58 protein-coding genes and 1 pseudogene (1 of these 59 only partly in view) are annotated in these 56049 nt (G+C 58.4%); 15 read left to right on the top strand and 44 right to left on the bottom strand.

Annotation, left to right across the window (positions count from 1 at the left end; genetic code table 11):
* The coding region (locus Q0U90_RS03020) for an aminotransferase class V-fold PLP-dependent enzyme (protein WP_297451581.1) at nucleotides 1-625 on the bottom strand (625 nt) is incomplete at its 3' end.
* Between the two features lie 723 nt (nucleotides 626-1348).
* Here Q0U90_RS03020 and Q0U90_RS03025 point away from each other — a divergent pair.
* Complete coding sequence (locus Q0U90_RS03025) at nucleotides 1349-2644, top strand: citrate synthase (RefSeq protein WP_297451583.1); 1296 nt, start codon at nucleotides 1349-1351, stop codon at nucleotides 2642-2644.
* A gap of 245 nt (nucleotides 2645-2889) precedes the next feature.
* On the top strand, nucleotides 2890-3249 hold the full coding sequence (locus tag Q0U90_RS03030) for an FKBP-type peptidyl-prolyl cis-trans isomerase (protein WP_005511805.1): 360 nt from the start codon (nucleotides 2890-2892) through the stop codon (nucleotides 3247-3249).
* A gap of 249 nt (nucleotides 3250-3498) precedes the next feature.
* Here Q0U90_RS03030 and Q0U90_RS03035 read toward each other — a convergent pair whose 3' ends face one another.
* The gene (locus Q0U90_RS03035) at nucleotides 3499-4980 is read right to left on the bottom strand and encodes a carboxyl transferase domain-containing protein (RefSeq protein WP_297451604.1); all 1482 of its coding nucleotides are present in this window, start codon (nucleotides 4978-4980) and stop codon (nucleotides 3499-3501) included.
* Between the two features lie 108 nt (nucleotides 4981-5088).
* On the opposite strand from Q0U90_RS03035, the gene Q0U90_RS03040 reads away from it, so the two are divergent.
* Nucleotides 5089-6075, top strand: coding sequence for a ribokinase (locus Q0U90_RS03040; RefSeq protein ID WP_297451607.1), 987 nt, complete (start codon nucleotides 5089-5091; stop codon nucleotides 6073-6075).
* 95 nt (nucleotides 6076-6170) lie between these two features.
* On the opposite strand, the gene Q0U90_RS03045 is transcribed toward Q0U90_RS03040, so the two are convergent.
* Genes Q0U90_RS03045 through Q0U90_RS03060 form a run of 4 tightly spaced genes read right to left on the bottom strand, consistent with a single transcriptional unit; the run spans nucleotide 6171 to nucleotide 9219 of the window.
* Entirely contained in the window at nucleotides 6171-7433 is a 1263-nt protein-coding gene (locus Q0U90_RS03045) for an ABC transporter permease (protein WP_297451610.1), read from the bottom strand.
* Nucleotides 7430-8335 (bottom strand): ATP-binding cassette domain-containing protein, encoded by a 906-nt coding sequence (locus Q0U90_RS03050; RefSeq protein ID WP_297451613.1) that lies wholly within the window; start codon nucleotides 8333-8335, stop codon nucleotides 7430-7432. Before Q0U90_RS03050 ends, Q0U90_RS03045 begins: the two co-directional genes overlap by 4 nt.
* Nucleotides 8336-8383: 48 nt before the next feature.
* The gene (locus Q0U90_RS03055; protein ID WP_297451616.1) at nucleotides 8384-8953 is read right to left on the bottom strand and encodes a hypothetical protein; all 570 of its coding nucleotides are present in this window, start codon (nucleotides 8951-8953) and stop codon (nucleotides 8384-8386) included.
* Nucleotides 8954-8955: 2 nt separating this feature from the next.
* The gene (locus Q0U90_RS03060) at nucleotides 8956-9219 is read right to left on the bottom strand and encodes a helix-turn-helix transcriptional regulator (protein WP_038626393.1); all 264 of its coding nucleotides are present in this window, start codon (nucleotides 9217-9219) and stop codon (nucleotides 8956-8958) included.
* Nucleotides 9220-9360: 141 nt separating this feature from the next.
* Between Q0U90_RS03060 and Q0U90_RS03065 the strand changes: the two genes are divergently transcribed.
* The 6 genes from Q0U90_RS03065 (at nucleotide 9361) to gcvT (ending at nucleotide 17265) form a co-directional block, all read left to right on the top strand.
* Complete coding sequence (locus tag Q0U90_RS03065; RefSeq protein ID WP_297451620.1) at nucleotides 9361-10227, top strand: aldo/keto reductase; 867 nt, start codon at nucleotides 9361-9363, stop codon at nucleotides 10225-10227.
* A 61-nt stretch (nucleotides 10228-10288) separates the two neighbouring features.
* Nucleotides 10289-11041 carry an enoyl-CoA hydratase gene (locus Q0U90_RS03070; RefSeq protein ID WP_297451622.1) on the top strand — a complete coding sequence of 251 codons (753 nt, stop codon included), beginning with the start codon at nucleotides 10289-10291 and terminating at the stop codon, nucleotides 11039-11041.
* Nucleotides 11042-11081: 40 nt separating this feature from the next.
* Nucleotides 11082-13535, top strand: a complete 2454-nt coding sequence (locus Q0U90_RS03075; protein ID WP_297451624.1) for an HAD-IC family P-type ATPase — start codon at nucleotides 11082-11084, stop codon at nucleotides 13533-13535.
* A 226-nt stretch (nucleotides 13536-13761) separates the two neighbouring features.
* On the top strand, nucleotides 13762-14139 hold the full coding sequence (locus Q0U90_RS03080) for a DUF485 domain-containing protein (RefSeq protein WP_297451626.1): 378 nt from the start codon (nucleotides 13762-13764) through the stop codon (nucleotides 14137-14139).
* Nucleotides 14140-14142: 3 nt separating this feature from the next.
* Complete coding sequence (locus Q0U90_RS03085) at nucleotides 14143-15795, top strand: cation acetate symporter (RefSeq protein WP_297451628.1); 1653 nt, start codon at nucleotides 14143-14145, stop codon at nucleotides 15793-15795.
* A 297-nt stretch (nucleotides 15796-16092) separates the two neighbouring features.
* The gene (gene gcvT, locus Q0U90_RS03090; protein WP_297451630.1) at nucleotides 16093-17265 is read left to right on the top strand and encodes a glycine cleavage system aminomethyltransferase GcvT; all 1173 of its coding nucleotides are present in this window, start codon (nucleotides 16093-16095) and stop codon (nucleotides 17263-17265) included.
* A 29-nt stretch (nucleotides 17266-17294) separates the two neighbouring features.
* Here gcvT and Q0U90_RS03095 read toward each other — a convergent pair whose 3' ends face one another.
* Nucleotides 17295-17891, bottom strand: coding sequence for a hypothetical protein (locus Q0U90_RS03095; protein WP_297451632.1), 597 nt, complete (start codon nucleotides 17889-17891; stop codon nucleotides 17295-17297).
* Nucleotides 17892-18173: 282 nt separating this feature from the next.
* Between Q0U90_RS03095 and Q0U90_RS03100 the strand changes: the two genes are divergently transcribed.
* Complete coding sequence (locus Q0U90_RS03100) at nucleotides 18174-18752, top strand: RDD family protein (protein ID WP_297451634.1); 579 nt, start codon at nucleotides 18174-18176, stop codon at nucleotides 18750-18752.
* 14 nt (nucleotides 18753-18766) lie between these two features.
* On the opposite strand, the gene Q0U90_RS03105 is transcribed toward Q0U90_RS03100, so the two are convergent.
* Complete coding sequence (locus tag Q0U90_RS03105) at nucleotides 18767-19624, bottom strand: siderophore-interacting protein (RefSeq protein WP_297451636.1); 858 nt, start codon at nucleotides 19622-19624, stop codon at nucleotides 18767-18769.
* Between the two features lie 244 nt (nucleotides 19625-19868).
* Between Q0U90_RS03105 and Q0U90_RS03110 the strand changes: the two are divergent.
* Nucleotides 19869-20639, top strand: a pseudogene (locus tag Q0U90_RS03110) (IS1249 family transposase); the annotation flags it as partial.
* Nucleotides 20640-20771: 132 nt separating this feature from the next.
* Here the strand turns inward: Q0U90_RS03110 and Q0U90_RS03115 are convergent.
* From Q0U90_RS03115 to Q0U90_RS03170, 12 genes are all read right to left on the bottom strand, one after another.
* Nucleotides 20772-21653 carry a cutinase family protein gene (locus tag Q0U90_RS03115; protein WP_297451639.1) on the bottom strand — a complete coding sequence of 294 codons (882 nt, stop codon included), beginning with the start codon at nucleotides 21651-21653 and terminating at the stop codon, nucleotides 20772-20774.
* A gap of 1166 nt (nucleotides 21654-22819) precedes the next feature.
* Nucleotides 22820-23224: a hypothetical protein gene (locus Q0U90_RS03120; protein ID WP_297451641.1), complete on the bottom strand. Its 405-nt coding sequence runs from the start codon at nucleotides 23222-23224 to the stop codon at nucleotides 22820-22822.
* Nucleotides 23225-23235: 11 nt separating this feature from the next.
* A complete protein-coding gene (locus Q0U90_RS03125; RefSeq protein ID WP_297451643.1) occupies nucleotides 23236-23640 on the bottom strand; it encodes a hypothetical protein in 405 nt (134 codons plus the stop codon).
* The gene (locus Q0U90_RS03130; protein WP_297451644.1) at nucleotides 23637-25202 is read right to left on the bottom strand and encodes a glycoside hydrolase domain-containing protein; all 1566 of its coding nucleotides are present in this window, start codon (nucleotides 25200-25202) and stop codon (nucleotides 23637-23639) included. The genes Q0U90_RS03125 and Q0U90_RS03130 overlap by 4 nt, the downstream gene beginning before the upstream one ends.
* Before the next feature lie 31 nt (nucleotides 25203-25233).
* Complete coding sequence (locus tag Q0U90_RS03135; RefSeq protein WP_297451646.1) at nucleotides 25234-25911, bottom strand: LamG domain-containing protein; 678 nt, start codon at nucleotides 25909-25911, stop codon at nucleotides 25234-25236.
* 1 nt (nucleotide 25912) lies between these two features.
* Nucleotides 25913-26500, bottom strand: coding sequence for a hypothetical protein (locus Q0U90_RS03140; RefSeq protein WP_297451648.1), 588 nt, complete (start codon nucleotides 26498-26500; stop codon nucleotides 25913-25915).
* A gap of 15 nt (nucleotides 26501-26515) precedes the next feature.
* The gene (locus Q0U90_RS03145) at nucleotides 26516-28429 is read right to left on the bottom strand and encodes a hypothetical protein (protein ID WP_297451650.1); all 1914 of its coding nucleotides are present in this window, start codon (nucleotides 28427-28429) and stop codon (nucleotides 26516-26518) included.
* A 60-nt stretch (nucleotides 28430-28489) separates the two neighbouring features.
* The gene (locus Q0U90_RS03150) at nucleotides 28490-29143 is read right to left on the bottom strand and encodes a hypothetical protein (RefSeq protein ID WP_297451652.1); all 654 of its coding nucleotides are present in this window, start codon (nucleotides 29141-29143) and stop codon (nucleotides 28490-28492) included.
* Nucleotides 29143-29361: a hypothetical protein gene (locus Q0U90_RS03155; RefSeq protein ID WP_297451654.1), complete on the bottom strand. Its 219-nt coding sequence runs from the start codon at nucleotides 29359-29361 to the stop codon at nucleotides 29143-29145. Before Q0U90_RS03155 ends, Q0U90_RS03150 begins: the two co-directional genes overlap by 1 nt.
* Nucleotides 29358-30503 carry a hypothetical protein gene (locus tag Q0U90_RS03160; RefSeq protein ID WP_297451656.1) on the bottom strand — a complete coding sequence of 382 codons (1146 nt, stop codon included), beginning with the start codon at nucleotides 30501-30503 and terminating at the stop codon, nucleotides 29358-29360. The genes Q0U90_RS03155 and Q0U90_RS03160 overlap by 4 nt, the downstream gene beginning before the upstream one ends.
* Nucleotides 30503-31735, bottom strand: coding sequence for a hypothetical protein (locus Q0U90_RS03165; RefSeq protein ID WP_297451659.1), 1233 nt, complete (start codon nucleotides 31733-31735; stop codon nucleotides 30503-30505). The genes Q0U90_RS03160 and Q0U90_RS03165 overlap by 1 nt, the downstream gene beginning before the upstream one ends.
* A 79-nt stretch (nucleotides 31736-31814) precedes the next feature.
* The gene (locus tag Q0U90_RS03170; RefSeq protein WP_297451662.1) at nucleotides 31815-37367 is read right to left on the bottom strand and encodes a tape measure protein; all 5553 of its coding nucleotides are present in this window, start codon (nucleotides 37365-37367) and stop codon (nucleotides 31815-31817) included.
* Between the two features lie 74 nt (nucleotides 37368-37441).
* On the opposite strand from Q0U90_RS03170, the gene Q0U90_RS03175 reads away from it, so the two are divergent.
* The 3 genes from Q0U90_RS03175 to Q0U90_RS03185 all read left to right on the top strand — a co-directional run bounded on the left by Q0U90_RS03175 (nucleotide 37442) and on the right by Q0U90_RS03185 (nucleotide 39487).
* Complete coding sequence (locus Q0U90_RS03175) at nucleotides 37442-37987, top strand: hypothetical protein (RefSeq protein WP_297451665.1); 546 nt, start codon at nucleotides 37442-37444, stop codon at nucleotides 37985-37987.
* Nucleotides 37988-37990: 3 nt separating this feature from the next.
* The gene (locus Q0U90_RS03180; protein ID WP_297451668.1) at nucleotides 37991-38428 is read left to right on the top strand and encodes a hypothetical protein; all 438 of its coding nucleotides are present in this window, start codon (nucleotides 37991-37993) and stop codon (nucleotides 38426-38428) included.
* 300 nt (nucleotides 38429-38728) lie between these two features.
* Nucleotides 38729-39487, top strand: a complete 759-nt coding sequence (locus Q0U90_RS03185) for a phage antirepressor KilAC domain-containing protein (protein ID WP_297451670.1) — start codon at nucleotides 38729-38731, stop codon at nucleotides 39485-39487.
* A gap of 181 nt (nucleotides 39488-39668) precedes the next feature.
* Here the strand turns inward: Q0U90_RS03185 and Q0U90_RS03190 are convergent, their stop codons facing one another.
* The 15 genes from Q0U90_RS03190 to Q0U90_RS03260 form a co-directional block, all read right to left on the bottom strand.
* The gene (locus Q0U90_RS03190; RefSeq protein WP_297451672.1) at nucleotides 39669-40184 is read right to left on the bottom strand and encodes a hypothetical protein; all 516 of its coding nucleotides are present in this window, start codon (nucleotides 40182-40184) and stop codon (nucleotides 39669-39671) included.
* 3 nt (nucleotides 40185-40187) lie between these two features.
* Nucleotides 40188-40664: a hypothetical protein gene (locus tag Q0U90_RS03195; protein ID WP_297451674.1), complete on the bottom strand. Its 477-nt coding sequence runs from the start codon at nucleotides 40662-40664 to the stop codon at nucleotides 40188-40190.
* 42 nt (nucleotides 40665-40706) lie between these two features.
* The gene (locus tag Q0U90_RS03200; RefSeq protein ID WP_297451676.1) at nucleotides 40707-41120 is read right to left on the bottom strand and encodes a hypothetical protein; all 414 of its coding nucleotides are present in this window, start codon (nucleotides 41118-41120) and stop codon (nucleotides 40707-40709) included.
* Nucleotides 41121-41123: 3 nt separating this feature from the next.
* Nucleotides 41124-41285 carry a hypothetical protein gene (locus Q0U90_RS03205; protein WP_297451679.1) on the bottom strand — a complete coding sequence of 54 codons (162 nt, stop codon included), beginning with the start codon at nucleotides 41283-41285 and terminating at the stop codon, nucleotides 41124-41126.
* A gap of 11 nt (nucleotides 41286-41296) precedes the next feature.
* A complete protein-coding gene (locus tag Q0U90_RS03210) occupies nucleotides 41297-41815 on the bottom strand; it encodes a hypothetical protein (RefSeq protein ID WP_297451683.1) in 519 nt (172 codons plus the stop codon).
* 7 nt (nucleotides 41816-41822) lie between these two features.
* Nucleotides 41823-42503 carry a hypothetical protein gene (locus tag Q0U90_RS03215; RefSeq protein ID WP_297451686.1) on the bottom strand — a complete coding sequence of 227 codons (681 nt, stop codon included), beginning with the start codon at nucleotides 42501-42503 and terminating at the stop codon, nucleotides 41823-41825.
* A gap of 209 nt (nucleotides 42504-42712) precedes the next feature.
* Nucleotides 42713-43489: a hypothetical protein gene (locus Q0U90_RS03220; RefSeq protein ID WP_297451690.1), complete on the bottom strand. Its 777-nt coding sequence runs from the start codon at nucleotides 43487-43489 to the stop codon at nucleotides 42713-42715.
* 83 nt (nucleotides 43490-43572) lie between these two features.
* On the bottom strand, nucleotides 43573-43788 hold the full coding sequence (locus Q0U90_RS03225) for a hypothetical protein (protein WP_297451693.1): 216 nt from the start codon (nucleotides 43786-43788) through the stop codon (nucleotides 43573-43575).
* Nucleotides 43789-43790: 2 nt separating this feature from the next.
* Nucleotides 43791-44516 carry a hypothetical protein gene (locus tag Q0U90_RS03230; RefSeq protein ID WP_297451695.1) on the bottom strand — a complete coding sequence of 242 codons (726 nt, stop codon included), beginning with the start codon at nucleotides 44514-44516 and terminating at the stop codon, nucleotides 43791-43793.
* 81 nt (nucleotides 44517-44597) lie between these two features.
* A complete protein-coding gene (locus Q0U90_RS03235) occupies nucleotides 44598-46247 on the bottom strand; it encodes a major capsid protein (protein WP_297451698.1) in 1650 nt (549 codons plus the stop codon).
* 85 nt (nucleotides 46248-46332) lie between these two features.
* Entirely contained in the window at nucleotides 46333-46488 is a 156-nt protein-coding gene (locus Q0U90_RS03240) for a hypothetical protein (protein ID WP_297451700.1), read from the bottom strand.
* Entirely contained in the window at nucleotides 46489-46737 is a 249-nt protein-coding gene (locus tag Q0U90_RS03245; protein WP_297451703.1) for a glutaredoxin family protein, read from the bottom strand. It lies immediately after the preceding gene.
* The gene (locus tag Q0U90_RS03250; RefSeq protein WP_297451706.1) at nucleotides 46734-48998 is read right to left on the bottom strand and encodes a phage minor head protein; all 2265 of its coding nucleotides are present in this window, start codon (nucleotides 48996-48998) and stop codon (nucleotides 46734-46736) included. Before Q0U90_RS03250 ends, Q0U90_RS03245 begins: the two co-directional genes overlap by 4 nt.
* Entirely contained in the window at nucleotides 48995-50488 is a 1494-nt protein-coding gene (locus Q0U90_RS03255; protein ID WP_297451709.1) for a hypothetical protein, read from the bottom strand. The genes Q0U90_RS03250 and Q0U90_RS03255 overlap by 4 nt, the downstream gene beginning before the upstream one ends.
* Nucleotides 50489-50806, bottom strand: a complete 318-nt coding sequence (locus Q0U90_RS03260; protein WP_297451712.1) for a hypothetical protein — start codon at nucleotides 50804-50806, stop codon at nucleotides 50489-50491. It abuts the gene before it with no gap.
* Between the two features lie 284 nt (nucleotides 50807-51090).
* Between Q0U90_RS03260 and Q0U90_RS03265 the strand changes: the two genes are divergently transcribed.
* Nucleotides 51091-51234 (top strand): hypothetical protein, encoded by a 144-nt coding sequence (locus Q0U90_RS03265; protein WP_297451715.1) that lies wholly within the window; start codon nucleotides 51091-51093, stop codon nucleotides 51232-51234.
* Nucleotides 51235-51429: 195 nt separating this feature from the next.
* Here Q0U90_RS03265 and Q0U90_RS03270 read toward each other — a convergent pair whose 3' ends face one another.
* From Q0U90_RS03270 to Q0U90_RS03310, 9 genes are all read right to left on the bottom strand, one after another.
* Entirely contained in the window at nucleotides 51430-53142 is a 1713-nt protein-coding gene (locus Q0U90_RS03270) for a terminase family protein (protein WP_297451718.1), read from the bottom strand.
* Between the two features lie 313 nt (nucleotides 53143-53455).
* Nucleotides 53456-53815, bottom strand: a complete 360-nt coding sequence (locus Q0U90_RS03275) for a hypothetical protein (protein WP_297451721.1) — start codon at nucleotides 53813-53815, stop codon at nucleotides 53456-53458.
* A gap of 57 nt (nucleotides 53816-53872) precedes the next feature.
* The gene (locus Q0U90_RS03280) at nucleotides 53873-54145 is read right to left on the bottom strand and encodes a hypothetical protein (RefSeq protein ID WP_297451724.1); all 273 of its coding nucleotides are present in this window, start codon (nucleotides 54143-54145) and stop codon (nucleotides 53873-53875) included.
* Nucleotides 54132-54383 carry a hypothetical protein gene (locus tag Q0U90_RS03285; protein WP_297451727.1) on the bottom strand — a complete coding sequence of 84 codons (252 nt, stop codon included), beginning with the start codon at nucleotides 54381-54383 and terminating at the stop codon, nucleotides 54132-54134. Before Q0U90_RS03285 ends, Q0U90_RS03280 begins: the two co-directional genes overlap by 14 nt.
* Complete coding sequence (locus Q0U90_RS03290; protein ID WP_297451730.1) at nucleotides 54380-54844, bottom strand: hypothetical protein; 465 nt, start codon at nucleotides 54842-54844, stop codon at nucleotides 54380-54382. The genes Q0U90_RS03285 and Q0U90_RS03290 overlap by 4 nt, the downstream gene beginning before the upstream one ends.
* Nucleotides 54828-55196 (bottom strand): hypothetical protein, encoded by a 369-nt coding sequence (locus Q0U90_RS03295; protein WP_297451733.1) that lies wholly within the window; start codon nucleotides 55194-55196, stop codon nucleotides 54828-54830. Before Q0U90_RS03295 ends, Q0U90_RS03290 begins: the two co-directional genes overlap by 17 nt.
* Nucleotides 55193-55342 carry a hypothetical protein gene (locus tag Q0U90_RS03300; RefSeq protein ID WP_297451736.1) on the bottom strand — a complete coding sequence of 50 codons (150 nt, stop codon included), beginning with the start codon at nucleotides 55340-55342 and terminating at the stop codon, nucleotides 55193-55195. The genes Q0U90_RS03295 and Q0U90_RS03300 overlap by 4 nt, the downstream gene beginning before the upstream one ends.
* On the bottom strand, nucleotides 55329-55820 hold the full coding sequence (locus Q0U90_RS03305) for a class I SAM-dependent methyltransferase (RefSeq protein WP_297451739.1): 492 nt from the start codon (nucleotides 55818-55820) through the stop codon (nucleotides 55329-55331). Before Q0U90_RS03305 ends, Q0U90_RS03300 begins: the two co-directional genes overlap by 14 nt.
* Nucleotides 55817-56049, bottom strand: the final stretch of a protein-coding gene (locus Q0U90_RS03310) for a hypothetical protein (RefSeq protein WP_297451743.1). Its footprint extends 235 nt past the window's final position; only the last 233 of its 468 coding nucleotides appear in the window; its start codon lies off the right edge, out of view — the gene reads right to left on this strand; the stop codon is at nucleotides 55817-55819. The genes Q0U90_RS03305 and Q0U90_RS03310 overlap by 4 nt, the downstream gene beginning before the upstream one ends.

Genomic DNA, 56049 nt, shown 5'->3' on the forward strand with positions numbered 1-56049 from the left:
CCAACCAGATGCCGCCGTCGGAAGCGAAGCACTTCTGCGGGGAGAAGTAGTAGACATCAGCCTGGGACATGTCGACCGGGAGACCGCCGGCACCGGAGGTGGCATCGATGGCGACGAGCTGCCCCTCGGAACCAGCCGGTCGGGTGACCGGAACCATGGTGCCGGTGGAGGTTTCGTTGTGAGCCCAACCAATGAGGTCAACGCCTTCTTCACCAGCGACAACCTCAGGTGCGGAACCCGGCTCGGCCTCGATGATCTGCGGCGCATCGAGCCACGGTGCCATCTTGGAGGCCTTGGCGAACTTGGAGGAGAACTCACCGTAGGTCAGGTGAGCCGACTTCTTCTCGATGAGGCCAAAGGTGGCAGCATCCCAGAAAGCGGTTGCGCCGCCGAGGGACAGGATAATCTCGTAGCCCTCCGGAAGCTGGAAGAGCTCTGCCAGACCCTCGCGAACCTCACCAACAACGTTCTTCACTGCAGGCTGACGGTGGGAAGTGCCCATAATAGAGGCACCGCCGTCAACGATTGCCTGAATCTGTGCCGGGCGGACCTTCGACGGACCGCAGCCAAAGCGGCCGTCGCCGGGCTGGAACTCTTCAGGGAGAACTGGGAATTGATCGCTCATATGAGGCGCAACCTTTCAAAATGCTTTCAAAGTGAAGCTTGATATACAGCCGTTGTCTTCAAACTCTAGCGGTAATCGGGGGTACTTATAGCAAAAGGGTGGGGTTCAATTGCCCCCGCTTCCGTACTTTGCATATTAAAACAGGGTGGATTCGAGTATTTGCAAAGTTTGCGAAGATATTTTACAGCTTTGTCGGCGGTGGGGTTTTATTTGGGAGGGCGCTCCTCCTTGGGTGGTGGGGTGGGTCATTTTCGGTTTTGGGCGATGTGATTTTGAACGCTGAGTGGTGACCTTGGGGATTCGGGAGGTGTGGTCTGATGGATTCGCCCCTGGCTTCGCGAGTGGTAAATGAGCTGTGACGATGTTGAAAACCTCCTTTTTTCATTTGCATTTCAGAGTGAAGAGGGGTCAATATTGGAAAAGCCCAAACTGCCCGAATGGGGTAGAGGGTGTTGCACTCCTCACACTCTTTGATATTGTGTGTTCTAATCCACTGCAGTTGTCGATTCCTCGTGATTACGGCATAGCTGATGTGAACTAAGCAAACTTTTTCACACGGCAAGATGCACTGGAATGCAAATGTCGCGCATAATTGAATCATTGGAAACAATGCGACCCTGAAGGGGTGACGTGGAGTTGGGAGGCAGCACGCTGTTTTCCGCTGTGCTTGCTTCCCCCGCACTCTGGAGTCGTTAAGAAGAAATTTTCTGCGAAAGGGAAGTTGTGGCTACTAAAGACGGCAAGGCTGTACTCCACTACCCGGGCGGCGAGTTCGAGATGGACATCGTCAAGGCAACCGAGGGTAACGACGGTATTGCACTGGGCAAGATGCTCCAGGAAACTGGACTGACCACCTTTGACCCGGGCTACACCGCCACCGGTTCTACCGAGTCCAAGATCACTTACATCGACGGCGGTAACGGCATCCTGCGCTACCGCGGCTACCCGATTGAGCAGCTGGCTGAGAAGGCTACCTTCAACGAGGTTTCCTACCTGCTGATTCACGGCCACCTTCCGTCTGAGGAAGAGATTGCAAAGTTCAACCACGACATTCGTCACCACACCCTGCTGGACGAGGACTTCCGTCGCGCATTCAGCATCTTCCCGCGTGGCGCACACCCGATGCAGACCCTGGCTTCCTCGGTCAACATTCTGGCTTCCTACTACCAGGACGAGCTGGATCCGCTGAACGAAGAGCAGCGCAACCTGGCTGCAGTTCGCCTGATGGCTAAGGTTCCGATGCTGGCGGCATACGCATACCGCGCATCCAAGGGCGAGCCGTACATGTACCCGGACAACAACCTGAACGCTCGCGAGAACTTCCTGCGCATGATGTTCGGTTACCCGACCGCTGACTACGAGGTTGACCCGGTTGTGGTTGACGCTCTGGACAAGCTGCTGATTCTGCACGCTGACCACGAGCAGAACTGCTCCACCTCTACCGTCCGCATGGTTGCTTCCTCCGGTGCTTCCATGTTCGTCTCCATCGCTGCTGGCATCAACGCTCTGTCCGGCCCGCTGCACGGTGGTGCAAACCAGGCTGTGCTGGAGATGCTGGAGGACATTCAGCAGAATCACGGTGGCGACGCTACCGAGTTCATGAACCGTGTGAAGAACAAGGAGCCGGGCGTCCGCCTGATGGGCTTCGGTCACCGCGTCTACAAGTCCTACGACCCGCGTGCGGCTATCGCTAAGAAGACCGCTCACGAGGTGCTCGCACACCTCGGTGGCGACGAGCTGCTGGATCTGGCCATGAAGCTGGAAGAGATTGCACTGGCTGATGACTACTTCGTCTCCCGCAAGCTCTACCCGAACGTTGACTTCTACACCGGCCTGATTTACCGCGCCATGGGCTTCCCGACGGACTTCTTCACCGTCCTGTTCGCCATCGGTCGCCTCCCGGGCTGGATTGCTCAGTTCAACGAGCAGGTCACCGACCCGGCTTCGAAGATCAACCGCCCTCGCCAGATTTACACCGGCGAGACCGAGCGCGACTTTGTTCCGCGCGAGCAGCGCTAAGCTTTCTAGCGATGGCTGCGTAGAGTTTCCTCGCAAGTAATTCAAGGTTGAGGAACTCCGCGCAGAAGAAATCCGCGTAGAAAACGCGAAAAGGCGCGTACTAGCCTTCGATAGGTTGGTACGCGCCTTTTATTTTTCCTAGAATTTTAAGAAACCCCATTTAAGTTGGGCCCAATAAAGCTCGGGCCATTCAAGTTGAGCTGAATGCCAACTTTGATAAATGCCAACTGTGATAGGAGATTGTCTTGTCCAAGCCAGAACTCACTGCTAAGTCCGGTCCGGCTCCGACGGAACTCGTCATCAACGACCTCACTGTCGGTGACGGCAAGGAGGCTACCCCGGGTGCTCGCGTCGAGGTCCACTACGTGGGCGTTGACTACGAAACCGGTGAGGAGTTCGACTCCTCCTGGAACCGTGGCCAGTCCATCGAGTTTCCGCTAAACGGCCTGATTGCCGGTTGGCAGGAAGGTATCCCGGGCATGAAGGTCGGCGGTCGCCGCGAGCTAATTTGCCCGCCGGAGAAGGCATACGGCCCGGCTGGTGCAGGACACTTCCTGTCCGGCAAGACTCTGGTCTTCGTCATCGACCTGCTGGACGTTAAGTAGAAGTTTTCCGCTGGCGCCATTAGTAGGCCGAACTGCGGTGTGGGTGCCCGGTTTGGCCTTATGTTGGTAGCTAGTTCGACGGCCTATTGGTCGGTAGTTTGGCCTTGTGCGGTATTAGTGGTCAGGTTTATAGCACTTTTGTGCGATTTTTTATGCCTGAAGTGCTATAAACCTGACCACTTTCTTGCTTTCTGAGGTCAGGGGCGGGGTTGAAGGCCAAACCCCGCCCCAGCCCAGCGCCCAAACTCCCTATTCGCCCAGCGCGAAGCGACGGTAGTGGTCGAAGCGCTGCTCACGGCCAACGCGAGCGGGATTCTTCTCCAGCTCCCAGAGGGCGTGCTCGATGGCGGTCAGGGCACGCTGGGGAAGCTCTGCCGAATCCTCAGGTTCTGCCACAATCTCGTCAATGACACCGGTCTTCAGCATGGCCTCGGCGCCAACGCCCTGCTCCTCCATCATTTCCGGAGCGTGCTCGGTATCGCGGTAGATAATCGCCGATGCACCCTCGGGCGGCAGCGGAGACATCCAGGCATCGTGCATTGCCAGCACTCGGTCAGAAGGCAGCATGGCCAGCGCCCCACCACCGCAGCCCTGGCCGAGAATGAGGGACACGGTCGGAACCTTCAGGTTCACCAGCGTGGTCAGGGTGCGAGCAATTTCGCCGGCCATGGCATTTTCCTCGGCGTCCTTAGTCAACTCTGCACCCGGGGTGTCGATGACTGTGACCAGCGGAATGTTCAGGCTCTCCGCGATGCGCATCGCGCGGCGGGCAAAGCGCAGCGAGCCCGGCCCCATTGGATGCGTGCCCAGTGGCGGCTGGTTGTGGCGATCCTGGGCAACCAGAATCACCGGCCGTTCACCAATGCGTGCCAGACGAGCCCGGACCGACAGCGACTTGTGACCATCGCCAGTGCCGGAGATTGGTACGGAGCAGTCGACAAGGGCATCGATAATATCGCCGCCACCTGAACGAGAAGTATCGCGGGTGCGCAGGATAGCTTCCCAGGTATCGCGACCATCTATGGTCGCTGCTGGCGGTGGGGTGGGCTCGCTGGGGTCTCCGTCGGCAAGGACATCGATGGTGCGGCGGACAGCGCCGCGCAGACCTTCGAGAGGAATGATGCCGTCGATAATGCCCTGCTTGAACAGGTTCTCGGACGTCTGGACGCCCTCGGGCATGGGGGCGCCGGTAGCGAGCTCAACGACGCGCGGGCCGAGGAAGCCAAGGAGAGCGCCGGGCTCCGCGAAAGTGAAGTGGCCTGCCGATCCCCACGACGCCATCACACCGCCGGTGGTGGGATTGCGCAGGTACACCAGGAACGGCAGATGAGAATCCTTGTGGCGCGCCACAGCGGTGGTGATGGAAATCATGAGCGCGAACGCCGCGGTGCCCTCCTGCATGCGAGTGCCACCCGAGGTCGGGGAGAGCAACAGTGGCAGCGACTCCGCGGTCGCGCGTTCGATGCTGCGAATAATGCGGCGAGCCGTCGCGGCACCGATGGAACCGCCGAGGAAGCCGAACTCAGAGCAGATGACGGCGACGCGCTTGCCGCCGACGGTGCCCTCACCGGTAATGACGGCCTCATCGAGGCCGGTCTTCTCAGAGGCGCGGGACAGAGTGCCGCGGTAGGCCTCGTCGATATCACCATGCTCGGGCGCACCGTCCCACGAGGTGAAACTTCCGTGGTCGAGGACTGTATCAATTACTTGCTGGGCGCTGATTCTAGCCATACCTCCACGGTAGTAAACAAGGGGTAAACCGGCTTAGTTGATGGTGGGCGGAAAGGGGTAGCGCTATTGTCGGAAAAAACATGTCCGCGATACCGAGGAGACGAACCAATGCCGATTACTGAGCGCCTCATCGAGCTGGCTGAGCAGAGGCCAAACGTATGCGTCGTCGGTTCCATCAACGCAGACCTGACTGTCACAGTGAAGCGCCTGCCACATGGAGGCGAGACCATCGAGGGCAGCCCTCTGCGCATTCTGCCGGGCGGCAAGTCGGCGAATCAGGCGGCGACGGCTGGCAGGTTGGGTGCGACCGTGGAGCTTGTCGGCGCGGTCGGTTCGGATCCCAACGCGCAGTTGTTGCGCGACGCGCTTACCGACGCTCACGTGGACATCTCCGCAGTTGAGACCGTTGGCTCTACCACTGGTACAGCCATGATTGTCGTCGATGATGCGGCGGAGAATTTCATTGTCATCTCCGCTGGCGCCAATGGCGAGGTCGATGCCGCAATGGTCCGCAACCATGCGGACAAGATTCAGCAGGCGAGCTGCCTCGGTCTGTGTCTTGAGATATGCGATGAGGCAGTCTTGGCTGCCGCGCAGATTGCCCACGATGCGGGCGTGCCGGTGGTATTCAACCTGTCCCCAATCCGTGCGGTCAGCGAGGAACTGCTCGCGCTGGTCGATGTCCTCATTGTGAACGAGCACGAACTCGCAGCCATTATTGGTGCTGGTAGAGCGGTCGCGGGTTGCGAGCACGGTCAGTGGGACGCGGTTGGGCATGCGCTTGCAGACGAACACGGGATTTCCACGGCCATTGTCACACTTGGCGGGGAGGGATCTGTGGTTTTGAGGACGTCGGAAAGCGAGGTGGCAGTCACGCGTATTACGGCGCTCCCCATCGAGGTCGTGGACACCACCGGCTGCGGTGACGCGTACATGGGCACGGTCCTGACTGCGTTGGCCGCGGGCGATGATGTGGTGACGGCAGCCCGTCTTGCGGCTGTGGTCTCGGCACATGCGGCGACAGGTGTGGGGGCGCAGACCTCCTACGGCGAGACAGAAAAAATCGCGCAGTTTGCGGCGGACCACGAGCTATAGCCATGAGGTGCGCTGAGCAAACTACGCGATTGACGGTGATTTGGTTCTAGGTGGCGGTGGCCCAGAAGCCACGCGCCCTTTAAAGGGGGAGGGGCCTAGCTCTTGGCCGTCAGAGCCTTCTTCCAGCTCACCGCGGCACCGGTGCGCAGGACATTGCGCGGGTAAATCCAGGCTGCGAGGGCGATGACCGCGGCGACTCCCACCACCATGATTAGCAGCGAGGCGGCCAACTCGAGCGCGGAGAAGTTACCAACGGCGTACTGCATCGGGGCAGTGGTGATGGAAATTGGTGGAATCCACGCGGCAATCTGCATGAAGGTGGAGTCCAGCTTGCTCCAGCCAAACAGCGGGACGTACATCGTAATCAGCGAGAACACCAGTACTGGCATCTGTGCGCCTTGGAAATCTTCCATGCGGCTGACCAGCGATGCGGAGGCTGCGTACAGCGCGGCGAAGAAGAAATAGCCGAGGATGAAGCACGGAATCAGCAGCCACACTGAGGACCACGGCACATCGAAGCTCTCCGCCAACCCGGTGATCATGAGGGCAACCGTGGCGCTGGCGGTCAGCACACTCATCATGATGATGCCAGCCAGGCCGGCGCCGAGGATCTTGCCAGCCAGCAGGTGAGCCGGGCGGACCGTCGAGAGAATAATCTCGATGACGCGGGAGGACTTCTCCTCGATGACGCTGGTGGCAACCGCGCCGCCGAAGACGAGGATGGCGGTCATCATGACCATCACGCCAATCAGCGTTACGAGCACCGCTGGCATCTTCTCGTCCTTGGCTTCATCGATGGACTCCACCGACACGGCTGCATTCTGGCTCTGGGAGTAGAACTCACCGGGGTCGATACCGTTCTCGCTGAGCAGCATGGCCTCATTCTGCTTCTGCAGAGACTCCTGCAGCATTGGGGCTAACCAAGATGGGGCGTCGTCGGCAAGCAGTTTCCACGAGCCTTCCTTGCCCTTCGCGGTATCTGGGACGAGGGCGGCGTCGGCATCTCCGTCGGTGACAGCGGCGCGGGCGGCCTTCTCATCGGGTGCGGACGTGGTCTCCAACGGAGAGAGGGATGCCCCGGCGAATGCGCCGGGGGCGTCCTCGCTAGCAGAGTCCTTCATCTCGGCTGTGACGTCGGCGAGGGAATCCGCGAATGGTGCCTCCCCGACGACCGCGACTTTGACCGTTTCATTGTCGGATTTGGAGGTCATGTAGTCGGCAACGAAGATGCCACCGACGGCCGCCACCGCCATGATGACGAGTGTGATCAGCGAGCTCTTTTTCAGAAGGTGCTCGCGGAGTTCGCGGACGAAAACAGTCTTGATGGCCGTTGAGGCGTTGTAAGTGTTGGTGCTCATTGCTGGACGGCCTCCTGGTAGAGCTCAGTAAGTGGAATTTGGAGCGGTCCAAACGAACGGACCGTTCCCGCTGCCATTGCGCTGTGTAGCAGCTTCTGGTCGGCGTCGGCTGGGGCGTTGGAATCGAGGTGGACGACGGTGGCACCGTGGGCATTTCGCTCCACGTTTGTCACGCCTTCGACAGATGACGCCCAATCCGGGGACGCACCATCGAGCTTGACGACGAAAGCCCGTGGGCCACGTGCTCGCAGCTCATCAACAGTGCCTTCCACGAGCATGCGGCCGTCGCGGATGATGCCGACGCGGTCACACATGCGCTCAACAAGGTCGAGCTGGTGGGAGGAAAACACAATCGGAGTGCCGCGGTCGGCGTACTCCTTGAGTACCGAGCTCATCACCTTGACCGCCACAGGGTCGAGGCCAGAGAAAGGCTCGTCGAGGACGAGTACCTCCGGGTCGTGGATGAGGGAGGCTGCCAGCTGCACGCGCTGCTGATTTCCGAGCGAGAGCGTGTCGACCTTGTCCTTGGCTCGCTCGGTAAGTCCGAGGCGCTCCAGCAGGCTGTCCGCGTTGGACTCTGCTCGCTTAGTGGGGACACCGTGCAGGCGAGCGAAGTAGATCAGCTGCTTGCGGACCTCAGCCTTCGGGTAGAGGCCGCGTTCTTCAGGCATGTATCCGATCTTGCGGCGCAGCGAGTCATTCATCGGGGTATCGCCGATGCGCACTTCGCCTTTATCGGTGGCCAGCACGCCGAGGGCAATGCGCATGGTGGTGGTCTTGCCGGCACCGTTGGAGCCGACGAAGCCGTAGATTTCTCCAGGGTGAACTTGGAAGCTCATGCCACGGAGAACCTGCAGGTCTCCGTAGGACTTCTCAAGCCCGTCGATTATGAGGCTATTCATAGTGATCCTTAAAAAGTATGTGGGGGCTCGGAAACGGTTGAGCCAGTGCTAGTCGTCCCGCAGATTCCAGGCGTAGACGACGGTGGGCAGTGTGGAAATGAAGAGAAAGATGACAATGCCGATGACTCCGAAGCTGTACGGAATGTAACGTCCCCAGTCCGACTGGCTGTTCATGCCCAGAACGCCGACAATAATTAATGCCAAGAAGAAAATCAGACCGAAGTAGGTGTAGCAGCGGTATGTCAGTCCGCGCAGGTTCAGAATCTGTTCTTGCTGGTACTCGTCCAGTAGTGAGCTGGGCGCGCTGTCAACCATGTCGACTGTGATGCTGAGGCTGGTCCAGACAAAGATCATAATGAGGGAAGTCGCGGGCCAGAACAGAGAAAGCCAGTCCGGGAAAATGTTGGTCAGAGTGCCGAGAAGCGCGATGCCGCTCAGCAGCATCAGCACAAGGCACACCTCGAATGCGATGACCAGCTTCCGCCGCGCCGCCTGGTTGCGCCAATTAGTCAGCCAGCCTGACATCTGCTCGACGCGCTTTGTGTATTTCGCTTCGCGCCGGGCCTCTAGCTTCTCAAAAAAGCTCGGTGTTTCGCTTTCAGTCCGAATAGTTGGCATCGTCAGCTTTCCTTTCGGTAGAGGGCAGAGGACATGGGCTTGAATTCTTCGCGAGAGAACACCGCCTCAACGGGGAGATCGAACACCGCGCAGATACGAAATGCCAGATCCAGGCTGGGGTAGTGGTCCCCTCGCTCCAACGCACCAATCGTTTGAGGATTGACCTCTACTTGTTTGGCAAGTTCTGCTCGACTGAGTCCGTGTTCTGCCCGCAGCACTGAGATTCTGTTGAATATCGGTTCTTTGGGTCTAATCTTTGGGGACACATTCCAAAGTGTTGTATAAACACAACACTCCGTCAACTGTTGATAACAAAATGAATGGCAATCACTTTCTTAAACTACAGGTCAGCGGGCCAGAAAAAATCTAAAAATTTCCGTCCGTGCACTCCCGTACACTCGGTTGTCATGATCACACCCGAGTCGAAGTACGATGCAGCGACAACCGGAATTGCCAACGTGGAATTGGTCGATGGCAACGCCATCCCGATTCTGGGGTTTGGCACCTACAAGCTCGACGATGAGCAGGCGCGTCAGTCTGTGCGCTACGCCCTGGAGGTCGGCTACCGCCACATCGACACCGCATCGCTCTATGGCAATGAGCGAGGGGTTGGTCAGGGTATTGCCGATGCGGTCGCTGCGAACGTCGTAAAGCGTGAAGATATCTTCGTGACCACGAAGGTCTGGAACGATGCGCAGGAGTCGGCGGCGACGCGCGAGTCCGTGCGAGCATCTCTGGAGCGGCTCGGTCTTGACTATGTTGACCTGGTGCTTGTGCACTGGCCGGTGGCGAAGCAGGGGACGTTTGGGCAGTGCTTCGACGCGCTGCTGGACCTCAAGCGTGAGGGGCTGATTCGCTCGGTTGGTGTGGCGAACTTCTACCCAGAGGTACTCGATCAGCTCTCCGAAGTTCCGGTGGTCAACCAGATTGAGCTGCATCCGCAGTTCCCGCAGGACGAGCAGATTGCCGATGATCGTCGCCGTGGCATCGTCACGCAGGCATGGTCGCCGCTGGGGCGTGCGAAGTACTTTGAGGGCTCGCCGATTGCAGAGATCGCCGAGCGTCTGGGTAAGACGCCCGCCCAGATCGCTATCCGTTGGCATCTCCAGCGCGGCATCGTCGCCATCCCGAAGTCGGCTACACCAGCGCGTATCAAGGAAAACTTCCAGGTCGTAGACTTTGAACTCTCCGGCGAGGACATGAAAACGATTGCATCGATGGCGCGTGCCGACGGCCGCCTGAGCGGTGACCCGCGGATATTCGGCAATGAATAAACCAGTTTGGATTTGCTTATAGCTGTATCGCTATCGGTCGTGCGCGGGTAGCCTAGTGGCTATGACGAACCCAGCATCTGAAATCCGCGTCGAGGCCGATGGTGCGATTGTCACTATCACCATTGATCGAGATCACAAGCGCAACTCCCTGACCGCCGATGTGTGTCGTGACATCGCAGATGCGGTGGAAGCTGCCGCGGAGGTCCCTGAGCAGCGCGTTATCCTGTTGCGCGGTGAAGGCCGTGCCTTCTGCGCCGGTGCCGACCTGAGCGGCCAGCATCACGACGATTCCTTCCATGAGCAACTGCGCCGGATGCTGCGCACGATTGAGACCAGCCGTCTGGTGGTCATCGCGGATGTGCAGGGTCCGGCTGTCGGTGCTGGCATGCAGTTGGCAATGGCGGCTGACCTGCGTGTTGTCGGGGAGCGCGGTTGGTTTATGATTCCGCCGGTCAAGCTTGGCATTGCTGTTGACGCCTGGACTATTCGTCGTGTGCGCGTGCTGGTTGGCGGTGCTCGGGCCCGCACTATTTTGTTGGCGGCTGAACGGATGGATCAGGAAGCTGCTCATGCTTGTGGTCTGGCCTCCTACCTCGGTGGTTCGGACAAGGCGGAGGAGGTTGCGCTGCGTATTGCCACCTACGCACCGCTGTCGCTGGCCTATCACAAGGCGGTACTCAACGACGATGAGACGCACAGTCCGTTAAAGGACTACCAGCAGGAGCTCTACGACACGGTGTGGGCTTCCGAGGACGCCGCGGAGGCGTCGAAGGCGCGAGCTGAAAAGCGCGAACCGAATTTCATCGGCAAATAGCTTCAGTAGGTTCAGCACTAGGCACATAGGGTAGGCAGTCATGAGCTCGTGGGAAACTCCCGACAGCGGTCTTACTCAGGAGCAGGTCCAACAGCGCATTAAGTCGGGGCAGGCCAACGAGCTACCGCCAACGTCCGGACGCAGTGTACGGGACATTATCCGTGCCAATGTGTTTACCCGCATCAACGGTATTCTCGCCGTTTTGTTCGCGGTCGTGCTCTACACCGGCTCCATCGTTAACGGCGCCTTTGGTCTGCTGATTATTGCTAACTCTATCGTCGGCATCGTCCAGGAGTTGCGTGCCAAATACACGCTGGACAAGCTCTCCATTGTCGGCCGCGCAAAGCCCATGGTCATCCGTGACGGGCAGCCCGCCCGCGAGGTTGATCGGGAGTCTGTCGTACTCGACGATCTCATCGAGGTCGGCCCGGGCGACCAGATTGTTGTCGACGGTATTCTGCGCTATGCCTCCGACGTAGCCATAGATGAATCCTCTCTGACCGGTGAATCCGATGCCATCCACAAGGGTGTCGGGGACATGGTCTACTCGGGTTCCTCTGTCGTGGTGGGGTCGGCGCGGTATCAGGCTACCAAGGTCGGCAAAGAGGCCTACGCCGCCAAGCTCGCAGCTGAGGCCAACAAATTCACGCTGACTGACTCTCAGCTCTTCCGGGGCATCAACAAGATTCTCACCTATATCTCTTGGATTCTCATCCCCGTCGGCGCGCTGTCCATCTATACGCAGCTCTTTGTCGCCGGCGATGACCTCAACGATGCGCTGCTGGCGATGGTCGCCACTCTGGTGCCCATGGTGCCCGAGGGGCTCGTCCTTATGACCACCATTGCGTTTGCCCTCGGCGTGGTGCGCTTGGGGCGACATCGCGTGTTGGTCAACGAGCTGCCTGCCATAGAAGGGCTCGCGCGCGTCGATACCGTGTGCGTCGACAAAACCGGCACACTCACCGAAAATGCGATGCAGCTGATGGAAATCGACATCGTATCCGACAACGACACATCCCGCACTGAGGTCGACTCCGCGCTCATCGACCTCTGCAAACTCGACGATCGCCCGAACGCAACAGCCCGTGCTCTGCTTCAGGGAATTGAAGACGCGGGGGACGTCGTAAAGCGTGAGCAGACCGAAACCCGCCCCTTCACCTCAGCGAATAAATGGTCGGCGCTAACGTATCGCGGCGGTGCGACGTGGGTCTTCGGCGCGCCCGACGTGCTTGTCGACGACTCCGCGGTTGGCATGCAGAAAGCTCGGCAGCTTATGGAGGAGGGGCTTCGTGTGCTCCTGCTCGCACGGACCACGGTTGGTGCCGATGATCTGCCCGGAGGGGCCTTGCGAAAGAGCAATGCGGTGGAGTTGGAGTCGGTCGCGCTTGTCGTGCTGGGGCAAAAAGTACGCTCGGATGCGGCAGATACGGTGGCCTATTTCTATGAAGAGGGCGTCCAGGTCAAGGTCATTTCCGGTGACAATGATCGCTCGGTGGGAGCCGTTGCCCGTGAGTTAAAAATGGAGGGTGCGGACGCTCCTGTTGACGCATCTGGACTTCCTGCCAGCCGGGATGAAGGTAGTGGAGCCAAGAGTGCTGAGATTCGTGACGAGTTTGCAGACATCGTGGAGTCGCGGCAGATCTTCGGCCGTGTTACGGCGGAGACCAAGCGCGATATGGTTCATGCGCTGCAGTCGCGGGGACATCATGTGGCGATGACCGGTGACGGTGTCAATGACGTGCTGGCGCTAAAGGCGGCGAACCTTGGTGTGGCCATGGGCGATGGTGCGCCGGCGACAAGGTCGGTGGCGCAGTTGGTGCTGTTGGATAACCGTTTCGCTGTGATGCCGATGATTGTGGCGGAAGGTCGCCGCGTCATTGGCAACATCGAGCGCGTGGCCAACCTCTTTTTGACGAAGACCATCTACTCGGTGGTGCTGGCGCTGGCCGTGGGGCTGTGGGGGATGGATTACCCGTTCGAGCCGATTCACGTGACCATCACGGGCTGGTTCACAATCGGTATTCCGGCCTTTGTGCTTTCGTTGGCGCCGAACTGGGAGCGTGCGCGGGATGGTTTTGTGCGCCGCGTGTTGCGTTTAGCGATACCCGCCGGCATCACGGTAGGGCTGTTGACCTTCATGTTTTGGCTGTGGGCAAACCCCGGAGTCGATGCCAGCGACGCGGCGCGAGGGGAGGCGTCCACTGCGACTCTCATTGTGCTGATTGTCTCGGCATTTTGGGTTTTGGTAGTTGTGGCTAGACCGTACACGTGGTGGAAGGTGCTGTTGCTGGCGGTGTCGGCAGGTGCGTACCTGTTCATATTCTCGGTGAAGCCGGTGGCTGCGGTGCTGAATCTCTACTGGGTGGGGCGGGAGTTGTTGATTCCTGCGCTGATTGTGGGGGCCATTGGTGCGGCCATCATCGAGGCGCTGTGGTGGTGGCGCAAGAGTAAACCATTGCCGGAAAAGGCCGAGAATGCGAGCGCAACAGCGTAAATGGGGGTAGCGAAAGGTCGCCCCAAGTATGCAGGTAAGGGCGTTTTTGGGGGTGCCTTAATGCTGGCTGAGAAGTAGTTAGCCGCATTTAACTTCTTTGCTAACTGTGTTCCGGGTAACTTTGTTTCAACACATAATCAAAAATGTGGTGCACGGCACACCGTCGGGGTGGCTGTGTTGAACCTCATTACGAACACCTGCATAACTTCCTGGAAAGGATTAGCCCGTGTCCGCAACACCATTGCCGACAGACCGGCATAAGCCACAGGCGGCTGAGTACCGCTACGTGCAAAAGTCAGCGCAGTTCCAAGAGCTCCGCTCTACATTCCGTTCATTCGCCATCCCGATGACCGTCGCAGGTCTGGTCTGGTACATCGCATTCGTTCTGCTCGCGACGTTCGCGCCAGATCTCATGGCAACTCCCGTACTGGGCAACATCAACCTGGGCATCATCCTTGGTCTGCTCCAGTTCGTGACTACCTTCGCCATCACCTGGGTTTACATCAGCTTCGCCAATAAGAAGCTCGAGCCGATGCAGGCTGAGCTGCGTGAGGCAATGGAAAGTGGCGAAATCGCTGAAATCGTTGCAAAGAAGGGGGCATAAGCCATGCTGACCAGTTTCTTTGCTGCAGATGACACTGCAGCAGCAGGTAACCCGATTCTCAACATCGCGGTCTTCGTCGCCTTCATTGTTGCGACCATGTTCATCGTTACTCGTGTAGGCAAGGGCGGAAACAAGGGTGCTTCCGACTTCTACACCGGTGGTGCACAGTTCTCCGGTACTCAGAATGGTCTCGCCATTGCTGGTGACTACCTCTCGGCCGCGTCCTTCCTCGGTATCGTCGGTGCCATCGCGCTGACTGGTTACGACGGATTCCTGTACTCCATCGGATTCTTCGTGGCCTGGCTTGTCGCGCTTCTGCTCGTTGCAGAGCCGCTGCGTAACGTCGGTAAGTTCACCATGGCTGACGTGCTGTCGTTCCGTCTAAAGCAGCGTCCGGTGCGTACCGCAGCTGCTATCTCCACTCTCGCAGTGACCCTGTTCTACCTCATCGCGCAGATGGCCGGTGCAGGTTCCCTGGTCGCCGTGCTGCTCAACATTCACGACTCCACTCAGCAGTCCATCGTTGTCGCAGTCGTCGGCATCATCATGGTCGCATACGTTCTCATCGGTGGCATGAAAGGCACGACTTACGTGCAGATGATTAAGGCCGTCCTGCTGGTCGGTGCTGTCATCATCATGACCTTGATCATCCTGGTTGGCGTTAAGGGCAACTTCTCCCAGCTCCTGCAGGACGCAGTGGACACGCACGCGAGCTCGGACTACATCGCCGAGAAGGGCTACGAAGCTTCCGCCATTCTGGAGCCGGGTCTGAAGTACGGCGGCTCCTTCGTCCAGCAGCTGGACTTCATCTCTCTGGGCCTGGCACTGGTTCTCGGTGTTGCTGGTCTGCCACACGTGCTCATGCGCTTCTACACGGTGCCGACCGCAAAGGAAGCTCGTAAGTCCGTGACCTGGGCAATCATCCTCATCGGTGGCTTCTACCTGTTGACCCTGGTGCTCGGCTACGGTGCTGCTGCGCTCGTCGGCCCGGACCGCATCATGGCCGCGCCGGGCGGGGCCAACGCCGCAGCTCCGTTGCTGGCCTTTGAGATCGGTGGCTCTATCTTTATGGCTGTAGTCTCCGCAGTTGCGTTTGCTACCGTGTTGGCCGTGGTCGCTGGTCTGGCAATTACCGCTTCCGCGTCTGTCGGCCAGGACCTCTACCAGGCCGTGATTCGCAAGGGACAGGCAACGGAAGCTGAACAGGTTCGCGTCTCTCGCATCACCGTTATCGTGCTGGGTGTTGTCTCCATCATCCTCGGCATCCTGGCTATGGGGCAGAACGTGGCGTTCCTGGTGTCGCTGGCATTCGCAGTGGCAGCATCCGCAAACGTTCCGACCATCCTGATGTCCCTGTTCTGGAAGCGTTTCAACACCGCAGGCGCAGTTGCTTCCATGTACACCGGTGTCATCGCGTCGCTGGTGCTGATCATCTTCTCCCCGGCAGTCTCCGGTAGCGAGTCCTCGATGATTCCGTCTGTTGACTTCTCCTGGTTCCCGCTGACCTCACCGGGTCTGCTCGCTATTCCGCTGGCATTCCTGGCTGGCATCATCGCCACCTACATGGGTAAGCCGGATAACTTCGACGACCTGGCAGCCGAGATGGAAGTTCGCTCCCTGACCGGTGTTGGCACCGAGGCTGCGGTTGATCACTAATAACCTCGACATTGATGGCCACTGAGCCCAAGGCTGATGACACTACTGCTGTAGCTCAGTCCTCAGCTCACTTAACTGAATAGACAGAGCAGAGACCTCGTTATCGTTACCGGTAGCGGGGTCTTTGTCGTGGGCGCGGGAGCCGTCGTCAAGCGTGTGCGGGGACCGTGGCGGGGGACTGGTGGAAGCGACCTCGCCTGGTGAGGTCTCGGGTGCTCGCGGAAGCGCGCGTGGACTCTTAGATATAAGGTGGGAAGGTAATAACCTGGTTTGCCCACCGCAATAATTGGAGTGTGTATGACTGACAATTCTGGCGCTTCCGAGAACAACAATTCATTCCGTAGTGCCCTGCATGATGAGCACGTGAGCCTCGGCGCAGAAATGCGCAACGTCGGTGGCTACGAAGTGCCGTTCCGCTACTCGTCGGAGATTGCGGAGCACAACGCGGTGCGAGAGGCCGTCGGCGTTTTCGATCTGTCTCTGATGGGAATCATTCGCGTCACCGGTGAGGATGCGGCGTCGTTCCTCGCGCACACCCTGATTTCGGCTATCAAGCCGCTGGCGCTTGGCCGTGCGAAGTACACCATGATTGTGCAGGAAGACGGCGGCATTATTGATGACCTCATCATCTACCGTCTCGGCAGCCACGAATTCATGCTGGTGCAGAACGCCGCAGCCGTTGAAGATGTGTACTCGACTCTGCTCGAGCGCATCGGCGGCTACAACGTCGAAGTCGAGCGCATGAATGACAAGAATGCACTCCTGGCTATCCAGGGGCCAAAGGCTGCGAAGCTCCTGCGTCGTCTGCTGCCGCAGGACCTGCACGCGACTCTTGACGGCTTGAACTACTACTCTTGCACCCTTCTTGAGGTCGCAGGCGTGGAGATGATTGTCGCTCGCACTGGTTACACAGGTGAGGACGGCTTCGAGATCTTCCCGCCGGCTAATCGTGCGGTCGACGTCTGGCGTGCCATCATCGCAGCCGGTGGCAAGGTGGAAAATCCAGAGGATCCGGCCGACGATGGCGCTGACCTCGGCCTGCTGCCATGTGGTCTGGCCTGCCGTGACACCCTGCGCCTCGAGGCCGGTATGCCGCTCTACGGCTACGAGCTGACTCGCGACCGCACTCCGCTGGAGGCCGGCCTGCAGTCCATCATGGGTCCGACCAAGGGCCACTTCATCGGCCGTAATGCCCTGGTTAACCGTCCGCAGTCCAAGGACCTGCTGGTTGGCCTGCGCTTTTCCGGTGATGAAGCGCCGACGCGTGGCACCAAGCTCATTGATGCGGAAGGCAATGAGGTCGGTGTGCTGACCTCCACTAAGGTGTCGCCGACTCTCGGTCAGCCGATTGGCTTCGCGTATGTTCAGCGTTGGCAGTCCGCCACTGGCACCGAGTTCACGGTCGAGGGCACGGACATTACCGCCACCGTCGTGCCGACGCCGTTCTACAACCGCCGTCACCGCAAGTAGCGTTTAGGCAGCATAACCCCTGGCAGGCGCTAGTTTTCCTTAGCTGGCGTTGCGCCAGGGTGCGGTTCCATCGGTTCGACGGACGTCATCGGGGCCGTCGGAGTTGTCGATGTAGTGGGCGTTGAAGTCTCGTCCGTCCCGGTTGACTCTGTAGCGTTCGTGCTCGGTGTCGTCGTCGCAGAGTCCTGCGGGTAGATTTCAGATGGCATCGTCGTAGTGGAGATCCACAGTTGGTCCGACGGCGGGTTCGCAGAAGGTCGCTGTAGCACCGTCCACACTTCCTGTTCACCAACCGGTGCGCATTCAAGGTTCTGGCCGTTGGCGCTCATGCGCACCGCTCCGGTCTGGTTCGGGCACGGCTGTCCAATCCGAGGCGTGCCACCTTCCCGAACCTTCGGCCCCGCCGTCGTCGGCGAGCTAGTTGAGGTCGCCGTAGTACGTGAGCTTGACGACGAGGTTTGCGTCGTAGCAACCTCCACGTGCTCATTGTTGCCACAGCTCGTAGCTGTGGCTGCGAAGGTGAGGAGGCTACAGGCCAGCGCCAGGTGCCGTCGATTCTTGCTCCGACGGGCAGTGAGGTGAGGGTGCTGTACGGCTGACAGCTGAGTTCGCGTATTCACATCCATCTCACTTTCTGAGCTTCTCGAGCCTGCTTTTCGTGGTTTGTTTTCGGATTTATGGGTAGCGGGTCTCCTGAAAAACCACTGGTAGGTGCCAGCTGTAGGTTTACTTGCCGGTTGCTGGCATGGAAATTGCTGGCACAGAATAAATAGGTTGATTCAAACGGCAACTATACAGTCGACTTTTCGATTTGCATACTAGTTGCTTCTAATCGTGGCAGAACGGATGCGCTAGGAATAGACAATTCGTCTGTGAAGCCATGAGTGGTTTTTGATAGCGTGTGCTCCATGAAACAGCGCATCCCGAATCGATTCTCCGTAAAGAGTAATGCGGATCTGTTCGCTCGGCGCAGCGGTGCGTGGATACTGGACTCGTTCCTTGTCGGAATCTTTGTTGCCATCATTGTGGCACTTGGAAAACTTGCGTGGGAAGCAGCCACGGCGAGTTGGGCGCTGCCGAGCCCGCCAGAGTTCAGAATTTTGTATGGTGCCATTTTCCCAGTTGTCTTTTTCTTTGTGCGCGTGGTTGAAGAGGCACGCGGTGAACAGACGTTTGGGAAAAGCGCATTTTTGCTACAGGTTGTTCCAGCGTGGAAAGTAGACTCTGGAGCGACTCCGTTCGAAGTAGCTCAGCCAGAGGGAACATCGGAGCTCGAGTCAGGAGACGATTCTTGGCGCGGAGGTTGGCAGGCGGCGGTACGTAATTGCTACCTATTGTTGATGATTTTCTTTCTTACGGATTTGGAGCCAATCGTTGAACTGTTTTTTGGTGTCCTGATGATTTGGGTTGCTGTTTGCCGCTGGCACCCATTCGACTGGTTGGCAGGAAAACGCGTCGTTGTTGAAAAAGGGCGTAGCGAGCGCTAGCGTGCGGGCAGATGTCAGGCCCTGGCTTTTTCCTCTTCGGCCTCAACCTCAGCGTTGAATTCTCGTTTAGAGGACTGCCACTGGTCTTCGGTCATACCGATACGCCAGTAGCCAGAAATGGAAACGTCTTTCTTCGGGATCTCAGATTCAACGAAGAGGAAGCGGCGCAGTTCCTTAATCATCTCGGCGACACCGTGGATGAACCAGCTAGTTTTCTTACCCTCTGGAATCCCCGCCTCGCGCACTGTGCGAGATAGCTCTGTGCCGTGGGTCGCTCCGTTGCGGAGAACCCAATGGATTTCCACGCCCTCGCGGGTTGGGAGCTCAAACTTGCGATCTTTGGCTTCGATTTCGATGTATGCGGCTGCAGTCGTGCCTTCTGGGAGGTGCTTCAAGCTGGCGCCGATGGCTGGTGCTGCGGACTCATCACCGGCGAGCACAAAGTGTTCATATTCTGCCGCAGGCCCCCATGCACCACCTGGCCCTAAGAAGCCAAGCTTGTCTCCGACTTCAGCTACGCGTGCCCAAGGTCCGGCCAGGCCGGAATCGCCGTGGGTGACGAAGTCGACGTCAAAGTCGCCGGTTTCGGAGTCCAGATTAATCAGAGTGTAGGTGCGGGTGATTGGCAGTTTATCTCGCGGTTGTTCGGCGCGAATTTGCGCAATATCGAACGGCCAGGAGTAATCAGCTTCCTCTGGCACAAACAGTAACTTGATGTAATGGTCGGTAAACTCCAGCTCCTTGCCCACAAACGCAGGCGAGTTCATGCTCAAACGAATTAGGTCTGGAGAGATCTGGCGACGTCCAGTAACTGTTGCCTCCTGTGCCTTACGGGGCTTACGCTTCGGTGCTGCCTTATCTAAATCAGCCATAGTTGTCACTGTCCTTCAACAAATCTTGGGCTGTTTTGTGCTGGCGGAAGTCTACACGTCATACGATTAGGTAAGCCTAACATAAAGGTGGTTGGGTGATTGGCTGATGATGCCTATCCCCGGTGTGCAGGGGTAGTGGGTTAAGTAGCAGAAAAGTGTGTCTGACTTTCAGCATTATTGCTGATTAGAATCGGACATCCTCAACTGCGGCAGTTCCACGACACGAAACCGCACCGACCGCACGCAGCTACTCCGCAAAATCGCTGAGCCGCTCTGCGTCGTCCTCGACGGCGGACAAGGCGCCTTGACTGCGATTAAAGCCTGCTGGCCGAACGCGATGATCCAACGCTGCCTCATCCACGCCCAACGCGTCATCCGCCGCTACACCACATCACGGCCCCGCACCGACGCCGGCAAAGCCATCTACGCCCTGGCTTTGAAACTGACCCGTATCACCACACTCGACCAGGCACGGGAGTGGACACTACGCCTGCACGACTTCGGAGTGGTCTACAAACGGTTCCTCAACGAAAAAACGCCCGTGCCAAAAGAGCGCCGCACACTCAACAACCAGTGGGAATGGACCCATCCGCGAGTCCGTAAGGCATACAACTCCCTGCTACACCTCTCACGGAAAGGATGGCTGTTTACCTACCTGCAGCCACCACCAGAAGCACTCGAACCAAAGCGCTGGGCTTCAACGGCAAACAGTCTGGAAGGCGGCGTCAACGCCGGGCTCAAACGCATCGCCGACGCGTATCGCGGCAGATTTGGGGAACGACAACGCAAGATGCTCGAGTGGTACCTGCACTCGAAAACGCAGCTGCCTGACGACCCATTAAAGATCGCCAGGCAGTGCAATTACGGACAAGATCAACTCGCCAAAGTCAACGATCTTGTCCCAGAAGACCACAACAAAGCCGACCACGAAACAGGACGACCAGCCTTCTACGACAACGCTATCCCAACCGAATACCAACACAACATAGGAATCCGGAAAGGGCCAATGAAGTAACAAACGGTGTGCTCGCCCCGCAACACGCCGAGCGGACACACTTTTGCTACTTAACCCTTAAAAAGGGATCAGCCGAGCTGCGTTAGGTTATCCCCGCCAAAAGACGGCGGAGATTAGTATCTTTGCTTTTGTTTAGGCTAGGTGGCGGTCAATGAAGTTGACGGAAGAAGAAATGCCGCCGCCTGGCCAGAAGTAAGTGCCGCCATGGATAGCAATAGCGACAGGCACGGCTGGAGCCTCAGCGAGAATCTTCATGAGGTCGTATTCGGTCGTAATTTCCTTGAGGCGTGGGTATATATCCGCAGGAATTCCGTCACGCTTCCACGCTGCACTGGATGTCAAATCGCGAGCGGCATAGCCGAAGTGCGGTGCGATGGTTTCAGTGTCGCAGAAACCATCACCGAAATTGCAGACCTCGAGGACGCGGTTACTTAAGGAGCCGTAGTTCAGCTGCGGAGACATCAGTGGCTTGGTGTTCGGTCGCGCCGAACCCCAGTGCTGAGCATTTGCGGAACGAGATGGATTGGCCATCAGTGCTGCAGAACCGAGACGATGTGCGGGAATCGGGCCACGACCGGCGGCGATATCCTCGACAATGTGCCCCATGGCATCAGCGCCTTCGCTGTATCCGTAAAGGTGGAAGACGGAATTTGGGCAGGCTGCTGCGCGTCGTGCAATAAGTGCGCGGCCCTGCCTGATGCCGTCAGCGCGGGACTCCTCGTAGGACAACATGCCTGTGGACCAGTTCGAGTTATAGGGAACCGTGCGCCCTTCAACTGTCAGCGGGTGGCGCATCTCCAGTGTCTTGCGGACTGGGATGGCGTTTACTCCCTGCGGAACGGTATCCGGAAGATTTGGCTGAGATTGTGATGAGCCTGGTGCAGTAACGACGATATTGGATTTGCAACCCCCTGCGGTGGGCTGCGCATCGGCTACCGGTGTTGGGATTGGAGCCAGGAGCATTGCGCCGATTGCGAGTGCTGTGGCACCGCCAAGACGGGATAGACGAGGCATAATACCCATAGTTGTCCTTTGGGGAAGTAGTCAAAGTTGGGGATTCCTCAGGTACATCAACGCGGGATAGTGTCCCAATCTAGGCGTTGAGATGCTGGTCTGAAGCGTGAACAGACTTTACCACGCTAATTGTAAAAATGAATGTTTAAAAATATGTGGATTGAGGGCGTGGGGGAGTGTTTATGGTTAACTAACCTTTACTAGTGTGAAAGTTGTTTACCTGAGGTAATGGGTGGTGCCCCCAGTTCTGTTATTTTTGTGAATTCGTGTGTTCTTTTTCGCGGTGTAGGTCACATTCATGTGTGCCTAAAAAGGGGGGGCGAGGCTTAAGACGGGGAGGGAATCCTCGCGTGAACCCACTACAAACGTCACTCCGCCCGAAGAGGCTCGTCTCATCGCGCAAAAACCGCGCCGAAACTCTTCGCATCTGCGCAAACTGATGGATAAAAGATGGACGCATACCAAAAACACCCCCAAGCCACCACAGCGCGCCCCAATAAAACCCCTGCTTAACTGCATAAAAAAGCGCCCCAGAGAGGAATCGAACCTCCGACACCGGCTTTAGTGCGCAGCTGGGCGTGTAATGCACTATAGGGGAATATAGTGTTATAAATAACCCGTAAATGCGCACCATATAACACTATATTACACTGCGTCACACTCCATAACACTAAAAAAGCGCTACAAAGTGATGGATAAATGATGTGCTCCACACACAAGGCATGTACTCACAACAGCTACCGCTCACTGTCATCCACTACCCCCGGAGGATTACGGGCCGTCGGAGCTAAATACGACGACCTCAATACCTGAGCCAACCCGTCTACATCTGGAGTCGGCGGCGAAGAATGACGATCAGACCTAGCCCACTCAACGAAATCCTTTAGCGCCTCTAACGCCTCACGGAGAGCCAACCGCAATGAGTGCGATCGGTCCTCCTCGGCAAGCAGCAAGGCCCGCGTTTCCTGCAAGGAACTTTCGACGTCCTCCAACCTCGATTCCAACTTGTCTATCCGCGCAGCCTGTCCCTTTATTAAATTCTCATTCAGAGTGACACGTGAATTTTCCTTAGTCCCCTTAAACGTCACCCAGCCAGTGATTGACGCAACAATAACGGCAGGGACAGCCACCAGAAGGGAATTGACGTCGATGTTCACAACTTCCTCCTACGGCTGGTGGCGGCCCGCAACCCACGCAGACACCATCGACGCCAGCGCAAGAAATAAATAGTTCTTCCCAGAAATCCAGCCGCGTGAGCCGTCCACTACAGAATCCATGAAGTAGCTCAGTGACCACATCGTCAATATCAATGTCACAGAAATGATTCCAGCAGCCCGCAACAAACCTCCGCAGCGGTTAACAGCCCTGTTCCCACTAGGGACGGCCGCTCCAACGAGCAGGAATACTGCTGCTACCATCCACGCGAATGCGAGGCTCTCAGCAGGCATGATTTCTTCAATCGGAGTCAGTGCGGAAATACTTTTCCCGACATACCCATAGGCGGTTACAGCCGAAAAAATACCCCACACGGCTGCAACTATGCGTGGCGTGAGAATCCGTTGAATCAACATGACCTCACCTTTCACGATTGCGAATCGTCTCGTAGCGCGGCATCAAGCGGCGTTCCTGTAGACGATGGGGTAGTAACAGGCGCAGGTGCGCGGTTAATGACTTCTCGCGTGTTCTTCTCAATCTCCTGCGTCAAGTCGGTGAGATACCGTGTGGCTTCTCGGATATTTGCGGCGTGGCCGGCGACGTCCTCAGCAGGCACCACGACAGGGGCGTTATCAGATGCTGGGCCAGTCTTAACCGTCGCGAGACCAGATGCAATGGCCGTTACGATTCCAGCGAGCTGGTCCAGGTAATGCCCCCATCCGTCGACTGTCTCTGCGTCAGACTTTCCTGTGACTACCAGGATGATGCCAGCGACGAAGCCGATAGCGTAGATGCTCCGCCGGATAAGCCATGCTTGGTTTGGGCTAATCATCGCTGCACTTCCTTGCGGTCGCGGGCAATCGCCTCGTTAACGACAGCGTCGTAGTCGATACCTTGCTTCTTCGCGATTTCCTTGAGGATGACGCGGAATTCCCAGAGGTATGCGTCGGTGAGTCTGATCATGTGTCCGACGGTGAGCCAGACCTTTGGGTTGATGATTGACTGGAGCTTTTCATTAAGCATTTCTCGTTCCTTCTCTGCCGGTGTTGGTGCTGGCGCAGGGGGAGTGGGCGTCACTGAGGTCATGCGCTCACGAGTTTTCGCGAGTACAACGTCCCACGGGAACCCGCCTGCTGTTTTCGGCACGCCAGTAGAACCGTCGTATCCGCCGGGGTCCCAGTGCGTGGAGCCGCCGTAGAATTTCGAACAGTCCCAATGCCCGCAAATACCGGTGACGCCGGACTGCGTCATCTGGGGTGGGGCGACGCGCTGCACCGCGATGTTATGGAACCGGCAGTAGTGGGCCAGAACGTCCGCGAGTTTTTGCAGCTGCTTTGCGCCCCAGGTCAGCCACTGTTGGCGGGTTTGGAACGCGGTGCCAGTCAGGCACACGTGGAAGGCCTGATCGTTGCCGATGCTGCCAACCGACCAGGTGCCGTACACGTCGTCGTTTTGGCGACAGGTGTCTCCGCTACGACCGATACCGACGTGGTAGGAGCCGCCGGAGATGTCACGGCGGCGGTTGTATTCAGCTAGTTGCTTTGCTGTCCAGGCGGTATCGCGGACTTGCCGGGTGGCGTAGTTGTAGCCGGACTCGTCGGTATGGATGACAATGAACCGGCGCTTGTGTCGGCTAATGCCGTTATCACGCCAGGTCAGCAAGTCGGTGTCGCACTTGAATTGCGCAGTTGGCTTTGGGGCGGGTTTCAGCGCGGGTGCTTCCGGTATCGCTACCGGGTCTGTAGTCGGTGCCCCGGCTGCTTGGTCTGGCCGTGGTGGATGCTGGCCCCAGTAGGTATGAAGCACCTGGTTAACGTCGACCTGTAGGCCTGTAGGTCCGGTAACGTTGTGCTTGGACTGTAGAAGAACCGCGTGCGGTGATACATGACCGTCGGACCAGCTGGTTGTCTGCCACTGCAGGAATTTTCCTTCGCCAGCAGACCCGATGACCCCGTCCTCGCGTGCCCAATCACAGACGCGACTGTGGCCGTAGATGCCGACGCGTTCCCGGCCTAGCACCTCACACGCGGCCTTGAAATAGTTGACCGCAACCGCGTTCCACTGCGCCAGTGTGATGTCGAAATCGACAGCGAAAAACACCGGGTATCCAGTGCGTTTAATCGCCTTGAGTTGCTTGTCGGCTGCTTTCGCGTCCTGCTTACCGCCCTTAAAACCACGCATACAGTCAGGGTTCGCTACACCCCCGTACTGCCACACAAACGCGGTGTCCAGCGCGTTCGCCTTGAAGTCCGCGACCTCATCAGCGGTGGCGGGTTTGCCCTTCATCCACTGCTCACGAGCTGGGGAAATATAGCGGATCGCACCAAGATGCCCAGCAGCACGAATCAACGCCGCGGGGATCGCCTGCGCTGAATAATCAAGAATCGTTGCCATGCTCCTGACACAACACGCCAGGGGTGACTATCTAGAGTATGATTCCCCAACCAACCTGCGACGATGTATTACCAGGCCGCGCCCCCCACCGCGCTGCTAACACCCCATCGGCAAGCGGTTGCGTATGCCACGCAACCGCGAGCACATCACCATTCATCGTGGCCCCATCACGGCCACCAACACCGATAGCCGTCGTCATATCAAAGTTCGGTCGCGCAGCAAACAATCCCGGTGAAATCGTGCCCGGGCGCGACAAAACACCATCCACCCACAGCGAAAAGGTGATGACGCCAAACCACCCGTACTCCGCACGGACAGCGATGTGATGCCATAGACCATCGTCCAACCGATTCGTCCCGTTGAGCGTCAGCCTGTAACCACCCTGTGCAGACGAGGCATAGAAACGCGGCGTCCCATCAGCAAGAACAGTCAACGACAGCTCGGTTTCACCATTGAGTCGCGACCACACCGGACGCGCACGGCCCCCCTTAGAGACACGTATCCAAGCCTCAACAGTGAAATCATCACCGGACAAGCTCGGCACCCCAGACACTGTCAGATAACCACTCGTCGAACGAACCGCGCGTTCAGTCCCCACAGCGACTGTCGTGACCATCCCAATGGAGGTAGCACTGCCACGAGTCGCATACGGGCCAGAATCATATGCCCCGACAAGCAGCGCCGCGGAACTCATCGCCTCGACCGTCATTTTATTTCTCCTCTAGGCGGAGCGAAACGAGAATCCCAGCGGCGTCAGTAGCCGCGACACGAAGAGCAATTGTGGACCCTGCGGCCTTCGCAAGACTTGTACGGAATGACTTTGACGCGCTACCCGCACTCAGCGTAAACGGCGTGCCGTCAATGGTGGCTTTCACCGGCAGGGAACCCGTCGACACTGCTGTGATATTGACCCGCGTAATCACCGAATCCACATCAACCATGACCAGAGGAGCTGAAATAGTGTCACTAGGAGCCTCCATGACCGTGAAGTCATGCGAAATCGCCACCGGTTTACGGTCCGCGGTTTTTGCATACGCATCCAGGATTGCCGTTAGCTCTTGTGCAGTGACGAGTGAAGAAATCGCGCCGATCGCCTGGAGGTCACTGATTGTCTGACGGATTTCCTGGGAGAGATCGATGGTCACATCGCGTTCAAGAGTGCCGCCTCCCGTCAACCCGTGGCCTGCGATTATCCTACGTGTCATGGGGATGTTCTCGTCGATTCCTTGCAAATCACGAAGCCGCTGGATCATCTCCAGAACAATCTCAGATTCACGATTATCTAATTCACCGGACATGAAAACCTCCTAGGTCTAGGTCGGATATTTGATGTACCCGGTCAGTGATGACCCGAATGCATCCCATTTGAAATCGGGGTTCGCCGGAACTCCGGTATGGTCTCTCTTCCCGTCCTGAATACGCATTGGCTTCATGATGGAGGTATTCCCATGCTCAGGTGCCCAGAACACAATCTCCGAGGCCCCCTCTTTGATGGCTGGTTGAACCTGCATATAGATGCCCGGGACCGCCCCCTGGAGCCACAATGAGGCGTTGCCGTAGTACTCCTTGCACGCAAAGAAATTAGGTCGGAAAGGAAGATTTGTGATACGCAGCGGCCCTCCGCCAGAACTAGGGTTCGTTCCCCAAACAATTCGGAAAAATAGCTCACAAAAACCTCTGTCCCAGCGGTATCGGTAGATTTGCTGGCCCCCAGCACCTAGGTTAATGGAGCCGTTATCACGGATACGGCAGGAGCCGGTCGACCATAAAGGATGTTCGTAATCTTTTCCGGGTGGGCCTACCGGCCCCTGCGGCCCCATCGGGCCACGCGGCCCCGCCTCCCCAGGGTCGCCCTTCGGGATACGGAGATTCAGCACCGGCGCGGCGGAGGAACCGGTGATAGTCGCGTCCGCCCTGGAATCGGCCTGCACAGAACCAATAGTGAAATGCGGGGTTACACCGTCCGCCCCAGCAGCACCAGTCGGACCAGCAGCACCAGTCGGACCAGCCGGGCCGGTATCACCCTTCGGTAGCACCAGGTTCAGCGAGTACAGCCCCGATTGGTTCGTCAGCGTAGCCGAAGGGTTCTCGCCCTTGGATACAACACCTATTTTCAACTGTGGGGACACGCCCGCCGGTCCAGCGTCTCCAGGCTCACCCTTCGGCCCTGCGTCACCCTGCGGTCCCTGCGGACCTTGCGGCCCCGCCTGCCCAGGTTGCCCCGGTTCCCCTCTATCCCCCTTGGGTCCAGGGTCGCCCTTCTCCCCCGGGGCACCCTTCGGGCCGTGCGGTCCACGAATCAGGCCGACATCTACCCACTCCGTGCCAGCCCACACATGCAAATGACCATCGACGATGTAACCATCACCCCGCGCCGCGCCTGAAGGCAATTCGCCAGTCGTCTGTACGGTGCCCTGAATATTCACCGAGGTGCCGTCCTTACCCGGCTCACCAGTATCACCCTTCGGCCCCGGCACACCCTGCGGCCCCGGGTCGCCGGTAGCGCCCCGCGCACCAGTCGCCCCTTGCGGCCCCGGCACACCCTGCAAACCACGCGGGCCTTCCGGCCCCTGCTCCCCACGCAGAGACTCAAGCCACTGTGTAGGGGTGCCTACAAACCCGTCTTCAACAGCGATTTGGTAAGCGGATTTACCGGCGTTTCCCGCTGTCCGTTTTGCTTCTTCCGCCGCGTCTAACGCAATCTTCGCCGCCGCCGATGCGATACCGTTGTAGCCAATCAGCTGGTCTTTCAGCAACTCAATACCGGCTTCAAGTTTCACCACAGCCGTGTCGGCAAGCTCGCGCGTGTTGTCGCGCAGATTCACAGCCTCGGTGAGAATCGTTGACAGCTCTGGCCATTCAACACTGAGTTCACGCGTCGACGCTAAATCGACGCCAACGATCATTGTCAGCGTTGTTTCTGTCGCGCGGAGCCCAAAAATCCGCTCACCCGGAAGTGTCGTCGCAGCGCGCTCAATCAGATTCCAGACCTCGGCCATGGTGGGGAAGTACTCGCTGGCAGCTGGTTCTTCCACTAGCCCTACAATGTCGACGAAGTTGCGGACAACGAAATCTGCCCAGAAATCACTCCATCGGATAACCATCGTCTCACCACGGCGGAGATAGGTCGTGGAGATAAGTCCGCGAATCCGGACAGTCTCACCGACCTTAGGCAGATGATAATAGTCGCTGATTTTCGGTGTGTTTTGAATATTCGGGCTGGTCACAATGCGCCCCCTAGATAGATTCGTTGAGTGTTCTACCTGGCAGGTTATGGGCTGCGGGTGCTATACCGGCTGGGGGAAAGCCCTTAATTGGATCGTGTTAGAGAAGATTTGCATCTCCGCAATGTACCCAGTGATGGTTGAAGGCATCCACCAATCGTGAGCTGTGATTAGAGATGCTCGGAACCGGACATCGAGAGATTGTCCTGCCCCTACACGAATCGGGTCGAGAGTCAGCGTTGACTCTGGCTGTGATGCCCGATAGTGAGCCTGGTTTGGTTTGCCATCAGTGAATCCAGTCCAGATTCCGCCGCCCCATTCCGTGTTCCACACCTTCGTGGGGTCAGGGTCTGCAGCCATGACATTCTTGGGCGAGTCGTAGCCAACCGCGGTGGTATATCGTTCTCGGATGAACGCAAAATTTGGGGCAGACAGCACCATTGTGCGACGCTGACGCTGGATCTGGACCTCAACGTCCACGGGGATACCGTAGTCGTTCTTCCAGTGGACACGCTGGTCAATCATAGTTTTCATCGAATGCGACACATTGTCCCACTCCTCAGGCGGGAACACCCGATTCGGCATCGCCGCCTGAAACGGCCCATCGCCGGTGGACTCGACGCGGGAACGCGCGACAATCCGGCTAAACGCAGTTCGGTCAAGCCCGAGAATGCCGCCGTTGGTTGTGAACTGCGAGGTGGTGCATTGGGTAGCCATTACTCGGTCTCCATTCCCTTGTGAATCTCATCGGCGTTAGCGATGATTCTGCGCCGACCCGTAGGGATGTGGTCGGCTACTAGGTCACCGGTGTGCTCGGACACGTGGATGGACCATGTGCCGAGGATTACCTGGCGTGGGTGCTCTAAGCGGCGCAAGCGACGGTCAACGTCGCGTGCCCACTCTGCGTCGCTGTGAGGAGTCTTGCCAAGGGTCATGCTGGTGGCCTTCCGACTTCTTCGGTTTCTTGCTTTTCGCCGGAACCAGCGCCGGAGAAGTTCTTTGATGCGAGTTCCTTTTCCCAGGGGGAGCGCATGTCGATTTTCGCCGGGTCCGGCATACTTGTCACCTCATTTGTGACCTTCGTCTCAGTTAGGGTGACTTTAATCTGTTCTCCCTTATCCCCAACTCGGACCTTCACCGACTTAATTGCCATCACCGACGCCACATTCACGCCAGTCACCGTAGACGCCACCGGCACCTTCACCCCAGGGACAAGCTCATCAACCTGCACCGGAGCCGTTGGCAACAGCTGTGAATCGCCAGGGATTACCAGACGCCGTGGCGTGACGGCAGACTCCTTCACTCGCCGCTCCGCCTGCTGCTGGCACTCCTCCTCACGGACAGCACCGTCAGCTTTTTCAATCGACTGCACCAATCCCAACGGGGAGTCCTCCCGGAACTGCCCCCATACGCCCTTGCCCTTGACATGGCAGTCGGTGACGACATCTGAGCCGTCCTTAATCACAGTGAACTCGCCCGAGAGATCCTTATCTGACAATTGCGCCGTCGTGTACTGCCCCGGCAGCGGGCCAATAATCAATGTGCCGGCATTAATCGTCCATACAAGTCCTTGCTCAACTAGGTCATCGATAACCTCATCGACCATGCACTCGGCAGGAGTGTACGCCGCGTTAACCCAGATGCGGGACTCGTAGGTGACCATGTTTTCGACCATGGAGCAGGCATCTGCGAAGCCGCATGAATCCTCCACGTGAGTCCGCATGATTTGTGTCGCATCATGCTGCTGCCAGAGTCGGTGCAGGGGCACGCGGCGGTGCTTGAAGAACTTCGCGCCGTCAGCGGCCTCAACTTCGACTATTCCTGCTTTCGCTGTTGTTGAAATGACGATGCCGAACCATACCAGTTCGCCGTTGCGGTAGATTCCCATTGTGTGAGCCCACGGCTCGAGCCCATTAATCACTGCGTCCGGCGCGGCGATCGTTACTGACGCCTTCGACATTTCATTGAGCTCACGCGCCCAGTCCACATCAATCAATGCGCCTTCGGGGGACTGCCAGAACATACGCTCGGCATGCCAGTCACCAAAAACAACCGCATAATCACCACTGCCCAGCATTATGCTCTCCTCGTCACAGCATCAACATCAACCTTCATGCCTGAGTGCACGGTCCGTTCGACATCAATCAGCAAGGTGTATTCGCGACCGCATCGAAGCACAGGGGGCCGCCATGGACCGCCGAAACGACCGGTCACGAGATGGGACGCGTCCAATGACAAACCATCGGAAGTCACGGCTGTCGCCAGGCCTGTTACCGCGTCCAGGGTGAGACGAGCTCCGGCGGGGATATATCCAATCATGGCTTCGCCAACCGTGGAGCAGGCGATACTCTGCTCTGCGTCCGGTGGTCCCTCCACCCACTGGATACGAACATTGCGCTCTTCCTGCGGGCCAGTACGAATCGTGACTGTCGGCATCGCTTCGCCCCACTGGGGTAGGCGTCCGGCTTCCAGCACCCATGTGAGCCTGCGGGTTTCGAACGTGGTGCAGCCTGCGACAACGGCGGGAGTCACAGGGCGAGGGATCGACACCGCAGGTTTCGCTAGAGGGTCAGTGAGCACTGTTTTCTGGGTCGAGCAAATTGATGGGCACGAACCGTCCGACCCAGCGTTTTCAAACCTCACAGTGTCGTTAACACCCCAGATTGGCTGCAAATCGCTCACAAGTCGGGTCGGTAGTGACCACACCCACGGCACAGCAGCTGTGAGCTCAAATGACACACGTGTCATCGTGGCCTGACGGTTCTCTGCGGACCACACTCCAAACCGCTCGTCAACCTTTAGCGGCTCAGTTAGCGCAACCTGTGACATCATCCTCGACTCTGCGTTACCAAGCTTCGCGACATTCTCCGCAGTCAGACTGCCATCGGTTTTCGGGGCAGACTGCAAGAACAAAAGTTGACGGGCCTTCTCCACGTCGCCACACAAATCGTTGCGGAGAACACCTGCGAGCCACCCTAAGCCATACTCGAGCCCAGCCGGAGTGCCGCCGATTACCAGTGCCTCAATCGCCATCTTCCGTGGCGGGGTACGAGTCACGCCGAACCCGCCACCGATGCGCGTGGCGTGAATAACATCGCGGTCTAGCGGCGCAGAATCAGCGCCGTCAATCGACATGATCCACACCCCGGCGAACTCAGCCGACGCCGGGTCGCGGGGGTCATACCATGGGCAATCTGCATCCTCCCATGGCGACAGGTAGTCAGTGGCGCGCCCCTGCCACCTCCATAGATCGTCCCACCCGTCGTTTGTCACGATTTCCGCAGTGCCGTTGCGGACTCCTCGGAGCATGTATCGCACGCATCGGGAGGTGTTAGCTATCTCGGTTTGTCCGAGCTGCAGCCAACCTCTGAACATTTTTCCTCCCGGGTTACATAAGCGCCATGAGGCGGTTTTCTACCTCGTCCGCCGTGCGCTGCGGGTCAGTGGCGACGATGTTTTGGGTAACAATAATTTGCCGTGTGGTTCGTGGTTGACCATATTGGTCGGTGGTGCCACGAGATGACGTGACCTCCGGCAACGTAATACCCCCGTCGAGCCAATCAACTAGGCGGTCAAACGATGTAGTCTGCTCCGGGCTGAGGACCCGCTCCGGCTTAAATGCTGTCTTGTGGAAAATGCCCTGTCCAACTCCCATAAGCCCGCCGTGCTCATAGCCACCGGCTCGGCCGTACCCTGCAGGCAGAGAACCATAGGTGCGCATGGTGTACCGCATAGACGCGGCGATATTCGCCTTCGGGTCCCAAATATCATTCGGGAAACGAGGGTCACGGTGCGCCGCGAACGTGCTACCAATAACCTGCATAAGCCCCTTCGAAGGGTCGCCCCTCCTCGCGTTAATGTCCCAGTTGTTGATAGCGCGTGGGTTACCGCCCGACTCCTGATTCATACGCTTTAGCGTGATACCGAGCCACGATGCGGGGTGCCCATACAGCCGCAACAGTTGCGAAACCAAGGGTGCCCATCGCTGCACACCTGTTCCGCCCGGGTCCGCCGACGACTCCGCCATTTTCTTATCAATCATGGCGCGGGCCTTAGAGTCCATCGCCTTATCAACCGCGCTCGGTAAAGTGTTGATAATTCCCGGTTTGCCAGCCCAACTACGCAGCGCCGTTTGAGTACGGTCGCGGAAAGGTTTCACCGCCTCCGCAATCATCTCGCCCATCGACACGCCGGAACCCATACCCGGCACGAACCTACCGCCGTCGACGACGCGGAGGTGGTGGTGCTGGTTGAAATACGAGTCCGTAGCACCGACAGCACCGGCACCGAACTTCACCCTGGACGGGGAACCACCCGACTCAACATTCACCGCGGGGATACCCTCAACACCGCCGATTGTGCCAGCAGTGTGCCCACCACCGGGGCCGCCATTTCTGATACCTACGGAGAAACCAGCGGACAAACCACGCGCCCACGCGCCCCGCTGCCCAGCCGGGAAATTACCCGTAGCCCACTGGCGGGCACCGTTACCGCCCAGAATCACATCCGCGATACCAGACATGTAACCCGAGCAGTCAGTACCGCCCGCGCCGTGTGCCGAGCCACCAAACACATAGGGTCGGCCGCTACGGGAACGCGCCCAGTTATAGCCGCGCAAAAGGTCACGCCACGCCGGAGAACCCTTCACAATGCCACCACCCGCATAACGGGAGGCGATTTGCTTAAACGTGTGGTCATTCAGCATTTCCCGCTGCTGTTTCGTGGACCGCAGACTATTCGGGGTCGCAGACACCGCACCGGAGTTCATCGCGTCTAGATTCTGAACCCCGATTTTGTCCACGGCCTTAGCCGTCATAACGTACTCACCGTTCGACAACAGGGCAGGAATTTTATCGTCCGTCGGCCCACCCGGCCCAGACACAAAACCACCGGTCGCGAACCGCAGCGGATACGGTGCCATCTTCTTCGTGCCAATCAGTTCCGACACGCTATTCCACATACCGACCAGGCCGTTATTGAAAACAGTGCCAATCGTGAAGCGGACCGGTGCTGCTGTGAGCTCTCGGATACGAGCCCAGGCCGAACCGATGGAATTAACCGCCCAGGTAAACGAGTTCGTCACCCACTGGAGTGAATTTACGATGGTGGTAAACACCGGAGTTACACCAGTGCTCAGAGCCCAGAAGAGCATCTGCACAAAGTAGGACAGCCCAGCTCGGATAGGCCCGGCTATCTGCCCCCATACCGTGGTCGCCATCATCGTCGCTGATTGACCAGTTGCCAACATAGTAGGGGTGATAACACCCGCCTGCGTATTTGCCATCCCCGCCGCCATACTCATAAATGCGGGCAGGGCAACCCCACCTGTCTGCGCTGCGACGGTGTTCGCAAACCCGATGGTTGCGCCATCGAGCATTCCGAACATTGGAATCAGCGTGCCCGTTGCCGTCGAATCTATCTGTGATGCGGCCGACTCGAACGAATACGGCGTAGACGATGCCATGTCTGGGGCGGTTACAGACATGGCAGGCAGGGGCGGCGATACCCGGGGAGCGACGTCTACCGCGTTAGTGGTGACGTTCGCGTTAACATTCACTCTGGCGGTCGTTGAGGACGCAGCCGCCATTTCTGCTGCTGCAGCGGTCACTGCCGGCTGCATAGCCTGGATACCAGCAACCATGCCCTCACCAACGTTATGGCCGATAGCCTGGAACTCGCGCGACGGCGAGTGGATACCAAGGGCGTTCTTGGCTGCTGAGATTGCTTTTCCTGCGAACCCCGTGACAGTACTAATAAGTGTGCTGATCATAGAGTTGATGCCGTTGATCATGCCTTGCACAATCTGGCGTCCAGCGTTGACAAGCCAGGTTCCAGCATCGGAGACAGCGCCGATAACCTTGTTTTTCCACCCGGTGATAGTGTCCTTCACGCGGTTGAACCCATTGATGACTGATTGAACCATCGGGGCCACATATTGTGAATAAAGGTTGGAGCATGCTTGGCCGAACTCGTTAACCTTGCCGCGCACCCAGTCCATCGCAGAGCTGATGCCAGATCGAACCCAGTCAAATGCGGCAATAACACCATTGACAACCGGCATGATTACCAAGTTGTAGACCAGCTGCACGCCTTGCCACAGGAAGTTCCACCCGGTTGCAATCCACCCGAAAATGATTTGCAGACCGTCCCACATTGCTTGGAATACCCATACAATGCCGTCAACTATTGGCTGGCCGACTGCCTGCCACGCAATCTGCAGCCAGCCCCAGAGCTCATTCCACGCCCCGACGAGCGAGTCCCACCCGGCCTTCAGCCAACCGACGAAGGTATCGAACGCCATGGTGATCCAGTCCACGACTGGCTGCCCGTAGGTATCCCAGCTGGATTGCAACCATTGCCATACCGCGTCCCAGGCGAGTTTGATTCCTTCCCACGCCAGAATCAGCGTTCCGATGAAGAAGAGGAAAACATCGCCGATGAAATCTAGAACCGGTTGGCCGTAGGTTTCCCACGAGGTTTGGAGCCACTGCCAAATGGAATCCCACCCAGACTTCAGCCCATCCCACACGGCGGTGAGGGTATCACCGAAACCTGTAAAGAAGTCGATGATTCCCGCGATTAGGCCGCCGACCCACTCCACGAACGCGCCGATTGCGGCGCCGAGTTTTTCGGCAATCCAGGAGATAACCGTGCCGATAACACTGATGAGCGGCGACAGGACATTCTCCGTGAGCCAGGAGATAACCTTTGCGACGCCCTCGAATGCGAAAGCCAGAACACGCAGGGCGCCAACGAGCAGGAATACTGCCGCCACAGCAACGCCGCCGATAACCATAAGCAGTGGCTTGAGGAGCGGCCACAATGCTTTCCCAATATCGAACAGTGCCTTCGCGAGGGCTGCGACAACATCCCACACGGCCTTAAAAATCGCGATGAGCGCATGCCACCCTGCAGACAGTACGGCCCCGGCGACGTCCTGGAATGCGTGCCCTAACGACTTAATGCCTTCCCACACGCTACGGACAGCGTCTCCCAACACGCGGTAGAAACTGATAACAGTTTGCGCGGCCGGGCCGCCAATCATCTTGGTCAGAGAATCAGCGTCTCCGTCTTTCCCTCGGATAGCGTCCCATGCCTCGGACGCTGCTCCCTTGAAGCTGGTTAGGATATCGAACACGCGGTTAGCGTTATCCCCACCGATGAGAGACACCAGCGCCCCACTCGACTTAAACCCTTCTGGGTTCAACACAGCGTTTTTAACGTCTGACCACGCGTTCTTTACTGTGCTGATGGTGTTCTGAATTCCCGCGACTCTGTCGGCTCCGATGAGCTTCGACAACGGCGATGCGGCATCCACCGGGGTGCCTCGGATAACGGAGACGAGGTTATCCCACAGCCCCTTGACGAAGTCCACCGCCGGGGCAACAGCGTTCTTGACGGACTCCCACATCCCAATCCAGAAATTACGGAACGCCTCCGAGTGCCGCCACAGCAACGCCACAGCCACTACCAACGCAGTAATCCCGGCAATGACGGCCCCCACAGGTGTGAACAAGAAACCAAGGTTCAGTGCCTGCCATACCTTCGTCAGCAACCCCAGGGCATTCACAGTACCAATGAGCGCACCTACTACTGCTGCTGCGCCAATTCCCGCCAGTGCAGCCGCGAAAATATCTGCTGTGACGCTCCCAGACTTCATCCACTTGGCAAAATCTTTAATTGGGCCGACTGCCCACTTCACAATCGCGGTTCCAAACTCCACCGCCGCAGTGATGCCAGGGATAAACGGCTCAATAATCGACGCGCCGAGGTTAAACAGCGCCGTTTTCATATTCGACAGTTTCGCCGGCAGCGTCTGGCCCATTTGTTTTGCAAGGTCGCCGGTGCCCATGTTCACGGCTTTGACGAAGTCCTCGAAGGACACCTTTCCGTCACTGATAGCCTTCTTCACTTCGGCTTGTGACATGCCCATCGAGTCGGCGAGGTACTTTGTCGCGTTGACTCCAGCGTCGGCCATCTGCGCCATGTCCTCACCAGTGACCTTGCCCTGCGCACTAATCTGCTGCATGACACGACCAACATCAACGCCGGAGCCTTCCGCGATGGAGGATAGGGCAGTAAACGCTTGAATCGCGCTGTCCATCGGCTTACCGAGCTGAACACCGGCCTGGGCGAACATCGCAGAGTACTTCGCTGCGTCAGACAGACTCACTGATGTACCCGTGACCTGCTCTGTCAGTTTCGCCATTTGGTTCTTGGTTTGCTCCGCAGATAGGCCCACGGATTGGAACATGATTTCCGCGCGCTGGATATTCATCAGACGGTCGAACCCACCTTTGAGGACCACGGCCGGGCCCGCGATCGCTGCGATGGCACCGCCGATACGCCCAAATGCGCTTGGCAGCTCATTGGCGTCACGTTTGACTGACTCCAAGGCCTCGCCGATGTTTCGACGGATACTGCTTCCAACTTCAGCGGCGCGTTGCCCGAGCGCAGTGAATGCCCCGCCAGATATGCTCCCCATCGCGTTTTTTGCGGCTGCGACACCGGAGCTAATCCCAGATGCGATGGATGAACCCGCGTGAGCTGCCATTTCGCCAATACGCGATAGAGAGGAGCCGCTGACTGTCCCTAGTGCCGCGTCCGCCTTTGATGCGCCGGAGGAAATGGAGGACGCTACCTGAGCCCCAGCCTCAGCAGCCTTCTTCGTAATCTTGGTCAGGCCGTTGCCGTCTACAGCATCGAGGGCTTTATCCGCTTTATCGGCGCCACGCTGGATTTCGGAGCCGATAGCGTCACCAGCTTGCGACGCCTCCTGTTGCGCAGACTTAGGGAGCTTGCCGAGGATACCGTCGATTTTCGCTAGGGCGCGTTCTACCTGCTGGGTGAGCTTATCTGTGACGTCACTCGCGTCCGCTTCGAAGGTGACTTTTGCTTTACCGACTGCCATGGTCACATATTCGCCATTCCGGGTGTCCATACATGACATAGAGTACTATAGTTAACTATATTGCGTTACTGTGTAGTATTACGAAGTGAAGAAAGGATGACATCATGGAGCCAGTAAAGAAGAAGAAATGGCCATGGATAGTTGGAGGACTCTTCCTCGTTGGACTAGTCGGCTCGATAATCGATCCGGTAGAGAAGCAATCAAACACGCCCGAAACATCCGTCACAACTACCACGGAATCAAAAATAGAACAGCCATATAAAGAGCGGACCCGGGCCTCAATGACAGCCTCGGAAAAGGGGACTGAAGAAACATTCAACGCCGGAGCGCAGTTCGAAAAGTGGTATCTCGGACAGTACGACGAACATAGTTGGGACTATGTTTGCGGCAAGTACGGCGGCTGGGAATGTAACGTGCTTGACGTCGACTCCCCGGCAGGGCTTGATGGCACCATCGTCATCGTAACGACCTTGTCGAAAGATAATCCCGAAGGAAAGCAGCGCGCAGAAGGTGCCGTTAAGTCTATCCAGAACCTAGCCGATCTCGAACCGGAGATGAAAGACGCTATTGGAGGGAAAGCTGACTACGTTCAGGTGTGGGACGCGCAAGGTAATGTGCTCGCAAGCGGCAATATCAACTACGGGGCGTAGCCAATGCGCGACGAAGATATTTCAGAGCAGGACTTGCGGATTCTTCGCGCGGAAGCGGCGTCGATGGTCCGTGGGAGGCGTCAATCCGAGTGGTGGGAGGAAGTAGAGCGCCTCACTGCAGGTGAGAAGTTCGCGGAAGCGGAAGAATTACTTGTTGAGATGCGGGATGCGGCCGCTGAGTCTACGCGTATTGCGGGGTGGACGGTGCCGTTCGCCCCCACGCAGGGACTTTTGTCTATCTACCTTAAGCAAGGGCGTATCGGGGACGCTGACCAGGTGCTTGCTGACTACCTGGACTGTCTCCAGGAGTATCGGATATTCGTGCCCGAGGGCGGGGATACTGGTGAGCGTAGGGCGCGTGAATGGGTGGAGGCTCTGTCCGATCCTAAGGCTCGTGCGCACTGGAAAGAACAAGGGGGTGAATGTAATGGAGGAAAGTGAGAGGGCGCGCCTTCTGGCTGAATGTGCTCAAGCACAAAAGAATTATGAGTGGAGTAAGCAGCGCCGGAAGGATGCCTTTATAGCAGCAATGCGGACGCCCATTAGTGCCCGTGAGATTTCCGAAGTGACTGGGCTTCCTAGGACAACTATTAGCGGCATAGTCAATCGGTAAATAGTGTATTGACCGTTTTTAGTCATTGTGTGGTAGTATTCTAAATGTAAAGCAAAAGCTTTATATAAAAAGCCACCGCGTAGCTGGGACTACCGGTGGCACGGACTCAACTACTAAGGAGTTGAATCATGGTTAATACTGCCATGCCCGCCACGGGAACCGCAAACCCGCTCATCCCACTCACCGAGAACTCCGACGGAATTCAGGCTGTCATGGGACGAGACCTACACGCCTTCCTTGAGGTCCAGTCGAACTACACAACCTGGATTAATCGGCTGATAGAAAAATATAGGTTCATTGCAGGTCAGGACTTTATTCCAAAAATGGAAGAAAGTTCAGGTGGACGCCCGTCTGAGAATCACATCCTCACCTTGGATATGGCAAAAGAACTGTCCATGGTGCAAAACAATCAAAAGGGACGCGAAGCCCGCCAGTACTTCATCGAATGTGAGAAACAAGCACAATCGAAAAAGGCTAATGGTGGTGAACTATCGCGGCTCGAACTTCTTCAGCTCGCAATGAACGCCGAAACAGAGCGTCTCGCACTCGAGGTAAAGAACAAAGAACTCGAGCCGAAAGCAAAAGCCTATGATCAGTTCATTGACGCAGACGGAACCTATAGCGTCGGCAATGTCGCAAAGATGCTCGGGCTAAGCCAAAACAAGCTCTTCACAAAGCTCCGCCAACACGGAATTCTCATCTCCAAAGGAGCAATGCGGAACACGCCTTACCAAAAATACATGCACCACTTCGCAGTCAAAGCCTACGACTACCAGCGCAGCGATGGTTCAACACACACAAGCTACACAACCCGTGTACTCCCCTCAGGAATCGGTTTCATACAAATGAAACTCAACCCTGAAACAAAGACGGAGGTATCCGCGTAATGAACGGAACAGTGAACGGATACTTCGAGGACCATGCCGTATCCTGCATCGTTACCCCAGACATTGTACGTGACAAGGTAATCGGGCTAACCATAGATATTCTCGGAGAGAGCTTCGCACATACGCTCGCCTTTGATGGTGATGATATGTCTGAGTTCCTTACGAAATTGACTATGCGTAGCTAGAGGTCAATCCCCTCGAACCCCTCGAAACCTTCTTCCCATCCGGGTGGGGGAGCCATCGGGTTGTCACGCCGGTACAAATCCCGGATGATTTTCTCCCGCTCCTCATCATCTTTCGCCGAGTCGAGAATCATTACCTCGACGACATCCAGCAGCGCCGTTAGTGACGGCAGTTGTCGGAGCGGGTCAGAAATCCCCTTCTCAATTAGCCGTCCACGGATCATTGACCACTGCTGTACAGTCGCCCGCGATAGCGCAACAGTCGTTTTCCACGGCCGAGCCGTACCCTCCCTCAAAATACCGGCCATTAAATCCAACAAGTCCGGTTCGCCCCCGTCATAGTGGAACACCACCGGAAGCAGCTCATCCAGGCTAATCCCGGCAGTAGAAGCAATCTCCGTGCATGCCTGCAGACTCTCCCCAGGGACATCGCTTGCAAGCCTAGAGACGACAAGAGCGGCAGACGGAGGAAGCTCACTGACCTCCCACTGCCTGCCGCACCAATCAACAAACACCAGCTACCTGCGTGGGCCGGTAGTTGGAGCGTTCATCTCCGGCGACTCTTCTGCCGCCTTCACCATAGCCTCGATAATGTCCCCCATAGACTCATCGGTGATAGGAGACTCGGGGTCCATCATCTTTTCGAGGAACATCTCAAAGTCATCGGCGACAAGGTGGAACTTCAGGAACATGCGAAGCGATGCGATTGACAGCTCACCATCGGACTTCGCGGACGCGCCGAGGGAAAACGCCAGCAGAGCAGCGCGCTTCGGGACATGGAAGCGGAAAGTAACCCCTTCTACTTCCACAGAATGCGAAGCTTCAACCTCTGCATCGGAACTATTAGACGGGTCGATGATTGCAACCTCAGGCTCATCGGCGATAGCACCCGGTTTCTTAGTCGCTTCAAGCTCTGCGAGACGTGCCTTCAGCTTCGCGGTTTCGTCCTCGCGGTTCGCATCGGCTTCGAAAGCTGCGGTGGAATCAGTAGTCACAGTGTTGTCCTTTCAGATCGCTGTTCGGTGACAAAGTTTGTTCTATTCCCCTGCGGTGACCTCAAACCCCAACGCTCCGGCACCTGTCTTTAGAGCGTTGAGGAGCCAGGGCCTCTTTTTTGCGCCGGGGTGGTTCACCGAGCGGGCGAACACCATGCCGTTTGTTCCGCGCCATGCGAGCACTTTCGCTCGCCGTGGCCGAATGACATGAGGGCGGGACCCTTCATGCACGGCCAGCGAGTAGTCAGCGGAAGCCTCGATATCAGATGTTGCACGGCCGTTGCTGTAGGTGATTGCCCCTTGGGTGTGTGAATTACGCAAAGCCCCCGTATCGACGGGGGAGGTTACCTTCGCCTGGTTCAGGGTTGCGCGTTGAGCCTTACGTACCAGAAGGGTCGTTTCATGCTGTAATACAGCATTCATTTCGCCATAGTTGATTGTGAACTCAGATGACATGATTTACTCGACTATTTCCACGACACCGAGGGATAGGAGATTGCGCACCACTTCTGTCACAGTGACGGTTGTTTCCTGGCCGCGCGCAAGATACACGGTGTTGCACACACCTCGGATAGTGATTGTCTCTGGTTCCTGTGTCTTCTTTGGTCGACGGGTAGCCATTTTTCTTCTCCTTACAGTTGAACGTTGATTGTTTTCACCCATGCGAGGATTCCCCCCTGCGGGCCGATGGGTTCCGACGAGCCGACAACCGTTCCGTTAGCGAGGTTCAGTCGGTCTATTTCCCGCGACGCTATACAGAGTGCTTTCTCCAGCCGGTCGGCATCATCTAACCCGACGAGCGCGTCGTATTCCATCGCGTCCGGTGGCGGCGGGTAGCCCTGCGCGTCGACGGTGGACACGCACCGGGCGGCACCAACCTGGATAACGACAGCTAGCGCTCCATGACAGGGGTGGATACCTCCGTCGTCCTCATTCGGCCACACAGTGGTTCGGTACATGCGCAGGACATTTACCCATACGATTCCGGTGCAATTCTCGTACTGAAGGCCATCGAGAGCAACGTCTGCCCCTGGCCGGTGCTCAATCGTCGGGACGACTCCGCCCAGTGGGGCAGTGGCGGCGTCACTGGTGAACTGCGAACGCATCGCCTCAATTACCTGCCCGACAACAGCGACAGTTTTATTCATCATGCGGCTCCTACCAGATGGGCAGATCAGGTGACCAGATAGTGGCCGGTTCTGACATTCGGTTCGGGTTGTGAGCGCGAATCCAAATATCAACCTCCGTTAGTCCAGTCGCGCCGCTGGCATAGATGTCTTGCGGGTCAACGGCGGTGACTGTGACACCCTGGCGCTGGACTTGCTGGACGCGGCGAGGGAGCTGGCAGCGCCCACCGGTGCAGGCTGCGTAGAACTCTTTCGCCAGCAGCGCCGCGCACCGCGAACCGCCGGGTGGCACCGGAATGCCTTTCAGGTAGGTGATGCTCCATCCGCCGGGCTCCGTGTCCGCCACGTTGAGGTTCTGGTCCGGCCACGGTTCACCCGCGTGTCGGTAGATACGGTCACCGTCAACAATTAGCGAGGACAGGTCAATGTTCTGCCCAGCTACGGTGAACCCCGTGACCTTGTACACAGGGCCCGGCAGTTGGATTGAGCCGGAGCGGGAACAGTGAAGATACGTTGCTCCAGGGGTGGGGCAAATCCCAGCTGTTTGCGGTGGGCACGGCCGAACAGTGGTCGGGCAGATAGTGAATCGTCGCCCAGTGAGCGCCCAGAGGATTCCAACGGCGGTATCTACGCACTCGCGAATGATGATTGGGTCTGCATTGTCGGGAAGGCAATAGTCGTCGACTGGCCAGGTGCATAGTGCTTCGCTCATGTCGGTAGCGTCCCACTGTGAGGTGACTAGCTGGATAGGCAAACCCCACCCGAGGCGGCCTGTGCAACCGTCCCCGGGCGGGGCTTGTTATTGCGGAGTGACTGTCGCGAAAGTGGTACTCCGGGGCCCGAACAGCGGAGCGCATTTGGACAACATCGCCACCCCGAAGCACCACACCAGTACTACTACCTACCCTCGGTGACCGGAACTTACTGGTCTCCCACCGTGACCACACCAGCGGCTACAGCAGCGGACTCTCCAAAGTACGGCTGCGGCAAAGTCAATGCCTGCGGCTCGGCGGTAACCTCCGGAGGGGCAATAGTCGTCGACTGGAAATGTAGGTGCTCCATCCCCATCGGGGTAAGAAGACGACCAGGCGTGTTCTTCGCGTCAGTCGGCACGACGTTGTACGGGCCGCGACCCCAGTTCGGTCCAGCACCAGTGATGCCGGAGATAGTGAACGTTGCGACCGACGCTCCTAGTTCAAAATCACCCATCGTTGCTTCCTTCAGCCAGGGCATCAGGAAGTACCCGTAACGGGCAGCTGCAGCAGCTGCCCCTGGAGCCAGCACAGTATCATCAGTCGGGATTGTGCAGTCATCGGAGCCGGTACCGGTCCATAGCTCCAGTGCCGCGCCCTCGGTGACCTTGACCCGCTTGGACGAGCGGAAACCAACCGGCTTCTGCATATAATCCAGGACCAGCGGGTCATCGGTGAAGAAGGACAGGAGCAGCGGGTCAACGCGGCAGAATTCCATCTCGACTTCCCACCACTTCAGCTCCGGTGGGGTGCGGTCTGCGACGCACACCTGCCCATCCGCGTTGGTCTGCTCTAAGTCTTCGGCGTCCTTCATGGACTTGCTCATCTTCACGGTGACGAAGCCGTCGGTGACGATGGTCGATGCTTCACCGGCCTTTGGCAGGCCGCAGTTTCCGACGCGGGTTGCGCGGAGTCGCTTACCACGCACGATGCTTGTTGCTACCATTTTGGAAAATCCTCCAATGTTTGTGGTTGTGGCAGCGCCCCACGCGGGGCGTGCATGTCTTATTCGTATGTCCGGCGGGTGACCTATAGAAGGCCCGCAGACTTTGCGACAGCGGCAGGCACTACCCACCCGTTCGGGGCCGTGATAGTGCGCACCATCCCAGTTTTGTCCGCGCTGACCAGCGCGGAGGCGATGGTTTCTGTGTCTCCCGCGGCTACGGGATACACCTCGATGCGCCCGTCTGGGCGTTCTACCGTTGTGGCCGGAAGCTTCTTCTTCCGGGGCGTTCGTGCAGCCATGATTAGCCTCCAATCTTTACGAGAGTCATTGGTGCTTCAACTGCGACTGTGAGGGTGCGTTCCGCGACCGCTAAGCGGGTATTCGTCTGCAGCGCTGTTGCCACGGATGTTGCTACCGGGTCGCGCTGCACCACGACACGCCCGGTTGCCACGATCGCTGTTCCCAGCTCCTCATAGCCGCTGCCGAACACCCATCGGTGCCCACCTGGAGTGAACAGCGCCTGACCCTGGCGAATCACACCACCAGCCTTCTCAATCGCTGGGAGTAGCCAACGAGCAGCATGCACCACACCGGGTGCGTTCGTCGTGGCTAGTGCCTTCTCCGCTTCGCCGACCTGGGTGAGGATATTCGCGGCCGTTACCGACGGTGCTGCCGCAAGCCGTACCGCGAGGTGCTTCTCAGCCTCCAGTGGTTCACGTACTCTCAACGCAGCCACCGCGCGGGCGGTGGCCATATCGTCCGAGTAACCCACGGTTTTGCACTCGTGGGCTGCCCACACGCCGAACGCCCCGGCGGATGCTGGCTCAGCTACTGCGCCGGCCTTCGGTTGATTCGGGGTAGTTGGATTGCATGAGGTATCCCACTGCCCGGACGCTACTCCGTCTGGCTCAATGAGAACGCCACCACGGACGGTGGGCACATCCTGCACAATCGCGGCGTCATACAGCCCATAGGGCAGTGGATTCTGGTCTGGAAGCTTCACAAGGTTCGCTGGAATCCCAGCCATAATGTTTCCTCCGTTTCGGATAGAAAAAGCGAGGGACGGGGCACTATTACCCACGCCCCTCGCCATCGGGTTAGCTAGGAACTAGCCAGCAGCAGCACCAGCTGCCGGGCCACGCACACCGACCATGCCGTCGACCTTCACCGGGATAGTGACAAGGCGAGACTCGAAGCCGCGCTTGCCAACCAGTACACCGTCCTCGGTGAACAACTCGACACGCTTGTTGGTCTTCAACAGGGCGTGATCGTAATTGATACCAAGGTTGATGACCGGCTCCACAGCACTAATCCATGTGCCGGACGGGTACAGAGCAACCTTGACTTCGGTCGGCCATGCGGTTGCCGGCTTATCGCCGCCGATGACATCGGTCTGCCAGTCGACAACGAACTGAAGATTGATGCCGCGCTTACGGAACCACTCAAGAATCTGCTCGTCGCTAACATCCTTGACCTCGACACCCTGCTGGAATGCCATGTCGGCGCGCATGAGCTCAATGGACCAGGCTGGGGCGAAGCCCTCAATCGACTGGGTGCGCGGGATACGGTGCTTGACTCGAATGTCGGTAGCCTGCAACGCAATGCCGTTGAGGAGCGCGCCGGAGCCTGCGAACACGCCGGTGACAGTCACAGCGGGGGAGCCTGCAGAAATCTTGTCAATCTTGTATGCAGACAGGCGGTGCTGGTGGGCGCGGACGACCTCGTTGATGTACTTCGCGGTCTGCTCCGGCCATGCCTTGGATTGCAGGATACCGGAAGTGATGCACTGGCCGATGACATCCATGCGGAGTTCCTCGAACTCGTCGCACGGGATTTCCACGCAGGTCTTTTCGGTGTTGGCCTGCGCCTGCGTTTCGGTCTGCTGGAAACCTGGGAAGTTCTTGTAGATGTCTGCGAAGGACGGCTCCTTCGGGAACTTCAGGCCGCCTCGGGTGGCGGTGACTTCAGGAAGAGACAGCAAGTCGGTGGCCTGCAGGGTCGGGAGGAAATCGTAGATGGTTTCCGACGGTGCGCACCAGCCTCCAGCTGCGGTGAGGGAACCACCGTTGAGGTTGGTTTCGTCGGCTGCAAATGCCATGACAGCTTCAGCTCGGCCAGCGTCGTTGGCGTCGTCGATGGTGTACTCGGCGGGCATGTCGCGGTCGAGGTAGGCGAAGGTAGTGGATGCGGCACCACCGGAGCCGGAGACGACTCGGGCGGAGTGTCCGTGGGCAAGATTGGCGAATTCGGTGGCGACGCGAGTGACGTCCACAACGCCGGTTTCGTAGTTCTGGGCGCTGGTGGTGAGCCGGAAGCCGACGTTGCGGCGGGGAAGCTCGGGGTTGGTGGTGCCTGCTGCGTTAGCGAAGCGGGTCTTTGCGGATGCGGTCACAGCGGTGTCCTTTTCCTCGTCCTTGTCAGTAGTGTCCTCCGCCGTGTCGTGTGGCTCGGGGTCTGCGTCGCCGTCTGTGTCGTTGTTAGTGTCGTTGGCTGGCTCGGTGTCAGCGTCAGTGGCTTCGTCTGCGGTCTCGGCGTTGAACTTCTCGGCTAGCTCGTCGGCCTCTGCGGCGGTCTTCGCGTCGGCGATTGCGGTATCGACGGTTTCCAGGTTGTTCGACAGTTCCTGAAGCGTGGCGAGCTTCTCTGCGGTCACATCCTTACCGTCGCTGTACAGCGTGTTGAACGCGGTGACGATTTCGGCTCGTAGCTCGGTGAGCTCGCCTGTCGTTGCTGGCAGGTTCTCGGGTAGCGTAAACATTCCCGCTCTTCTCCTTTACAAGTGTTGCGGTCCCCGAGAAGCTGCATTTTCGGGGTCGCTATTAGTCGTATGTGGGGGAGGTGACCTACGTGTTTTCCACGCGGGTGATGTGCCCGCCACCGGCGTTGGTCGCCGCGATTCGGGCTTCTGTTTCGGACAAGTAAATCCGTTCGCTGCCGTCGTCGAAAGTGACTTTGTACTGTGCGGGGCGGTAGGAACCCCCGCATGCGCCACATGACATTTATGCCTCCATGCCTTTTATGTTCTTGATTCGTTCGACCCTGAACTCTGCCCAATGGTCAATGAGGTCACCGTCAGGGCTGGTGACTGTCACCACCGGCAGGGCCGTGTACCCGAGACCCCGGATGTGTTTCATGTGTTCTGGGTGCTCGGCAAGGTCGATGTATTGGAATGGTGTGTTCTGCTTGGCGAGGACGCGGCGGGTAGCTCGGCAGGACTGGCAGCCGGGTTTGCCGTAGACGGTAATCACTGCTGGTTCACCTGACTTGCGAGCACCTTGGCGGCTAGGGCCGCGGCGTTGTTCTCCCGGCTGCGGGCCGCGAAGTGGTTATTGACTGCGCGCTCCACCATGCCTTCGATGGTTTCCTGGCAGTGATGTCGACCCATGACACCGGAGGCGACGAGCGCGCTCATGGTTTCCGGGGTGGTTGAGTAGGAGCGTGGCACAGGAAACCCGGGGGTGTTTACTGACAGTGCGGCGACAAGTTCGAGGTTGCCGCCGACGTTGCGCCAGTCGCCGGAAAGCGGGGCCGATGCGCCTGCGGTAATGGCGGTGGAGTCCGCGTCAGGATTGACGACGCCTGCCACCCAAATGCCGTGTTCGTCTTCCCCGGCCTTCACGAATGCCCATGTGGTGCCCACGGTGTCGTAGTGGTCGGCGGCAGCGCGCATCCCCATCCGTGTGTCTGCGTGGCCACAGCCGACAGTTAAGCGCCCAACTGATATTGGCCCCTCGTCGGTGTGCAGGGTGGAGACGTGAAAAAGAGCGTAGTTGGTGTTGGAGTGCGGCGGTGTCACACCACGGCCAACGCCGATGTGCTCGGTCCCCCATAGCGCGAGGTGGCCGTAGACACGGCCGTCTGGTTCGACGGTCAGCGCAGTGGGGCCAGTGAATTGTGGGTTCTTAAAACACTCAATGCTGGGCATGGGGTCCTCACTCATTACAGAGGCGACAAGGGCGGTGTCCTCATCGGTTGGTTGCTGATTTTCCTCCGGATCGCCCAAGGTGATGCTGGTTCCCTCGAATGCTGGGGTGGACACGAGCGTCGCACCGGCAAGGGCGCCGGATGTGATGGTGGCGATAATGCGACCGGCGTCCGGGGTGGTCTCCCAGTCTTCTTCGCTGGTTTGGTTTCCGTCTGCGTCGTAAAAGTCCCATCGCAGTTCCACGTCCACAAGGTCCACGGAGGGGCGAATGACCTCGTCGTCGAGGAGTGCTTGTGCCTCCATTGCTTCTGGGGTGTCGAAGATGATGCCGGTGGCTCGGACCGCGTCGTCGCTGATGTCAACGGCGTCAATCTTTCCGATGATGACGCTGGTGTCGTGCCCGCCGGTGGTGGTCTTTTGCCACATCAGTGGTAGTGGGAGTTCGCGGTGTGTGATGGTGGCATCAGGTGCGATAGAGCGGTCATCGCCGGTTCGCTGCCCGATGGGGGCGAGGATTCCTGACCAGGTTCGTCGCATGGGTCGTGTCCCTTCCAGTGCTGCAGTAATCGTGGGTTCATCGTCACGCGCACGGGTGACTCCCTGCTTGGCGCGACGCGCGACTTCCTCGGCTGGTGAGTGGATAGTCCCGTCGGCGCGTTCCCGTTCGGTTTGCCTATCGGCTTCCCCTGGGAGCGGTTCGTCCTCACCGAGGATCATCAGTGAGCAGCGGCAGTTGATGCACTCGTGGGCTGGGAGGTTCTGGTCGCCGGGGTGTTCTGCTTCCCACCCGCCGACGGGAAACTTCCCATCGAGTGGTAGACGCATGCCGTCGAGAGCGAAATGAGAGTCGCGGGTGCGGCTGTCCATGGTTGCTACCCAGGCTTTATGGAGAGTTTCGCCGGTGATGGCTTGCTCTTCTTTCGCTGCCTGCAGCGTTCCGAGGTTCATGGCGTTGTTGGTTTCGGTGCGGCCGATGCGGTTCGCGCGAATCATCCACTGCTCGTAGCCGCCTTCGTCGTCCATGTTGAGGTATGCGCGGACGATGCGGGCGCGTTCGAAGAGGGACAGGTCCCCGTCGACGGTGGCCTGCATGAGGCTTGTGATCAGGTCGCGGTACACGCTTTCTGGCATGCCAACGACTTTGTTCACCGCGTTGCGGGTGTAGATACTGATCGCGTCTTGCCATGTTGGGAGTGTGAGGACAGCTTCGGCTGTGGTGGCTATATCGGCTGGCAGTTTCATCGCGGCCAGGGCTGCTTTGGTGTCGGTGAGGATTTCCTGCAGGGATTCCAGCATCTCCACATCGTGGGGGGTCAGTGTCACGCCCCGGACGGCTAGCGTTGCTGCTTCCGATGCCGCAGCTGCTGCCGCTACTGCTGGTGATGCTTCTTTCTCCCAAATGTCGAGCCATTCCATTGTGGCGGCGAGGATTGCTTCAAGGTTGATGGTGACGTTGTCGTCCCCGGCGGCGGTGACGGTGGGGAACACCTGGGGGGTGATGGTGCCCACCCAGGTGCGTATGGCGCGTTCAGTTGCTGCGGTTAGTCCTCGCTCGATGGCGTCAAACAATTCGCTGGGGTTCATCGTGTGCCGTCCTGTGTTGGCTGTGTTTGTGGTGCTGGCCTGTCCTCGGTGCCCGGCGCGGATTGTTGCGCCGTGTTGGCAAGCGGCTGGGTGAGGTCGGCGTTGATTCCGATGACGTTGGCGAGCATGGGGAAGAGGCTGGGGGCCTTGGTGACGAGTTGGATTGCTAGTGCCCGGTCGAAGTCTGGGTCTTGGTCGGCTGCGTCGAGTTCGTCGAACTGCAGTTCTCGGCGCAGGGCAATGGAGCTGATTGCTCCACGGTCGAAGGCATCGATGGCGTCTTTTTCGCGGTTGGATTTTGTTTTCAGCGGGGAGGAGTCGAACCATACGACGTAGTCCTCTGGATGTGGGTGTCCGCTTGCTTCGAGGAGTGGTCGGAGCACTGCGGTGGTGAGCGCGTCGCAGATGAGGGTCATCAGTGGCTCAATATGTGCCTTGATGCCGGACTCGTCGATGGCCCATGCTGACCAGTGGTTGGTGGAGCCGATGCCGGTGAGGACTTCGGCGGGGACATCGAGGGCCATGGCGAGGCGTCGGATTGCGCGGTCTCGGGTTTCCAGGTTGGTTTGGGTGACGTCGGAGTCGAGTTTGATGTGTCGGATTTTGTCGAGTGCGTCCGCCGGGGCTTTGATGACGATGGGCACCATGGATGCGGCGCTGGTGGGGTCGGCGATGGCGGTAGTCATCACCTGCTGTAGTTGCTGCATTATGTCGGCAGCGGTGACTGGTTGGTCGATGGTGACGGGTTCTTGGGGGAGTCCGGGGGCATCTGGGTTGGCGCGGGGTGGGGTGGCGACGGGCATGCTGATTTCTTGGGGGACCAGGAGGAGGCCGTTTCCTGCTAGTCGTGATTTGCCTGCGCCGTCGATGGCCGCGGTGGTGCGTTCGATTTCAGCGAGGATTGGTAGGGCGCTGCGGGTGAGGCTGTAGGAGTCGCGCCCGTTTCGAGGGTGTGGGCGGTGGACGCGGAAGAGGACGTCTTGTGTGGGGTTGAAGGTGTGGTCGGTGCCGTCGTCGAGTTGGAGGGTGATGTTTGTTCCGCGGTCGTTGATTTCGTCGGCAGCGAGGACGTGCCATTCTTCGACAGTGGTGCTGGCGGTTTCACGGACAATCATGGCTATCCAGGCTTCGCCGGGGACTGTGAGTCCGGTGGCGATTCGGCGGAGCATGGTGGCTTGTCCTGCGGGGCCGCCTGCGATGTCGGTGACGATTTGAGCGACGTGGGGGTCGTCGCATTCCATGGTGGGTTGTCCCGTGTCTGGGTTGATGCTGGAAGGGATGATGCGGACGCGAGATAGCGATGCGCCAATCCATTCGCAGACGTAGCCGAGTTCGCCGATGGCGTCGTAGTAGTGCCAGGCGCGGCGGGTCCAGTCGTTGTGGCCGGTGTGTTTTTTGATTTGGTTGTGGGTGCCGGTGATGGTGAGTTTTGTGGCTGCGGCGGTGAGGGTGGGGGCTGCGATTTCTGTGGGGCGTTGTGTGATGCGCATTTAGTGGTCCTCGAGGTTGGTGAGGGTGTATCCGGTGATGTAGGCCAGTGCTGACCATGCGGCGATGAAGCCGATGACGGTTGGTAGTCCGGTGAGAGCGGCGGCGTCAGTGAATGCCCAGAGGGTTCCTGTGGCGGGGAGGGCTACCCAGTAGCCGGTGCACCATGGGCAGTGCATGAGGAAGGTGAACCAGCCGGTTTCGCCGTTGCGTTGTGTGACCCATGTGCGGAGTGGTTCGCCTATTTTGTCGGTGGTGATGAGGCGAGTGATGCGGATGGTGGCGAGGGCGGTGATGATGGTGGCGATGAGTGTTGTCATGGCCACCATGGTGCGTGTGGTGGGTGACGTTTTGACGATTTGCCAATACATACTACAGTATGTATAATGGGTTATAGAAAGGAGGTGATGTTATGGACTGGATAGCAATCGTGATCACAATCCTCATCGGATGGCACGAAGCAAATAGGACCCTAGAGCTAATCCTCTATAGGCCAGAAAGGAAGAAAATAACGAAGAAAAAGTAAGAACCCCGCCCCGGATAGAGGGACTATCCGGGGAGGGGTTCCCTCCCCACCTTACCCCACAAAACGAAAGGAAAAACAATGAAGGACGTCATCTTCTACGGAATCATCGGCATAGCACTTCTGTCCCTCCATGCCAGCCCACTTGCGTGGACAATTTTCACAGTTGGCATCATCTACGCAGTCGCGCTTACCATCTACAAAAACCGGACTGACGTATGCTAGTCATCCTCGATACCGGCACTGGCGACCGATACTGGATTGGCCGCCAGTGCGCGGACCACATCGGAGTTCAACTGCGAACATGGCTTGCCTATGTCACTAGGGGCCAAGCTCCCGCACCGGTCAGGCATCTAGATTCCAGAACCGCGTTATGGCTAGAAAAAGATATTCTCGAATGGTCGCAAAACCGGCCACGCGCTAACCGATAGTCGATGCCCAAAACCCAGCGCCCGGCGCGGGAGAAACCGTATCGGTCGGCGTCGCAATCTGCGTGCGGCCTCCGACTAGCTGCATGCAGCGTTCAAAGCCATTGACGAGAGCGTCCATGCGGTCCGGGGAGTGCTGGCCTGGCAGCCACGACACGGCCTGGTTTTCCAGCTCGGGTTGTGTGCCGACGATGCGGAGTCTGCCGGTTGATGCTGCCTGGCGGGTACCTGCGGCGCGGGCGACCTTGTCACCTTTTGCTCGCCACGGTTGGATACGAAACGGGGGGCTGTCCTGGTTGGGAACTGCCACCATGGATACTTCATTGAGAGCGCGGTAGCAGTCCGCGGGGCGCTGCGGGTCGTCAGCGTAGGCAATCGCGGCGTCCGCTACATCGCCATCGGACGCGCGAAGCAAAAGAGATTCCTTGCGCACGCGCTCCCAGGCGTTACTAATTACCCGCTCGTATGTCTGCCCCGTGGTAAAAGCTTCGAAAAGGATTTCCCCGGCGCGAAGCTCTAGCGCCAGGAGCACCGCCGCGCGCGCCCACTCGTCCGACTGCATCCGACCCGAGCGGTCATCTGTCACCCATGCGACGCTGTCGCTTGTGACGGATAGGCCGATTATTCCAGCTTCGTCGCGTCGCCCGGTTTCTGCTGGGTCGATGCTGACTATGGTGGCCGCCACTCCACTGTTAGGCAGTGATGGGGCGCGGTGGCGTGCGAACCATTCAGCTGAGAAAAGGCCACCGCCGGCAGGTGTTGGTCGGCCGAGATACAGCGCTGACCACACTCGCTCACCAACGTCATCACGGATACGCTCAAAATCCTCCACGGTTCTCCCGCGCGCTGACTCCATCGCCACACCAGGGGCGCGCCCCAGCGCGTCCGGCACCCCAGGCGTGGCTATCGCCGGGATATTCACCACACGCCACGTATCCGCACCCTTCGCCTGGTCCTGCTTCACCAAATGCCCCACAAGGTCATCTTCATGCCAGCGGGTCATGATGATAATTACCGGTGCGCCGGGGGCGAGTCGGGTTTGTGCCACGGATTCCCACCATGTGATGACCTTCTGGCGCTCGATGACACTGTCGGCCTCCAGCATGCCCTTGACTGGGTCGTCAATGATGAGCACGTCTGCTCGTTCACCGGTCAGTGAGCCGCCGACGCCGACGGCGTACATTCCTCCTCTATGGCCGCGGATTGACCATGATGATGCGGAAGCGTTGTCTTCTGCCAGGGAGATTCCCAGGCGGTCGGGCAGTGGGGCTCCTGTCAGGCTGTCGCGTGCGCCGGTGCCGTATTCGCGGATGATATTGCGGGCGGCGCGAGCTGTGTTTCTTGCGAGGTTGACGCTGTAGGAGGCTAGGACGATGCGCCGGTCGGGGTTTTCGATGAGGGCGTGGAGGACGCCCCAGATGCCGACGCGGGTGGTCTTGCCCTCCTGGGGGCTGATGCTAATCGCTAGGCGCGCGTCTGGTGTGGTGAGCGCCCATCTGAGTTGATGGTCGATTAGTTTTAGGGCTGGGGTTTGGATTGTTTTTGGGTCGATTGCTTGGGCTAGGTCGCCTGGGGTGGGGTAGTCGTGGGTGACGCTTTGGCGTGTTGTTTCTGCTTGGATGCGTTGGGTGAGGGCGTGTTTTTGGGCGGGGGTCCATCCTGTGGTGTGTTGGTTGATGAGGTGGGTGAGGTGGTTGGTTGTCATGTGTTTGCTTGGATGGTTTCGTGTATGAATGTTTTTGTGAGTGTGAGGGCGTGGCTTGCAGAGATATTGTTATCGCGTAGTTCGTGATAGAACGCGGCGATGGTGCTGGCGTAGCTCTTTATTGCGGCGTTGTCTTGGTCTTGCTGGGTGAAGCCGTGGTTTTCGAGGAAGTCTGGCATGGTGGGGTTTTCTTTTGTGGGGGAATAAGTAAAGCCCAGACTATGCCTGTGTGGTGGCAGTCTGGGCTGTGCGCGCTGGTTCACGAGCGGTGTCCGGATGCGTGCGGCATCTAAACGGTGAACCGTGGTTTATTTTAGCAGTTATTTCCCGTATCGCCAGGCGATGATTTCACTGAGGCCTCCTTGTTGTCCTGATACCACACCCGGTGGTGTTCCCCGCTGGTTGGGTGCCATGGCCTGGTGTCTTCGTGTGTGATGGCGAGTTGCCCGTTAGCGTTCGACCACTGGGTTTTATCGTGGTCGGGTGTGCCGTCGGGGTTCATGCGGTGTGGCCGGGTGCGCACCCAGGTGTCACCGCGACGGACGTATTCGGGGTGTGTGTTCCCGAATGTGTCCATGAGCGTTGTGGCGTCACCGCAGACTCGGACGGGCGGGTGTTCGGCGGTGACGCCGGTGAGGTCGTTGATGGTGCAAGTGTGCAGCCACGCGGTCAATGTTTCTCCTATCGTGCTTCGCATACCCAGTCAGTGCGGTCTCGCTTGGTGGCTGGGTCACTTGGCTTCTTTTCTTGCTTTTTCGATAGCGGAAAGGGCGTAGGTGAGTCCGACGCATTTTTGGGTGTAAATCGTCATTCCTACCTTGTCCCCGAGCGCATGTTCTCTGTCCCATTGGGACATCGCGTTATCCATGTGTTTTTGGGTGATGTCCTCGGCGCGGTTGAGTGCCCCTTGCCATTTCCGGCGGTTGTCCTGCTCTGCGGCGAGCGCTGCGCGTAGCCGGGTGTTTTCTTCTTCTAGAGCGCGTACCTGGTCAGACAGTCTCATTTGTTTTCTCCCATTCAACAGCGGATTTCAGTGCCGCAATGAGTGACGGAGCCTCACATGCGGGGATTGTGATGTGCTGGCCTGCGTCTGCCGAGTAGATAGTTATTTCGTCGTCTTTGTGGCCGGTCGCGTATCGCCGGTTCACGTTTTGCCATTTGTTTTCATCACCGAAGTCCCATTCGGCCCATGTGGTGCGGTGATATCCGGTGATGCTTTCTCGGTCTGGTTCGCGTCTCATTGTCCGTTCCCCCATCGGATAACGCGGCACGGGGGCATTGTGGTGGGATTTGCTTCGACGTTGTCGCCGGCCACCCACCACCGCCCCCCGTCATTGACGTATACGTCGCGGGGTTCCGTGGTGGCTTCGGCGATGGTGCCTTCTGGCGCGTCCTCGAAGTCCTCGGCAGTGCTGAGGGTCGCCGGGTCAAGGTCGAAGGATTCAGGGCGGTCGAAACGTGTCGCGCCGTCCGGGTAACTGCCGCTTCGGCAGGCGAACCGCACTTCTCCGTCACCGTCGGGCTCGCTGGAGATAATGATTCCACGCCCGTATTCCGGGTGTGTTGCCCAGCGCCCGAACAGTGACTCCGGCTCCGGCTCCGGCTGCTCTTGCTGTTTGAGCGATTCGAGTTCCGCCGAGAGCGCTTCGAGCACAGCTTCCGCGCTGTTGATGCGCTCCTCAAGATCAGCGATGTTGCTCATTGGGTTCTCCCCTCTTGTGGTCTATCCACGCGACTGTGTTGTCGTCGCCGTTGGCTAGGCAGTGGTTGCGGTATTCGTCGGCGATTTCCTCAAGGTTGGTGGTGTGCCCGCGTGCTGGCGTGCCGTCCGGGTTCCACGCCCGGGGTAGGTCATAGCGCAGGGTGAGGATTGCGGCGGGTGTAAAAGCGGTTTGCGTACCACCCCCGGCGCGTGGCCACATGATGCGGGCCTTGACCCCGCCGGTGCTGTGTGAGATGGCTCGGAGGATGCCGAGGGTGCCGTGTGGGTTTTCGACCCACATTCCGGTCAGGTTCTCCCACTGGTCTGGTGGGCACTGGTCGAGTGTGGTCATTGCATGTCCTTGGCGTGTTGGATGAGGGCTGTGGCGAGGGCTTCGAGGTCACATGCGCGGGGTTCGGTGTATGGGAGCCATGCGGTGCCGAGGTCGCCCGCGTCGAATTCGATGCCGTCATCGTCCGGGAGCTCAATCACGGTCATAGTCGTTCCTTTCGTCCTTCATGAATGCAATCCAATGGGTCTTGCTGGCACGCCCCGATCGGTGCCCATACAGGGGCTTGGCGTCGGTCAGTGCCAGCACCTCGCTGACGGGGATCTGGTACTCGTTCCACTTGAAGATCAGCGTCCCGCCGGGGCGGAGCACGCGGAAACACTCGGAGAACCCGGCGGCGAGGTCATCGCGCCACGTCGGAAAAAGTGCGCCGTACTTCACGCGGGTCCACGAGGTTTCGCCGAGGCGCTTGAGGTGCGGCGGGTCGAAGACGACGTGGGAGAACTGCTCGTCGGGGAACGGCAGGTTCCGGAAGTCGGCCTGGACGTCGGGGCGGACGGTGACGGTCCGACCGTCGCAGACCTCCGTGGACTCGACGCGTTCGTCGACGAACAGCGCGCGGGCGTCGTCCGGGTCGAACCACATCATGCGGGAGCCGCACGTCACGTCGAGGACGGGCGCGGTCACTGGTCTTCTCCTAGTGGTTGTGGTGCGGTGACAAATCGGCGGACGATGTTTGCGTCGTAACCGTCGCGCCGCCAAGCGTCTCTGTGTTCCCGTGCGGTTTCGTAGGAACTCCACCCCACGCCGACGAGTTCCCCGTTTGGTATCTGCACCGCGTACTCGGTGGTCATTCCGGCGATCATTGCGGCCATGCCCGGGGCGGCTGCCATGAGTTCCGCGTCCTTCCGCATGT

Source organism: uncultured Corynebacterium sp. (genome assembly GCF_946998835.1).
Lineage (GTDB): Bacteria > Actinomycetota > Actinomycetes > Mycobacteriales > Mycobacteriaceae > Corynebacterium.

Coding starts and splice junctions, on each gene's coding strand:
- Q0U90_RS03170 (WP_297451662.1), bottom strand. CDS start 37,367: ATGGACACCCGGAATGGCGAATATGTGACCATGGCAGTCGGTAAAGCA.
- Q0U90_RS03250 (WP_297451706.1), bottom strand. CDS start 48,998: ATGAACCCCAGCGAATTGTTTGACGCCATCGAGCGAGGACTAACCGCA.
- Q0U90_RS03230 (WP_297451695.1), bottom strand. CDS start 44,516: ATGGCTGGGATTCCAGCGAACCTTGTGAAGCTTCCAGACCAGAATCCA.
- Q0U90_RS03055 (WP_297451616.1), bottom strand. CDS start 8,953: ATGCCAACTATTCGGACTGAAAGCGAAACACCGAGCTTTTTTGAGAAG.
- Q0U90_RS03210 (WP_297451683.1), bottom strand. CDS start 41,815: ATGATGAATAAAACTGTCGCTGTTGTCGGGCAGGTAATTGAGGCGATG.
- Q0U90_RS03295 (WP_297451733.1), bottom strand. CDS start 55,196: ATGACCACACTCGACCAGTGCCCACCAGACCAGTGGGAGAACCTGACC.
- Q0U90_RS03290 (WP_297451730.1), bottom strand. CDS start 54,844: ATGAGCAACATCGCTGATCTTGAGGAGCGCATCAACAGCGCGGAAGCT.
- Q0U90_RS03265 (WP_297451715.1), top strand. CDS start 51,091: ATGAAGGACGTCATCTTCTACGGAATCATCGGCATAGCACTTCTGTCC.
- Q0U90_RS03065 (WP_297451620.1), top strand. CDS start 9,361: ATGATCACACCCGAGTCGAAGTACGATGCAGCGACAACCGGAATTGCC.
- Q0U90_RS03125 (WP_297451643.1), bottom strand. CDS start 23,640: ATGATTAGCCCAAACCAAGCATGGCTTATCCGGCGGAGCATCTACGCT.
- Q0U90_RS03160 (WP_297451656.1), bottom strand. CDS start 30,503: ATGCTGGGCAGTGGTGATTATGCGGTTGTTTTTGGTGACTGGCATGCC.
- gcvT (WP_297451630.1), top strand. CDS start 16,093: ATGACTGACAATTCTGGCGCTTCCGAGAACAACAATTCATTCCGTAGT.
- Q0U90_RS03075 (WP_297451624.1), top strand. CDS start 11,082: ATGAGCTCGTGGGAAACTCCCGACAGCGGTCTTACTCAGGAGCAGGTC.
- Q0U90_RS03085 (WP_297451628.1), top strand. CDS start 14,143: ATGCTGACCAGTTTCTTTGCTGCAGATGACACTGCAGCAGCAGGTAAC.
- Q0U90_RS03140 (WP_297451648.1), bottom strand. CDS start 26,500: ATGTCCGGTGAATTAGATAATCGTGAATCTGAGATTGTTCTGGAGATG.
- Q0U90_RS03180 (WP_297451668.1), top strand. CDS start 37,991: ATGCGCGACGAAGATATTTCAGAGCAGGACTTGCGGATTCTTCGCGCG.
- Q0U90_RS03270 (WP_297451718.1), bottom strand. CDS start 53,142: ATGACAACCAACCACCTCACCCACCTCATCAACCAACACACCACAGGA.
- Q0U90_RS03205 (WP_297451679.1), bottom strand. CDS start 41,285: ATGGCTACCCGTCGACCAAAGAAGACACAGGAACCAGAGACAATCACT.
- Q0U90_RS03240 (WP_297451700.1), bottom strand. CDS start 46,488: ATGTCATGTGGCGCATGCGGGGGTTCCTACCGCCCCGCACAGTACAAA.
- Q0U90_RS03175 (WP_297451665.1), top strand. CDS start 37,442: ATGGAGCCAGTAAAGAAGAAGAAATGGCCATGGATAGTTGGAGGACTC.
- Q0U90_RS03200 (WP_297451676.1), bottom strand. CDS start 41,120: ATGTCATCTGAGTTCACAATCAACTATGGCGAAATGAATGCTGTATTA.
- Q0U90_RS03255 (WP_297451709.1), bottom strand. CDS start 50,488: ATGCGCATCACACAACGCCCCACAGAAATCGCAGCCCCCACCCTCACC.
- Q0U90_RS03095 (WP_297451632.1), bottom strand. CDS start 17,891: ATGGATGTGAATACGCGAACTCAGCTGTCAGCCGTACAGCACCCTCAC.
- Q0U90_RS03215 (WP_297451686.1), bottom strand. CDS start 42,503: ATGAGCGAAGCACTATGCACCTGGCCAGTCGACGACTATTGCCTTCCC.
- Q0U90_RS03280 (WP_297451724.1), bottom strand. CDS start 54,145: ATGAGACTGTCTGACCAGGTACGCGCTCTAGAAGAAGAAAACACCCGG.
- Q0U90_RS03035 (WP_297451604.1), bottom strand. CDS start 4,980: ATGGCTAGAATCAGCGCCCAGCAAGTAATTGATACAGTCCTCGACCAC.
- Q0U90_RS03225 (WP_297451693.1), bottom strand. CDS start 43,788: ATGGCTGCACGAACGCCCCGGAAGAAGAAGCTTCCGGCCACAACGGTA.
- Q0U90_RS03135 (WP_297451646.1), bottom strand. CDS start 25,911: ATGACGGTCGAGGCGATGAGTTCCGCGGCGCTGCTTGTCGGGGCATAT.
- Q0U90_RS03150 (WP_297451652.1), bottom strand. CDS start 29,143: ATGGCTACCCAATGCACCACCTCGCAGTTCACAACCAACGGCGGCATT.
- Q0U90_RS03220 (WP_297451690.1), bottom strand. CDS start 43,489: ATGGTAGCAACAAGCATCGTGCGTGGTAAGCGACTCCGCGCAACCCGC.
- Q0U90_RS03050 (WP_297451613.1), bottom strand. CDS start 8,335: ATGAATAGCCTCATAATCGACGGGCTTGAGAAGTCCTACGGAGACCTG.
- Q0U90_RS03300 (WP_297451736.1), bottom strand. CDS start 55,342: ATGACCGTGATTGAGCTCCCGGACGATGACGGCATCGAATTCGACGCG.
- Q0U90_RS03165 (WP_297451659.1), bottom strand. CDS start 31,735: ATGCTCCGAGGAGTCCGCAACGGCACTGCGGAAATCGTGACAAACGAC.
- Q0U90_RS03130 (WP_297451644.1), bottom strand. CDS start 25,202: ATGGCAACGATTCTTGATTATTCAGCGCAGGCGATCCCCGCGGCGTTG.
- Q0U90_RS03235 (WP_297451698.1), bottom strand. CDS start 46,247: ATGTTTACGCTACCCGAGAACCTGCCAGCAACGACAGGCGAGCTCACC.
- Q0U90_RS03185 (WP_297451670.1), top strand. CDS start 38,729: ATGGTTAATACTGCCATGCCCGCCACGGGAACCGCAAACCCGCTCATC.
- Q0U90_RS03155 (WP_297451654.1), bottom strand. CDS start 29,361: ATGACCCTTGGCAAGACTCCTCACAGCGACGCAGAGTGGGCACGCGAC.
- Q0U90_RS03100 (WP_297451634.1), top strand. CDS start 18,174: ATGAAACAGCGCATCCCGAATCGATTCTCCGTAAAGAGTAATGCGGAT.
- Q0U90_RS03045 (WP_297451610.1), bottom strand. CDS start 7,433: ATGAGCACCAACACTTACAACGCCTCAACGGCCATCAAGACTGTTTTC.
- Q0U90_RS03120 (WP_297451641.1), bottom strand. CDS start 23,224: ATGTTGATTCAACGGATTCTCACGCCACGCATAGTTGCAGCCGTGTGG.
- Q0U90_RS03070 (WP_297451622.1), top strand. CDS start 10,289: ATGACGAACCCAGCATCTGAAATCCGCGTCGAGGCCGATGGTGCGATT.
- Q0U90_RS03285 (WP_297451727.1), bottom strand. CDS start 54,383: ATGAGACGCGAACCAGACCGAGAAAGCATCACCGGATATCACCGCACC.
- Q0U90_RS03040 (WP_297451607.1), top strand. CDS start 5,089: ATGCCGATTACTGAGCGCCTCATCGAGCTGGCTGAGCAGAGGCCAAAC.
- Q0U90_RS03260 (WP_297451712.1), bottom strand. CDS start 50,806: ATGACAACACTCATCGCCACCATCATCACCGCCCTCGCCACCATCCGC.
- Q0U90_RS03105 (WP_297451636.1), bottom strand. CDS start 19,624: ATGGCTGATTTAGATAAGGCAGCACCGAAGCGTAAGCCCCGTAAGGCA.
- Q0U90_RS03115 (WP_297451639.1), bottom strand. CDS start 21,653: ATGCCTCGTCTATCCCGTCTTGGCGGTGCCACAGCACTCGCAATCGGC.